General features: G+C 74.5%; 56 protein-coding genes and 1 pseudogene (1 of these 57 only partly in view). 39 read left to right on the top strand and 18 right to left on the bottom strand.

Going from position 1 to position 54336, the window contains the following annotated elements; genetic code table 11:
* On the bottom strand, positions 1 to 889 hold the 5' portion of the coding sequence (locus ACIBQ6_RS34085) for a lytic murein transglycosylase (protein WP_397216904.1). It extends 146 nt beyond the left edge of the window; 889 of the gene's 1035 nt are visible here — the first part of the coding sequence; its start codon is at positions 887 to 889; the stop codon falls past the left edge of the window.
* A 152-nt stretch (positions 890 to 1041) separates the two neighbouring features.
* On the opposite strand from ACIBQ6_RS34085, the gene ACIBQ6_RS34080 reads away from it, so the two are divergent.
* The gene (locus tag ACIBQ6_RS34080) at positions 1042 to 1512 is read left to right on the top strand and encodes an STAS domain-containing protein (protein ID WP_397216902.1); all 471 of its coding nucleotides are present in this window, start codon (positions 1042 to 1044) and stop codon (positions 1510 to 1512) included.
* 38 nt (positions 1513 to 1550) lie between these two features.
* Here ACIBQ6_RS34080 and ACIBQ6_RS34075 read toward each other — a convergent pair whose 3' ends face one another.
* Genes ACIBQ6_RS34075 through ACIBQ6_RS34065 form a run of 3 tightly spaced genes read right to left on the bottom strand, consistent with a single transcriptional unit; the run spans position 1551 to position 4629 of the window.
* Positions 1551 to 1919, bottom strand: coding sequence for an STAS domain-containing protein (locus ACIBQ6_RS34075; protein ID WP_397216900.1), 369 nt, complete (start codon positions 1917 to 1919; stop codon positions 1551 to 1553).
* On the bottom strand, positions 1916 to 3019 hold the full coding sequence (locus ACIBQ6_RS34070; RefSeq protein WP_397216898.1) for a B12-binding domain-containing protein: 1104 nt from the start codon (positions 3017 to 3019) through the stop codon (positions 1916 to 1918). The genes ACIBQ6_RS34075 and ACIBQ6_RS34070 overlap by 4 nt, the downstream gene beginning before the upstream one ends.
* Complete coding sequence (locus tag ACIBQ6_RS34065) at positions 3016 to 4629, bottom strand: PP2C family protein-serine/threonine phosphatase (protein WP_397216896.1); 1614 nt, start codon at positions 4627 to 4629, stop codon at positions 3016 to 3018. Before ACIBQ6_RS34065 ends, ACIBQ6_RS34070 begins: the two co-directional genes overlap by 4 nt.
* Positions 4630 to 4922: 293 nt before the next feature.
* Between ACIBQ6_RS34065 and ACIBQ6_RS34060 the strand changes: the two genes are divergently transcribed.
* The 3 genes from ACIBQ6_RS34060 (at position 4923) to ACIBQ6_RS34050 (ending at position 7672) form a co-directional block, all read left to right on the top strand.
* Positions 4923 to 5708: a hypothetical protein gene (locus tag ACIBQ6_RS34060; RefSeq protein WP_397216894.1), complete on the top strand. Its 786-nt coding sequence runs from the start codon at positions 4923 to 4925 to the stop codon at positions 5706 to 5708.
* A 31-nt stretch (positions 5709 to 5739) separates the two neighbouring features.
* On the top strand, positions 5740 to 6321 hold the full coding sequence (locus ACIBQ6_RS34055; RefSeq protein WP_397216892.1) for a hypothetical protein: 582 nt from the start codon (positions 5740 to 5742) through the stop codon (positions 6319 to 6321).
* 79 nt (positions 6322 to 6400) lie between these two features.
* Positions 6401 to 7672 (top strand): hypothetical protein, encoded by a 1272-nt coding sequence (locus tag ACIBQ6_RS34050; RefSeq protein ID WP_397216890.1) that lies wholly within the window; start codon positions 6401 to 6403, stop codon positions 7670 to 7672.
* Between the two features lie 60 nt (positions 7673 to 7732).
* Here the strand turns inward: ACIBQ6_RS34050 and ACIBQ6_RS34045 are convergent, their stop codons facing one another.
* From ACIBQ6_RS34045 to ACIBQ6_RS34030, 4 genes are read right to left on the bottom strand one after another with little or no spacing between them, the layout of a single operon-like run.
* The gene (locus tag ACIBQ6_RS34045; protein ID WP_358301108.1) at positions 7733 to 8476 is read right to left on the bottom strand and encodes an amino acid ABC transporter ATP-binding protein; all 744 of its coding nucleotides are present in this window, start codon (positions 8474 to 8476) and stop codon (positions 7733 to 7735) included.
* Positions 8477 to 8505: 29 nt separating this feature from the next.
* Positions 8506 to 9414, bottom strand: coding sequence for an amino acid ABC transporter permease (locus ACIBQ6_RS34040; RefSeq protein WP_352322116.1), 909 nt, complete (start codon positions 9412 to 9414; stop codon positions 8506 to 8508).
* A 2-nt stretch (positions 9415 to 9416) separates the two neighbouring features.
* On the bottom strand, positions 9417 to 10379 hold the full coding sequence (locus tag ACIBQ6_RS34035) for an ABC transporter substrate-binding protein (RefSeq protein WP_358300980.1): 963 nt from the start codon (positions 10377 to 10379) through the stop codon (positions 9417 to 9419).
* A 14-nt stretch (positions 10380 to 10393) separates the two neighbouring features.
* On the bottom strand, positions 10394 to 11956 hold the full coding sequence (locus tag ACIBQ6_RS34030) for an amidohydrolase (RefSeq protein WP_397216888.1): 1563 nt from the start codon (positions 11954 to 11956) through the stop codon (positions 10394 to 10396).
* Positions 11957 to 12073: 117 nt separating this feature from the next.
* Here ACIBQ6_RS34030 and ACIBQ6_RS34025 point away from each other — a divergent pair, with 117 nt between their 5' ends.
* Positions 12074 to 12949, top strand: coding sequence for a LysR family transcriptional regulator (locus ACIBQ6_RS34025; protein ID WP_352322122.1), 876 nt, complete (start codon positions 12074 to 12076; stop codon positions 12947 to 12949).
* Positions 12950 to 13061: 112 nt separating this feature from the next.
* Entirely contained in the window at positions 13062 to 14237 is a 1176-nt protein-coding gene (locus ACIBQ6_RS34020) for an amidase (protein WP_397216886.1), read from the top strand.
* An 18-nt stretch (positions 14238 to 14255) separates the two neighbouring features.
* Here the strand turns inward: ACIBQ6_RS34020 and ACIBQ6_RS34015 are convergent, their stop codons facing one another.
* A complete protein-coding gene (locus ACIBQ6_RS34015; RefSeq protein WP_397216884.1) occupies positions 14256 to 15296 on the bottom strand; it encodes an Lrp/AsnC family transcriptional regulator in 1041 nt (346 codons plus the stop codon).
* Positions 15297 to 15407: 111 nt separating this feature from the next.
* Between ACIBQ6_RS34015 and ACIBQ6_RS34010 the strand changes: the two genes are divergently transcribed.
* From ACIBQ6_RS34010 to ACIBQ6_RS33980, 7 genes are all read left to right on the top strand, one after another.
* Positions 15408 to 16118, top strand: coding sequence for an aspartate/glutamate racemase family protein (locus ACIBQ6_RS34010; protein WP_397216882.1), 711 nt, complete (start codon positions 15408 to 15410; stop codon positions 16116 to 16118).
* Between the two features lie 144 nt (positions 16119 to 16262).
* Positions 16263 to 16415, top strand: a complete 153-nt coding sequence (locus tag ACIBQ6_RS34005; RefSeq protein WP_358300966.1) for a hypothetical protein — start codon at positions 16263 to 16265, stop codon at positions 16413 to 16415.
* A gap of 64 nt (positions 16416 to 16479) precedes the next feature.
* Positions 16480 to 17457, top strand: coding sequence for an MvdC/MvdD family ATP grasp protein (locus tag ACIBQ6_RS34000; protein ID WP_397216880.1), 978 nt, complete (start codon positions 16480 to 16482; stop codon positions 17455 to 17457).
* Positions 17454 to 18422 (top strand): TIGR04500 family putative peptide maturation system protein, encoded by a 969-nt coding sequence (locus ACIBQ6_RS33995; protein ID WP_397216878.1) that lies wholly within the window; start codon positions 17454 to 17456, stop codon positions 18420 to 18422. The genes ACIBQ6_RS34000 and ACIBQ6_RS33995 overlap by 4 nt, the downstream gene beginning before the upstream one ends.
* 181 nt (positions 18423 to 18603) lie before the next feature.
* A complete protein-coding gene (locus tag ACIBQ6_RS33990; RefSeq protein WP_397216876.1) occupies positions 18604 to 19809 on the top strand; it encodes an SMI1/KNR4 family protein in 1206 nt (401 codons plus the stop codon).
* A gap of 52 nt (positions 19810 to 19861) precedes the next feature.
* A complete protein-coding gene (locus ACIBQ6_RS33985) occupies positions 19862 to 20356 on the top strand; it encodes a hypothetical protein (protein ID WP_397216874.1) in 495 nt (164 codons plus the stop codon).
* A gap of 109 nt (positions 20357 to 20465) precedes the next feature.
* Positions 20466 to 20597 carry a bacteriocin gene (locus ACIBQ6_RS33980; protein WP_352353089.1) on the top strand — a complete coding sequence of 44 codons (132 nt, stop codon included), beginning with the start codon at positions 20466 to 20468 and terminating at the stop codon, positions 20595 to 20597.
* Positions 20598 to 20655: 58 nt separating this feature from the next.
* Here the strand turns inward: ACIBQ6_RS33980 and ACIBQ6_RS33975 are convergent, their stop codons facing one another.
* Both ACIBQ6_RS33975 and ACIBQ6_RS33970 read right to left on the bottom strand, forming a co-directional pair.
* Complete coding sequence (locus ACIBQ6_RS33975) at positions 20656 to 21099, bottom strand: PaaI family thioesterase (RefSeq protein WP_397216872.1); 444 nt, start codon at positions 21097 to 21099, stop codon at positions 20656 to 20658.
* 45 nt (positions 21100 to 21144) lie between these two features.
* The gene (locus tag ACIBQ6_RS33970) at positions 21145 to 23088 is read right to left on the bottom strand and encodes a BTAD domain-containing putative transcriptional regulator (protein WP_397216870.1); all 1944 of its coding nucleotides are present in this window, start codon (positions 23086 to 23088) and stop codon (positions 21145 to 21147) included.
* A gap of 78 nt (positions 23089 to 23166) precedes the next feature.
* On the opposite strand from ACIBQ6_RS33970, the gene ACIBQ6_RS33965 reads away from it, so the two are divergent.
* From ACIBQ6_RS33965 to ACIBQ6_RS33880, 18 genes are all read left to right on the top strand, one after another.
* A complete protein-coding gene (locus ACIBQ6_RS33965; RefSeq protein WP_397216868.1) occupies positions 23167 to 24039 on the top strand; it encodes an alpha/beta fold hydrolase in 873 nt (290 codons plus the stop codon).
* A 156-nt stretch (positions 24040 to 24195) separates the two neighbouring features.
* Positions 24196 to 25218, top strand: coding sequence for an oxidoreductase (locus ACIBQ6_RS33960; RefSeq protein ID WP_358300942.1), 1023 nt, complete (start codon positions 24196 to 24198; stop codon positions 25216 to 25218).
* On the top strand, positions 25199 to 26047 hold the full coding sequence (locus ACIBQ6_RS33955; protein WP_397216866.1) for a sugar phosphate isomerase/epimerase family protein: 849 nt from the start codon (positions 25199 to 25201) through the stop codon (positions 26045 to 26047). The genes ACIBQ6_RS33960 and ACIBQ6_RS33955 overlap by 20 nt, the downstream gene beginning before the upstream one ends.
* Positions 26037 to 27323 (top strand): M20/M25/M40 family metallo-hydrolase, encoded by a 1287-nt coding sequence (locus ACIBQ6_RS33950; protein WP_358300936.1) that lies wholly within the window; start codon positions 26037 to 26039, stop codon positions 27321 to 27323. Before ACIBQ6_RS33955 ends, ACIBQ6_RS33950 begins: the two co-directional genes overlap by 11 nt.
* Positions 27320 to 28495: an Ldh family oxidoreductase gene (locus ACIBQ6_RS33945; protein WP_397216864.1), complete on the top strand. Its 1176-nt coding sequence runs from the start codon at positions 27320 to 27322 to the stop codon at positions 28493 to 28495. Before ACIBQ6_RS33950 ends, ACIBQ6_RS33945 begins: the two co-directional genes overlap by 4 nt.
* Complete coding sequence (locus ACIBQ6_RS33940) at positions 28492 to 29412, top strand: Gfo/Idh/MocA family protein (RefSeq protein WP_397216862.1); 921 nt, start codon at positions 28492 to 28494, stop codon at positions 29410 to 29412. The genes ACIBQ6_RS33945 and ACIBQ6_RS33940 overlap by 4 nt, the downstream gene beginning before the upstream one ends.
* Positions 29409 to 29867, top strand: a complete 459-nt coding sequence (locus ACIBQ6_RS33935; protein ID WP_387676792.1) for a DUF6917 domain-containing protein — start codon at positions 29409 to 29411, stop codon at positions 29865 to 29867. Before ACIBQ6_RS33940 ends, ACIBQ6_RS33935 begins: the two co-directional genes overlap by 4 nt.
* Before the next feature lie 203 nt (positions 29868 to 30070).
* Positions 30071 to 30598: an EF-hand domain-containing protein gene (locus ACIBQ6_RS33930; RefSeq protein WP_358300927.1), complete on the top strand. Its 528-nt coding sequence runs from the start codon at positions 30071 to 30073 to the stop codon at positions 30596 to 30598.
* A 169-nt stretch (positions 30599 to 30767) separates the two neighbouring features.
* Complete coding sequence (locus tag ACIBQ6_RS33925) at positions 30768 to 31973, top strand: DegT/DnrJ/EryC1/StrS family aminotransferase (protein WP_397216860.1); 1206 nt, start codon at positions 30768 to 30770, stop codon at positions 31971 to 31973.
* Entirely contained in the window at positions 31970 to 33109 is a 1140-nt protein-coding gene (locus ACIBQ6_RS33920) for a DegT/DnrJ/EryC1/StrS family aminotransferase (RefSeq protein WP_397216858.1), read from the top strand. Before ACIBQ6_RS33925 ends, ACIBQ6_RS33920 begins: the two co-directional genes overlap by 4 nt.
* A complete protein-coding gene (locus tag ACIBQ6_RS33915; protein WP_397216856.1) occupies positions 33106 to 34032 on the top strand; it encodes a UbiA family prenyltransferase in 927 nt (308 codons plus the stop codon). Before ACIBQ6_RS33920 ends, ACIBQ6_RS33915 begins: the two co-directional genes overlap by 4 nt.
* Complete coding sequence (locus ACIBQ6_RS33910; protein ID WP_397216854.1) at positions 34029 to 35306, top strand: protoporphyrinogen/coproporphyrinogen oxidase; 1278 nt, start codon at positions 34029 to 34031, stop codon at positions 35304 to 35306. The genes ACIBQ6_RS33915 and ACIBQ6_RS33910 overlap by 4 nt, the downstream gene beginning before the upstream one ends.
* Before the next feature lie 42 nt (positions 35307 to 35348).
* Positions 35349 to 36956 carry a class I adenylate-forming enzyme family protein gene (locus ACIBQ6_RS33905; RefSeq protein ID WP_397216852.1) on the top strand — a complete coding sequence of 536 codons (1608 nt, stop codon included), beginning with the start codon at positions 35349 to 35351 and terminating at the stop codon, positions 36954 to 36956.
* Entirely contained in the window at positions 36947 to 38725 is a 1779-nt protein-coding gene (locus tag ACIBQ6_RS33900; RefSeq protein WP_397216850.1) for a CoA transferase, read from the top strand. The genes ACIBQ6_RS33905 and ACIBQ6_RS33900 overlap by 10 nt, the downstream gene beginning before the upstream one ends.
* Positions 38726 to 40387: a class I adenylate-forming enzyme family protein gene (locus tag ACIBQ6_RS33895; RefSeq protein ID WP_397216848.1), complete on the top strand. Its 1662-nt coding sequence runs from the start codon at positions 38726 to 38728 to the stop codon at positions 40385 to 40387. It begins immediately after the preceding gene.
* Entirely contained in the window at positions 40384 to 41181 is a 798-nt protein-coding gene (locus ACIBQ6_RS33890) for a class I SAM-dependent methyltransferase (RefSeq protein WP_397216846.1), read from the top strand. Before ACIBQ6_RS33895 ends, ACIBQ6_RS33890 begins: the two co-directional genes overlap by 4 nt.
* Entirely contained in the window at positions 41181 to 41609 is a 429-nt protein-coding gene (locus ACIBQ6_RS33885) for a carboxymuconolactone decarboxylase family protein (RefSeq protein WP_397216844.1), read from the top strand. The genes ACIBQ6_RS33890 and ACIBQ6_RS33885 overlap by 1 nt, the downstream gene beginning before the upstream one ends.
* Positions 41610 to 41634: 25 nt before the next feature.
* Positions 41635 to 42804, top strand: a complete 1170-nt coding sequence (locus tag ACIBQ6_RS33880; protein WP_397216842.1) for a hypothetical protein — start codon at positions 41635 to 41637, stop codon at positions 42802 to 42804.
* Positions 42805 to 42808: 4 nt separating this feature from the next.
* On the opposite strand, the gene ACIBQ6_RS33875 is transcribed toward ACIBQ6_RS33880, so the two are convergent.
* A complete protein-coding gene (locus ACIBQ6_RS33875; RefSeq protein WP_397216840.1) occupies positions 42809 to 43462 on the bottom strand; it encodes an SDR family NAD(P)-dependent oxidoreductase in 654 nt (217 codons plus the stop codon).
* 77 nt (positions 43463 to 43539) lie between these two features.
* Here ACIBQ6_RS33875 and ACIBQ6_RS33870 point away from each other — a divergent pair, with 77 nt between their 5' ends.
* Both ACIBQ6_RS33870 and ACIBQ6_RS33865 read left to right on the top strand, forming a co-directional pair.
* Positions 43540 to 43923, top strand: a complete 384-nt coding sequence (locus tag ACIBQ6_RS33870; RefSeq protein ID WP_397216838.1) for a MerR family transcriptional regulator — start codon at positions 43540 to 43542, stop codon at positions 43921 to 43923.
* A 13-nt stretch (positions 43924 to 43936) separates the two neighbouring features.
* The gene (locus ACIBQ6_RS33865; RefSeq protein WP_397216836.1) at positions 43937 to 44383 is read left to right on the top strand and encodes a pyridoxamine 5'-phosphate oxidase family protein; all 447 of its coding nucleotides are present in this window, start codon (positions 43937 to 43939) and stop codon (positions 44381 to 44383) included.
* Positions 44384 to 44396: 13 nt separating this feature from the next.
* Here ACIBQ6_RS33865 and ACIBQ6_RS33860 read toward each other — a convergent pair whose 3' ends face one another.
* Entirely contained in the window at positions 44397 to 45188 is a 792-nt protein-coding gene (locus ACIBQ6_RS33860; protein ID WP_397216834.1) for a maleylpyruvate isomerase N-terminal domain-containing protein, read from the bottom strand.
* A 98-nt stretch (positions 45189 to 45286) separates the two neighbouring features.
* Here ACIBQ6_RS33860 and ACIBQ6_RS33855 point away from each other — a divergent pair, with 98 nt between their 5' ends.
* Entirely contained in the window at positions 45287 to 45835 is a 549-nt protein-coding gene (locus ACIBQ6_RS33855) for a TetR/AcrR family transcriptional regulator (RefSeq protein ID WP_352326247.1), read from the top strand.
* Positions 45819 to 46238, top strand: coding sequence for a DUF5360 family protein (locus ACIBQ6_RS33850; protein WP_358300865.1), 420 nt, complete (start codon positions 45819 to 45821; stop codon positions 46236 to 46238). Before ACIBQ6_RS33855 ends, ACIBQ6_RS33850 begins: the two co-directional genes overlap by 17 nt.
* Here the strand turns inward: ACIBQ6_RS33850 and ACIBQ6_RS33845 are convergent.
* Positions 46189 to 46671 carry a VOC family protein gene (locus ACIBQ6_RS33845; RefSeq protein WP_397216832.1) on the bottom strand — a complete coding sequence of 161 codons (483 nt, stop codon included), beginning with the start codon at positions 46669 to 46671 and terminating at the stop codon, positions 46189 to 46191. The two genes, ACIBQ6_RS33850 and ACIBQ6_RS33845, sit on opposite strands and share 50 nt — an antisense overlap.
* Before the next feature lie 86 nt (positions 46672 to 46757).
* Here ACIBQ6_RS33845 and ACIBQ6_RS33840 point away from each other — a divergent pair, with 86 nt between their 5' ends.
* Entirely contained in the window at positions 46758 to 47765 is a 1008-nt protein-coding gene (locus tag ACIBQ6_RS33840; protein ID WP_397216830.1) for a helix-turn-helix transcriptional regulator, read from the top strand.
* Here the strand turns inward: ACIBQ6_RS33840 and ACIBQ6_RS33835 are convergent.
* Positions 47674 to 48459: an alpha/beta fold hydrolase gene (locus ACIBQ6_RS33835; RefSeq protein ID WP_397216828.1), complete on the bottom strand. Its 786-nt coding sequence runs from the start codon at positions 48457 to 48459 to the stop codon at positions 47674 to 47676. The two genes, ACIBQ6_RS33840 and ACIBQ6_RS33835, sit on opposite strands and share 92 nt — an antisense overlap.
* A gap of 106 nt (positions 48460 to 48565) precedes the next feature.
* On the opposite strand from ACIBQ6_RS33835, the gene ACIBQ6_RS33830 reads away from it, so the two are divergent.
* Entirely contained in the window at positions 48566 to 49186 is a 621-nt protein-coding gene (locus tag ACIBQ6_RS33830) for a TetR/AcrR family transcriptional regulator (RefSeq protein ID WP_397216826.1), read from the top strand.
* Positions 49183 to 50601 carry an MFS transporter gene (locus ACIBQ6_RS33825; RefSeq protein WP_397216824.1) on the top strand — a complete coding sequence of 473 codons (1419 nt, stop codon included), beginning with the start codon at positions 49183 to 49185 and terminating at the stop codon, positions 50599 to 50601. Before ACIBQ6_RS33830 ends, ACIBQ6_RS33825 begins: the two co-directional genes overlap by 4 nt.
* 214 nt (positions 50602 to 50815) lie before the next feature.
* On the opposite strand, the gene ACIBQ6_RS33820 is transcribed toward ACIBQ6_RS33825, so the two are convergent.
* Positions 50816 to 51757, bottom strand: coding sequence for a DUF5996 family protein (locus tag ACIBQ6_RS33820; protein ID WP_397216822.1), 942 nt, complete (start codon positions 51755 to 51757; stop codon positions 50816 to 50818).
* 91 nt (positions 51758 to 51848) lie between these two features.
* Here ACIBQ6_RS33820 and ACIBQ6_RS33815 point away from each other — a divergent pair, with 91 nt between their 5' ends.
* Positions 51849 to 52247: a MerR family transcriptional regulator gene (locus ACIBQ6_RS33815; protein WP_352326258.1), complete on the top strand. Its 399-nt coding sequence runs from the start codon at positions 51849 to 51851 to the stop codon at positions 52245 to 52247.
* Here ACIBQ6_RS33815 and ACIBQ6_RS33810 read toward each other — a convergent pair.
* Together ACIBQ6_RS33810 and ACIBQ6_RS33805 are read right to left on the bottom strand one after the other, a co-directional pair.
* On the bottom strand, positions 52234 to 53433 hold the full coding sequence (locus ACIBQ6_RS33810; protein WP_358300844.1) for a hypothetical protein: 1200 nt from the start codon (positions 53431 to 53433) through the stop codon (positions 52234 to 52236). The genes ACIBQ6_RS33815 and ACIBQ6_RS33810 overlap by 14 nt on opposite strands.
* A gap of 112 nt (positions 53434 to 53545) precedes the next feature.
* A pseudogene (locus ACIBQ6_RS33805) lies at positions 53546 to 54336 on the bottom strand (phospholipid carrier-dependent glycosyltransferase); the annotation flags it as partial.

The raw sequence follows: 54336 nt of genomic DNA, 5'->3' as shown, positions 1-54336 counted from the left end.
AGGCGTGCAGGGCCCGCCGGTAGTCGCGGGGCGCGCCGCTGGCGTGGAGGTAGTTGGCCGCGCCCATGACGGCGTCGCGGGGGTTCTGGACGTCGCCGCCCATCCCGTACGCGCGCCAGGTCGCCGGCATGAACTGCATGGGGCCCTGGGCTCCGGCGTGGCTGTCGGCGCGGACCCGTCCGAACTTGGTCTCGACGAACATCACCGACGCCAGCACCTCCCATTCCACCCCGAAGCGGCGCTCGGCCCGCTTGAAGTGGCCGAGCAGTTCCGCGGCCGGGCGGGCCGCCTGGACCTTGAACACGGCGGACGGCTTGATGGGCCGGGTCAGGGCGAGCAGTTCGCGCAGGGCGCTGACGTTGTCCTTGGCCTGGGCGGCGAGTGCGGCGGGCAGGCGGGCGAAGGCGCGGTCGGCCAGGGCGCGGTGACGGGCGGCGTGGCGGTAGAGGCGCTGCTGGTAGAGGGCCAGAAGTTCGACGTCCCGCGGCGGGGCGCCCGTCGAGGGGCGCCAGCGGTCGATGGCCGCGTTCAGGGCCGTGGTCGTGTCGCGGAGGGCCGTCGCCAGGCGGGCGGGGTCGGTCGGGAGCGGCGCGCCGGGGGCGGGGAGCGCCTGGCCGGCGGAGGCGCCGGCGCTCGCCGTCGCCGACGGGACGGCGCCCGTCGCCTTCGCGGAGGCCGAGGAGGGGTCGGAGGCCGAGGAAGGGTCGGAGGCCGAGGTGGGGGTGGAAGCGGGGGAGGGTGACGAGGGGGCGGCGGTCGTGGCCGTGGCGCCGCATCCGCCCGTCCCGGCGACTGCCGCGCTCACCAGCAGGAGACAGGCGAGCGTACGGCCCCGGCCGGTGCGGGGCTTCGGCGGGCGGGCGCGGAACGGGCGTCGGAGGTCGTCCATGGTCGGCCAACCTACCTGCCTCACGGCTTTGTACCGGACATCTCGCCCCGTATCGCTCCGGTGGGCGGCACTCGGCACCTGGGATGCGTACGCTTCTTCCAAGGCGGCGGCGTGGCCGGGGATCGGCCGGGTAGAAGACGAACCACCGGGAGGTGAGCGGCATCGACGGCGGAGAAGACGAGAAGAGCTGGCGAGGGCCCCGGTTGCGGGCGGAGACGAGACAGGCGGACGGGTGCCTGGTCATGGGGTTGAGCGGGGAGCTCGACTTCATGCAGAAACCCGAGTTCCGGCAATGGGCGCTCGGCGTCGTGGCCGGCGGCCACGACGACGGGAACAGCGGGAACGGTGACAGCGCGGCGCCGATGGTCGTGCTCGACCTCAGGGGCATCGAGTTCTTCGACTCCACCGGGCTGTCCGTCGTCATCGCGCTGTGGCAGCAGGCGCGTGACGCCGGTGGCGATCTGGCGGTGGCCGCGCCGCCGCCGATCTGCGCCAACATGATGCGGCGCACGGGGCTGGCCGACCACATCGCCATGGGCGACACGGTGGCCGCCGCGGTGGCCGGGGCGGCGATCCTGCGCCGCACGAGGCGCGACACGACCGACCAGGCCACGGCCGGCTGAACCGGCCGGGCCGGATTCCAGCGCGGGGGCGGCGGGTGTCAGTCCTGGGTGAAGGAGTGCTGGGTGACGCCGGCCGGGGCGCCGGTGAGGTGCTCGTACGTGCCGCTGACGTCCAGCAGCCGCTCCAGCACCCGCGGGCGCTGCTCCAGGTGCAGCCGGGTGCCGGCCGTCACGGCGTGCTGGTGGATCATCAGCAGCGCCGACAGGCCGCTGGAGTCGCAGAAGTGCAGGCCGTCGAAGTCGAGGTGCAGGTCGGTCAGGCCGCCGTCGGCGAGCGCGGCGAGCGCTGTGGTCAGGAGCTCTCGCGCCGTGTTGTAGTCCAGGTCGCCGGTGATGGCGACGCGCAGCACACCCGGGTGGGGCGTGGCCTGGACGAGGGTCAGCGGGTCGGGGGCGAAGGCGGTCATGCGATCTTTCCGTGGCCGGGGAGCGGGGTTACGTCGGTCGGGGAGGCCGCGGCGCGCACGGCGTCGCGCCCGTGGGTGATCAGGGCCGAGGCGCGCGGGAAGTCCTCCAGCCGCCTGCCCAGCAGGTCGAGAGCCGGCATCAGCGTACCCGCCGGGACGCCCCGAGCGGTCAGGACGCCGGCCGTCCAGGTGAGGAACCGGGTGAACAGCCCGGGGTCGTCCACGTAGAGCGCGGCGGCCAGGAAGTCGACGATGTGCAGGATGTCCTCGGCGGTGTGCCTGCGTTGCTGCGGGGTGTACTCCGCCATCGCCGGGACGCGTTCCTCCAGGCCGCCCATGACGTCCCTGACCAGGCTCCGGGCCGACCGGCTGACCATGGTGTACTCCTGGTCGTCCAGGTGCGGCAGGTCGTCCACGGCCTGGCGGGGGGCGACGGGGCGGGGCAGCGGGCCGGCGGCGAGCCGGTCGGCGGCGGCGGCGCCGTCGGCGGCCCAGGCGTCGGCGCCGAGGAGGCGGGCGTAGAGGCCGTCCGGTCCGAACGCGGCGCCGCCGGCCATCACCGGCGTGCCGGTCGCCTGGCAGGCGGTGATGGCGGCGTGGGCGCCGGGCAGCCGGGTGGGGATGGAGCTGGACAGCGCCACCACGTCGCAGGCCGTGCGGTGCAGGTGGGTGATGAGGTGGGGCGTCGGCACCTGCGCGCCGAGGTAGTCGATCCGCCAGCCGCGCAGCCGCAGCACCTCGGTCAGGATGCGGGCGGGCATGGCGTGCCACTCGCCGTCGATGCAGGCGACCGCGATGCGCCCGAGCGCCGGGCCGTTCGCGGCGGCGGCGCGGGCGGCGGGGTGGTGGGCGAGCGCGGCCAGCACCCGCTCGTTGACGGCGGTGGCGGTGTGCTCCTGCGCCACGGTGATCTGGTTGCTCTCCCACTCCTGGCCGACGCGGGCCTGTACGGGGGCGACCACGTCCAGCAGCAGGGTTTCCAGCGAGATGTCCTGGTCGAGCGCGGCGAGCGCGGCGTCCGTGGCGGCGTATTCGTCGCCGGCGACAGCGGCGTCCCAGAGTTTTTCGCGCCAGGCGGAGAGTCCGTCTGCGTGCGTCATGCGGTGAACCTTCCCCGTCCGTGTCCTCCCACCGCGCTCAGATGTGCCCCGCGCGGCGCGGTGATGGCGATGACGGCCATGTCATCGTGATCGCCACCCCCTACCCACTGGGACGACAACATCTCCACACGTTCCGTGATCGCCTCGGGCGGCATGCCGCCGCACTGCCGCAACTCCTCCTGCAGCCGCTCGTCGCCGAACATCTCGTCGCCGAGCGGGCCGCCCATGGCCTCGGTGATGCCGTCGGTGTATAGCAGGCAGGTCTCGCCGGGTTCGAGGACCACGGTGTCGGTGACGCTCGTGACGCGTTCGAGCATGCCGATGAGGGTGCCCTTGGTGCTGGCCACGTCGACGCGCCCGTCACCGCGCACGACGAGCGGCGGCGCGTGCCCGGCGCTGGTGACCCGGAGCAGGACGCGGTTGCCGGCCCGCTGGATCGAGGCCAGAACGAGCGTGACGAAGCGGGAGCGGTCGCCGCCCTTGATGAGCACGCCGTTGAGCAGTTCGAGCACGCGCTGGTGGTCGCCGGCCATCGGCAGCAGGGCCTGCAGGGTGTGCCGGATCTTGCCGGTGAGCACGGCGGCCTCCAGGCCCTTGCCGGCCACGTCGCCGAGCACCACCAGCGACTCCTGGCCGGCCTCGGCGGGCGGGTGGAGGTCGTAGAAGTCGCCGCCGACGCGGGCGGTGTGCTCCGAGGGACGGTAGCGGGCGGCGACCTCGACGCCGTGCAGGCTCCGCGCGCGGGGCGGCAGGAGCTCGCGCATGAGGGTGTCGGTGATGTCGGCCTGCTCGGCGTACAGGCGGGCGGCGGACATGGCGGCCCCCGCGCGGGCCGCGAACAGCCGCGCGAAGACCTCCTCGCCGTCGGAGAAGCTGGCCTGGCCGCTGCCGCGCAGCAGCACGAGCGCCCCGGCCGGGACGCCGTGACCGGGCAGCGCGGTCACCACCATCGAGCCGATCTCGTCGAGCCCGTCGCGGGCCAGCCAGCCGGGGGCGGTGGCGGGGTCGATCCAGCGGGAGGGCAGCGGCGGGTAGCCCTGCAGCGCCTCGGCGAGACCCGGCACGGCCTCGGGATCGACGGCCAGCTCCTCGCGGACGACCACGCCGTCCGGCCCGCAGTACGCGATGGGGTGCCGGCGCCGGTAGGGCGGCAGGATGACCAGCGCGGCGTCGGCCAGGTGGCGGGCGGCCAGCCGGGCGGTCACCTCCAGGCAGCGGTCGAGGTTGAGCGAGGACAGCAGCTCGCTGGAGGCCTTGTCGAGGAACGACGTCCGCTCGCGTTCGAGGTGCAGGGCCTGGGTGGCGCGGTCGAGGTCGGTGGTGTCGGCCAGCCACCAGGCGATCGCGTCGCCGTCGCGGACCGGACGCGCCTCGAACGTGGCCGCCCCGATGGAACCGCGCACACCCTCGGGAAGAACGGCGTCGGGAAGAACGGCGTCGGGAAGAGCGGTGTCGGAGGGAGTGACGTCAGGGAGAGGGGTTGCGGCGGCGTGGGCGTGGGAGAGCCAGGCGGGAGCGCTGTCCGCCAGCGCCGCGCCGGGGACCGCCCCGGGCAGCAGCCGCAGCGCCGCGTCGTTGGCCTGGGCGATGACACCTGCGGTGTCCACCACCAGAACCGGGTAGGGGGCGCCACGCCACACGGCCCCGGTTTCGTCCTGCCCCAGACTGCTCGTCAGACCTCTCAAAACAACGAGCCCGCCGCGACGGGCTCTGCCTCCCTGAATCATGGTTGCTTGTGCACCTTCTTCTCTCCACTGTAGCCGAGGCTCGCCCACCACCCCAGCCGCGGACGGCCCGGCCGGGCGCCCCCGACCGGCCGTCTCCAGTGGTTTCCAGTCGTTTCCAAGGAGCCGCGGCCAGGGTCTGACCGGTCAGCAGAACGCACTCGGCGGACGGGGAGAAGATGGGCGAGACGAGGACCCGGTCGGTTCTGGGCAGGACGGGGGCGACGCTCGTCCTGGCGGCGGTGCTCGGGTGCGCGCCGGGCCCCGCCGACGCGGCGGACGCGACCGTCGGCGCGGCGGCGTACGTGGTGCGCGGCAAGGTGGTGAACTCGGCCGGCCGGCCGGTCCAGGGCGCCAAGGTCGTGGTGAAGGACCGGCGTTACTACAACAGCGACATCGTGCTGCACAGCGACGGCAACGGCCTCTACCGCGCGCAACTGCCGCGCGAGCCATCGTCCTGGCTGGTCAGCGCCTCGGTGACGCGGCAGTTCCACGGCCGGCAGTACACCTTCGACCTGGAGCCGTCCTCGACCGGTTCCGTCCGGGCGAGCGCCGGCGGGGTGCGGAACTTCACCTGGCGCGTCACCGGCAGGCGCCCCGGCGCCGACGGTCGCTACTACGGCGGCCTGGTCGCCACGAACCTCTGGTTCGACAACCTTCCGGAGGACGTCGACCAGCAGAACGTCCGGCTGACGATGACCCCGGTCGGCCCGCTGATCGACGGCAGCGACGGCAAGGTCGTCTCCGGCCGCACGCCGGTCTACACGGACAGCGGCTGGGCGGTGGTCGACGTGCCCCTGGGCCGGTACCGCATCACCGCGACCTACCGCTCGGCCACCGGCGGCAAGGTCTACCCGCTCCAGGTCAAGCTGACCGGCTCCGCCTCCTTCGGCCCGCAGGTCACCGCCGACTTCGAGCAGAGCGGGACCAACCAGCGGATCAGGCTGGAGGTCAGGTTCGGCTGAACCGGCCGAGCCGCGGAGAACCTCGATGGACATGGACGACGACCCGGAGCCGGGTGCCGCCGCGACTTCGCGTTCCCGCGCCCGGATGGCCGCGGGCCTGCTGGTCCTGGCGGCGGTCGCGGTGGCCGGCGCCCTGGTCGGCGGCTTCGGGCACTACGTGCTGCTCGACCGGCCGGTCCTGCTGGGGACGCTGGCGGCGAGCCTGGTCGTCGTCTCCGGGGCGCTCGCCTTCGGCGGCGGGCCGCGCGCGCCCGTCGTCGCGCTCGTGATGATCTGGGCGACGGCCGGGCTGGTCGGTCTCGTGACCGGCATGCGGGTGCATGCCAGGATCCCCGGCCCTGACGGCAGCGGGCTGGAGGTGCGGGTGCTGTCCGACGACTGGATCGTCCCCGACTGGAGGCTCGTGGTCCGCAGGAACGACGGCCTGCTGACGCGCGAATGGCCCTTGACGGATCGGTTCACCACCGAGCACGAAGACGGCCTGCCCCGGGTGACCTGGCTCGACCCCGCACACGTACACCTGGACGACCGGGGGAGGCTGGGCGGCCAGACGGTCGCCCTGGACCCCAGGTCCGGACGTCCCCTCAAGCCCGGCCGCCCCGGGGGCGGCTGAGGGGCGGACACGACGGGCGGCGCACCGATATAATGATCATGCATCCCGGCGGGCAGGCGCCCCCGGGATCTTGCTTTTCATGCCCTCCACACCTCATCGCACGCTGCTCGCCGCGGCCGTCCCGCTCTTGCTGTCCATGAGCGCGGGGATCGTCGCCCAGCTCGTCACCACCTCCCTCCTCGGCCGCCAGGCCACGGCTCAACTGGCGGCCTTCGCGCTGGTCAACGCGGTGCTCACCCCCGTGACGGCCGCGGTGTCGGGTGGCCTGCGGGGGATGGCGCCGTTCGTCGCCGCCTGCCGGGATCGTCCGGCGGAGGCGCTGCTCGTCCTGAAGGACGCCCGGTGGCTCACCGCCGGTCTCGGCACGGCCGGCGCGGGGGTCATGCTCGGCGTCCCGGTGATCGCGCGGATCGGCGGGGCGCCCGGCGAGGTGGTGGCCGAGTTCGGGGCGTTGCCGCCGCTGCTGGCGCTCCAGGTGCTGCTCTACTCGGCGGGCAGCGGCGCCGGCGGCGTGCTGGTCGCGCTCGGACGCAGCCGCCTGGTGCTCTGGGCCGGCCTGTCGAGCACGGCCACCGGGGTGGTGCTGCATCTCGTCCTGGTGCCGCGGATGGGCGTCCAGGGCAGCGGGGTGGCGCTGGTGGCGTCCACCGCCGTGGCCGTCGCCGTGTCCAACACGCTGCTGCTGCGCCTGCCCGAGCTGGCCGGGCGGTCGTCGTGGCCGGGCCGCCCGCGGTGGCGGGAGATCCTGCGGATGGCGCGGGTGGGCGTCCCGATGTCGGCCACGCTCGTCGTGAAGTTCGCGGTCATGGGCGGGGTGACGTACGCCGCCGCGCGGACCGGGGCGCAGGGGGCGGCCGCGCACGCCATCCTGCTGTCGCTGCACGGATTCCTCGGGCTGGCCGCCGTCGCGGTCGCCCAGGCCGCGACGCCGGAGATCGCCAGGGCGGCCCTGCCGGGCGAGGCCCGCCGGCTGAACCGGGCGGCCCTGACGATCGCCGCCGCCGGAGTGCTGGCCGGCGGGCTGGTGCTGGTCCTGCTGGGGGAGGCGGTGCTCGGGCTGTTCACCTCGGACGCCGCCGTGCTCGCCGTCGCCGTCGGCCTCGTGCCGTTGTCGGTGGCGTACGCCCTGGCCGACCACTGCGCGATCGTGATGTCGGCCGGGCTGACGGCGCTCAGGCGGTCGTCCTGGACGCTGGGGTCGGCCGTCCTGGGGAACGGCCTGCTGGCGTCCGTGGCGGGGCCGGCGGCGGGGGCGTGGGGGCTGCGGGGCCTGTGGCTGGCGTTGATGGCCGGTTCGCTGCTCGTCCTCGTGACGCAGACGGCCGGTTTCCTGCGCTTCAGCCCGCGCTAGAAGGGGCTCAGCGCGCCAGAAGGGGGGAAGGGGGCTCCGGCGGGCGGAGCCCCCTCGCCGTCAGGTGCGGTCCTGGGTCAGGACGCTGGACAGGAACGCCCTGGTCCGCTCGTGCCCCGGGTTGGCCAGCAGCTCGGCCGGCGGGCCGCTCTCGACCACGACCCCGTCGGCGAAGAAGGCCAGCCGGTCGCCGACCTCCCTGGCGAAGGCGATCTCGTGGGTGACCACGACCATCGTCATGCCGTCGGCGGCCAGGCCGCGCATGACCTCCAGCACCTCGTCCACCAGCTCGGGGTCGAGCGCGGACGTGGGCTCGTCGAACAGCATCAGCTCCGGGCTCATCGCCAGCGCCCTGGCGATGGCGACCCGCTGCTGCTGGCCGCCGGAGAGCTGGTGGGGCCGCTTGTGCGCGTGCGCGGCCAGGCCGACGCGCTCCAGGTGCTCCATCGCGGTCGCCCTGGCCCGCTCCGCCGAGACCCCGAGGACGTGGACGGGGGCGCAGGCCACGTTCTCCAGGGCGCTCTGGTGGGCGAACAGGTTGAACCGCTGGAACACCATGCCGATCCGGCGGCGGAAGACGGCGAACTCCTTGGGCGTCCAGGGCCGGTAGCGGCCCTCGCGCAGGCTGTGCCCGACCTCCTCGCCGAGCACCCGCAGGCTGCCGCCGAGCACCGGCTCCAGCCCGTTGACGCAGCGCAGGAAGGTCGACTTGCCCGATCCGGACGGCCCGATCACGCAGCTCACCTCGCCCGGCGCGACGGTGAAGTCGACGCCGTTGAGCACCTGCGTGTCGCCGAAGCCCATGCGCACGCCCGTGGCGTGCACGACGGGGCTCACGCCGCCGCCTTCGGCAGGATCCGGGCCGCCAGGCCGCCGCCGCGGACCAGCCGTACGGCCTCGGAGCCGAACCGGCGTTCCAGGCGGCCCTGGAGGAAGGTCGCGACGGCGGTCATCAGCATGTACCACAGGCTCGCCACGATGAGCAGCTCCATGATCAGGTTGTTGGCCTTGTAGATCTGGCTGGCGTTGGTCATCAGGTCGTGCCCGGCCACCACGTAGACCAGCGAGGTGGTCTTCAGCATGGAGATGAACTCGTTGCCGGTGGGCGGGATGATGATCCGCAGCGCCTGCGGCAGCACGATCACGCGCATGCGCTTGGCCGGGGTCATGCCCAGCGCGTACGCGGCCTCGGTCTGGCCGTGGTCGACGGCCTGGATCCCGGCCCGCACGGTCTCGGCGAAGTACGCCGCCAGGTTCAGCCCGAGCCCCAGCATGGCCGAGGTGAACCCGGTCATCACCTCGTTGGTGTCCCACTTGACGCCGATCATGGTGAACGGCACCTTGAGCACCAGCTCGGGGAACAGGAACGCCAGGTTGTACCAGAAGATGAGCTGCACCAGCACCGGCGTGCCGCGGAAGAACCAGATGTAGAGCGTGGCCAGCCCGCTGAGCACCGGGTTGTGCGACAGCCGCATGATCGCTACGGCGACGCCGAGCACCAGCCCCAGCACGGTCGCCAGCACCGAGATCTCGATGGTGACCCAGACCCCGGCCAGGATGCGGTCGTTGAACAGGTATTCGGCGACCTTGCCCCAGTCGAGGCGCGGGTTCACCACGACCAGGTAGACCAGCCAGCCGGCGATCGCCGTCACGACGGCCGCGGCCAGCAGGCGGCCCCAGTGGCGCGTCCTGGCGACCGGGACGTGCTCCCCGGACGGCCCGGTGAAGGGTTCCGTGCGCATGGTCACTTACCGCCGTTGACGACAGCGGACTGGACGGCCAGCTTGTCCAGGTTCCACGCCTTCAGCAGCTTGGCGTACTCGCCGCCGGTGATGAGGGAGTCGAGCGCGCCCTTCACCGAGTCGACGAGCTCCTTGTCGTCGGGCTTCATGCCGATGCCCCACGGGCTCTCGGTGCCCTCCAGGGCCATCGCCTCGACCTCCAGTTTGGAGTCGGCGGCCTTGCTGGCGGCCACCACGTAGTCGGTGATGGTGGCCTGCGCCCGCCCGCCGGTGACCTGGATCAGGGCCTCCTGGTCGCCGGGAAACTTCAGGATGTTCACGGCCGTCTTGCCGGCCTTCTTGCAGTCGGCGTCGTACTCCTCGGCCAGCTCCATGGACGAGCCGTTGTCGACGACGGACACCGTCTTGCCGCACAGGTCGGCCGGGCCGCCGATCTTGGCCGGGTTGCCCTTCTTGACCAGCAGACCGGCGCCGGCCTGCACGTAGTCCACGAACGTGACCTGCTTCTGCCGGTCCGGCGTGTCGCTCATCGAGGAGATGACGAAGTCGTAGCGGCCGGTGAGCACGCCGGGGATCTGGGAGTTGAACTCCTCGTCGGAGATGGTCACCTTGGCGCCGAGTTTCCTGGCGATGGCCCTGGCCAGCGCCGGGTCGAAGCCGATCGCCGTCTTGCCGTCGCTCGCGTACAGCTCCATGGGCGGGTAGCCGACGGACGTGACGACCTTCAGGCCCTGCGTCTTCAGGCGGGCGGGCGCCTTGGCGGCGAGAGCCTGGTCCGGGGTGATGGCGTTGATCACGTCGGCCGCCTTCTCCTCGGTGGGGGCCTGGTCGAGCGTGACCGCCGCCGCGCCGCCGTCCGCGGGGGCCGCGGCGTCGCCGCCGCCGTCCAGGGACTGGGCGCCGCAGGCGGTGGTGGCGGCCAGCAGCGCGCCGGCGGCGAGGGCGGAGAGAGTGCGGATGTTCACGAGGGGGTGCTCCTTCAGGATCGCTGCCAGCGGACTTCGCCGCCGACGACGGTGGTGAGGACCTGGGTGCGCAGCACCGCCTCCGGCGGCTCCAGGTACGGGTCGGTGTCCACGGCGATGAAGTCGGCGAGCATGCCGGGCGCGAGCACGCCCTTGCGGTCCTGCTCGCCGGCCGCGTACGCGGCGCCGAGGGTGTGCGCGGTGATCGCCTCGGCCATGCTCAGCCGCTGCTCGGGCTGCCAGCCGCCGGCGGGCGTGCCGTCCTGCCGGGTACGGGTGACCGCGGCGTACAGTGCGGCCCACGGATCGGGGCTCTCCACCGGCGCGTCGGAGCCGAAGGCCAGCGCGACCCCGGCGTTGAGCATGCCTCGCCAGGCGTAGGAGGCCAGGTCGTGGCCGGCGAGCAGCGAGTCCACCAGGGCGATGTCGGTGGTGCAGTGCACCGGCTGCATCGAGGCGACGACGCCCAGCCTGGCCATCCTGGTCAGGTCCTGGGGGCGCAGGTGCTGGGCGTGCTCGATGCGGTGCCGCAGGCCGGCGGTGGTCCCGATCGCCTCGTAGGCGTCGAGGACCAGCCGGTTGGCGCGGTCGCCGATGGCGTGCGTGGCGACCGCGATGCCGGCCGCCGCCGCCTTGCTGAAGATCCGTACGAGGTCTTCGTACGGGGTGACCGCGATGCCGGTGTTGTCGTGCTCACCGGCGAACGCCTGATGCATGTGGCAGGTGTGCGAGCCGAGCGCGCCGTCGCTGAACACCTTGACCGGCCCGGTGCGGACCCAGTCGTCGCCCTGGCCGGTACGGCGGCCCTCGGCGATGGCGGCCTCCAGGGCGACCGTGGGGATCGCCTTGTGCACGCGGATCTTCAGCTCGCCGGCGTCGCGCAGCTCCAGGTAGGCGGCCCGGCAGTCCTCGCCGTCGATGTCGTGCACGCTGGTCAGCCCGAACGACAGCAGCTCCTCCTGGCCGGCGCGCAGCAGGTCGCGCAGGTCGCCGGAGACCATGAGGGCGCGCAGCGGGTAGGAGGCGGACTCGCGCAGGATGCCGGTGGGCTCCCCGTACGCGTCCCTGACGATCTCGCCGCCGACCGGGTCGGGGGTGGAGGCGTCGATCCCGGCCATCCGCAGGGCGGCGGAGTTGGCCCAGACGGTGTGGCCGTCGACGTTGGGCAGCGCCACCGGCAGCTCGGGGCAGACCGAGTCGAGGGCCTTGCGGTCGGGCTGGACCGGCGGGTTCCAGATGTTGCTGTTCCACCGGCCGCCGAACAGCCAGGCGCCCGGCCGCAGGGTCGCCGCGTGCGCGGCCACCTTGGCCAGGGCCTCGTCCAGGGAGCGCACGTCGCGCAGGTCGACCGCGCCGAGGCTCTGGGCGTACTGGGCCGTGTGGATGTGGGCGTCGTACAGGCCGGGCAGCACGGCGGCGCCGTCGAGGTCCACCAGCTCGGCTCCCGGGCCCGCCGCCGCGCGCACGTCGGCCTCGGTTCCGACGGCGACGATCAGCTCGCCGTCCACGGCCATGGCCTGGGCGGCGGGGGCGCCGTTGGTGCCGGTGCGAATGGTGGCGTTGCGGTATACGCGCATGTCATGGATCTCTCAGGGGTTTCGGGTGGGGTGGTGCGGCTCACTGTAGAAGTGGCGGAAAGAAGTAGGAAGCGATATAAACACGACATTTAGCAGCGCTGAGAGCAAGGAACGCTTATGCTCAAGCCAGAACATCTGCGCACACTGCGTGAGGTCGTGCGTCTGGGGTCGTTCGCGGCGGCGGCGAACCGGCTCGGTTACACCTCCTCGGCCGTCTCCCAGCAGATGGCCGCGCTGGAACGGGAGACCGGCGTGCGGCTGTTCGACCGCTTCGCCCACAGCGTGCTGCCGACCAGCGCGGCGGAGGTGCTGGCCAGGCAGGCCGAGACCGTGCTGGCCGACATCGAGCGCATGGTGGCCACCGTCCAGGCGGTGCACCGCAACAGCGAGCCGCAGATCCGGCTCGGGCTGTTCCCCAGCTTCACCGGCGTGCTGGCCGACGTCATGCGGCGGATGGAGCCGGAGGACCGGGCCGGGATCCGGCTGTCGGTCGCCGAGTCGTCGCAGCTCATCGCCCGTCTGGGCAGCGGCGGCGAGATGGACGCCGCGGTGGTCTACCAGGTCGGCAACACCGGGCTGTCGTGGCCGTCGGTGCTGACCAGGCGGTGGATCGCCGAGGACCGGTACCGGCTCGTCCTGCCCAGGCTCTGGCCGGACCTGTCGCCGTACCGGGCCGAGCAGCTCGTGGACCTGCCGTGGATCATGCACCATCCGGCCAGCAGCGACGCCACCCTGTTCGAGGCCCTGTTCGCCCACTGGAGCCTGCACCCGCGGGTGGTCTGCCACTCCGACGACTTCAAGATCACCCTGTCGCTGATCGGCGCCGGCGTCGGCGCGGCCCTCATCCCCGACCTCGCGCTGCGCGGCCACGGCGAGGACGTCGTGGTGGTCGACGTGCCGTGGCTCAACATCAGCCGCAGCATCTTCACACTGGTCCACCCCGACCGCGAGACCGCCCGCCTGCAGTGGCTGCTGGACGAGCTGACCGTCTGAACCGGCTCTCGACGCGGCCGGGGCCCATCTGCCAGCATGTGCCGGATCATCCCCCCGGGCCGCGGCCACCTGGCGTCGCCGTGCCCGCGCAAGGCTAAGGAGATCTTCCACCGTGGAACGCGAGGCGGCGATCGCCCAGTCCGCCGAGGCCATCCGCCTCCACAGCGGGCACCACATCCTCATCGAGGCCGGCCCCGAGCCCGTCCTCGACCGCCTCGGGCGCGACGGCCGCCGCACGCCGGACGGCCCCCTGCGGAACTGGACGTACGTCGTCAAGGACATGATCGACGTGGCCGGCCTGCCCACCACCCGCGGCTCCGCCCTGTACGGCGCCGAACCGGCCCTGGCCGACGCCCGCTGCGTCGAGCTGCTGGACGCGGCCGGCGCGCTGCTGGTCGGCAAGGCGAACCAGCACGAGTTCGCCTGGGGCGTGACCAGCGAGAACCCGCACTGGGGCGACGTGGGCAACCCGCGCCACGCGCACCTGACCCCCGGCGGTTCGAGCGGCGGCACCGCCGCGGCGCTCGCCGCCGGGATCGCCCGGTTCGGGCTCGGCACCGACACCGGCGGGTCGGTGCGCATGCCCGCGGCCTGCTGCGGCGTGGTGGGCCTGCGTCCGCGCTCGGGGGCCGTGCCCGCCGCCGGGGTGGCGCCGCTCGCGCCGTCCTTCGACGTGGTCGGCCCGATGACCACCTCGGTCGCCGACTGCGCCCGCGTCTGGCAGGCGCTGACCGGCGAGGCCGTCGAGCCGCCCGACTCGCTGGCCGGGCTGGTCGTGGGCGTCGCGGAGGGCTGCGACCAGGCCGGGGACTTCGCCGAACTGGGCGCGCGGCTGCGCGAGGCGGCCCTGCCCGCCGAGGTGCTGGAGCCGTACTGGACGATCGTGGGCGCGCAGGCGCGCCGGACGCACGAGGGCACCTTCCCCGAGTGCGCCGCCCGCTACAGCCCCGGGGTACGGGCCAAGCTGGCCGCCGCGGGCGGCGTCGGCCACGGGGAGTACCGGCGGGCCGTCGAGCGGCTGGCGGCGCTGCGGGCCGCGTTCGCGGCGGCCATCGAGGGCATCGACCTGCTGGTCATGCCGACGCTCGGCGCCCCCGCGCCCCGGGTCGGCTGCGACGAGGCCCGGGTGCGCGGCGAGGTCGGCCGGATCACCGCGACGGTGTCGGCGCTCGGCCTGCCCGCCCTGGCCGTCGGCGACCTGCAGCTCGTCGCCACGAGCGAGGCCGCCGTGCTGCGGGCGGGGCTGTGCAGGGAGGCCCGCGGCGGGACGATCCCCGAGCCGCGCTGACCCCCGAGGATCCGCTGGTCAGGCCCCCCGGGGCAGGCTCCACGGATCCACCGGCACCACCTCGGCGCACCGGCCGTACGGGTCGAGCAGCCGCCCGTACAGCTTCGACTGGCGCAGCACGATCTGCCGGTCGGCCACGGTCACGTGCGGGAAGCGCTCCTCCAGCCGCACCACCAGCGGATGCAGGTCGGCCACGCCGTGCAGGCCCACCGTCAGCAGCATGTTCCGCGGCCCGGCGAGCGCCGCGCAGGTACGCGTCTCCGGCCAGCCGAGCAGCGCCCGGCCGGTCTCCTCCAGCAGCGCGTCGGGCATCCGCAGCCACAGCAGCGCGGCCGAGTGCCAGCCCGCGTGCGAACGTGCCAGGTCGCAGCGGAAGTCGAGGTCGCCGGTGGCCACCAGCCTGGTCAGCCGGCGCTGCACCGTGCGCTCGGACGTGCCCACCGCCCTGGCCAGCTCGGCGTAGGGCGCGCGGCCGTCGGGCAGCAGGGCGGTGAACAGCCGCCGGTCGATCTCGTCCATCTCCCTGGTCGACTCCGGCGCGGCCGGCGGCCTGGCCAGGGCGGCCGCGGTGCGCGGCGGCAGCACCCGCAGCCGCCACCGGCACGACGCCTCGAACACCCGCGTGGCGACGTGCGTGCGGACCTTGGCCACGCCCGGCACCCGGGGCAGCGCGGTGAGCACGTGGTCGGCCAGAGCCGGCATCGACGGGGCCACGGCGATCACGAACAGGTCGTGCCCGGCGGCGACGTGCTGGACGGTGATCAGATGCCGCTCCCGCGCCAGCGCCGCCGCCACCTCGGCCGCCGCGCCGGCCGCGCAGTCGATCTCCAGGAACGCCATGCTCAGCGCGTGCATCTGGCGGGGGCCGAGGGCGACCGTGGTCCACGCCTCGCCGGTGCTCGTGAGCCGCTGCCAGCGCCGCGCCGCCGTCACCGGGTCGGCCCCGACGGCCGCCCCCACCTCCACCCAGCTCGCCCGCGGGCTGATCTGCAGGGCGTCGATGAGCTCAAGGTCGGACTCGGCCAGCAACGAGGGCGGCTCCATGCCGGAATCCTGCACTGACCCTCCCTTGATGTCCGATTGCTGCGTTCCAGCGGTCGGGACACCCTATACCGGGATCCTGGGCCCCGACCGCCGTCAGGCGCAGCCACCGGAAAGGGAGACCCGCGGATGACCTCGCTCGGCCGGGCCAGGATGGTCGGCGTGCTGGGCGGCATGGGCCCCGCCGCCACCGTCGACTTCTACGGCAAGCTCGTGGAGGAGACCGCCGCCACCAGCGACCAGGAGCACGTGCCGGTCGTCATCTGGGGCGACCCCCGCGTCCCCGACCGGTCGACGAGCCTGCTCGGGCAGGGCGAGGACCCGACCCCGCAGTTGCGGCGCGGCATCGGGGCGCTCAGAGGGGCCGGGTGCGAGCTGCTGGCGGTGCCGTGCAACACCGCGCACGCGTTCGTGCCGCGCCTGGCCGAGGAGGCCGGGCTGGAGCTGGTCAGCATCGTCGAGGTCACCGCCGCCGCCCTCGCCGCCGACGGCGTGCGCGCCGCCGGGCTGCTGGCCACCACCGGCACGCTCCGCGCCGACCTGTACGGCCCCGCGCTGCGCCGGCACGGCGTGACCCCGATCGAGCCGGACGAGCCCGGCCAGCGCGAGGTCATGGCCGCCATCGGCGCCGTCAAGGGCGGTCGCGCCGGCCGCGAGCACGCCGACGCGCTGGCCGCGCAGGCCCGCTCGATGGCCGCGCGCGGCGCGCGGCGCGTGGTGGCCGCGTGCACGGAGGTGCTGCTCGCCCTGGACCCGGCCGCGGTCCCGGTCCCCGTCGTGGACCCCGCCCGCCTGCTGGCCCGCGAGGTCGTCCGGGTGGCGCGCGCCGCGCGCGCCTGAGCCACTTCTGTCACTTCCGCCTCTCAAGTCACATCCAAGCCACTTCCAATCTCCGGATGGTGGGCTTGGCGCATGAGCTGAGGACGTGCCCGCACGTCCGCGAGCCGGGGGGCTCGCAGCTCGATGTGAAGGGAGGTTACGACCATGAGCAAGAAGATCGTGAGTCTGGACGATCTGGGTGACGAACTGGCGGTGATCGAGGAGGCCGATCTCGGCCTCGTCGCGGGCGGCATGCGGATGCAGCGCTGCTACGGCACCAACGGGAACCCGCCCACCGACTGGGTCTCCGACTACTGATAGAGACGATTCGCGGTCGCGTGGGAGGGGAGCCCGCTCTCCTCCCGCGCGGCTGGGGGGACACGTGCTACTGATTCTGAGCGAGCCCGGCGACGCGACCGTCGACCTGGTCCTGCCCAAGCTGAAGGCCCGGGGCGCGGACGTCCTGTGGTGGGATCCGGGCGAGTACCCGTCCGCCGTCCGGCTGACCGCGCGCTTCGGCGCGGACGGGGAGGAACTGGTCCTGACCAGGGACGGGCAGGTCTTCGACCTCTCCGGCACGACGGCCGTCTGGACCCGGCGCCCCGGACGACCGCGCGCCGCGGACGGCGTCACCGCGGAGGACCTCCGGGCGCGGGTGGGCGAGCTGTCGGAGTGGTTCACCGACGGCTTCTGGGACCTGCTGGACGCGCGCTGGCTGCCGGCCCGCCAACCGGTGCTGCGCAGGGCGCACAACAAACTGGTCCATCTGGCCCTGGCCCGGCGGCTGGGCTTCGCCGTGCCCCGGACGGTGATCACCAACGACCCGTCCGAGCTGGTGCCCGCCTACGAACACGCGGACGGGCGGCTGATCGCCAAGGCGATGGAGCACACCCTGTTCGAGATCGACGGCGGCGCGCACGCCGTCTACACGACCGTGGTCACCCGGCGGTCGCTCGGCGGCCGGGGGCGGATCGTCCACGAGCCGGTCATCCTCCAGCCGTACGTGCCCAAGGCGGTGGAGCTGCGGGTCACCGTGGTCGGACGGCAGGTGTTCACCGCCGAGATCGCCTCCCAGGACTCGCCGCGCACCCGCGACGACTGGCGTCACTACGACTTCGCCCGCGCCCGCCACAGCGTGCACCGCCTGCCGGACGACCTCGCCCGCCGCTGCGTCGACCTGGTCGCGGCGCTCGGCCTGTCCTTCGGGGCGATCGACCTCATCCTCACCCCCGACGGGGAGTACGTCTTCCTGGAGATCAACCCCAACGGCCAATGGGCCTGGATCGAAGACCTGACCGGCCTGCCCATCAGCGACGCCGTCGCCGACTGGCTGACCGCCGGAGAAACGGACGCGCAATGACTCAGCTCTCCCTCGGGCCGGCCCTCGAAAGCGGCGTGAACCTGCTGCACGGGCTGACCCGCCGGCGTTCGGCCGTGGAGGAGGCCCGCCGCACCGCCGCCGCCTGGGCCCAGGCGCACCCGCGGCTCGGGGCCCAGCTGGTGACCAGCCCGCGTCCCGGCTCGCCGGTCGTCGACTACGACCTGCTGCTCGACCACCCGTCGGGCGGCACCATCATGCTCGGCGTGCAGGCCGAGGACGGCACGTCCTGGCTGGTCGACCACTCGACCCACTGGGCCGCCGGTTACGTGCTGACCGTGGACGGGACGCACGTGTCGGTGTCCGAGGCGATGCTCATGCTGCGTTCGCTGGCGCGTCCCGGGATGTCGCCGCAGGAGGAGCTGGTCCGGTTCTGCGTGCTGCGCAACGCCGCCGAGCAGGAGGAGGTCGGCCTGGCGGACGTCCAGGCCGCCGCGGACGGGTTCCGCAGGCGGCGCGGCCTGCTCGGCCACGACACGATGGCGGAGTGGCTGGACCGGATGGGCATGAGCGCCGAGGCGTTCCACGACCACATGACCATGACCGCCAAGGACCAGCGGTTCCGCGCCAGGAAGCGGGCCGAGCTGGCTCCGGCGTACCTCGACCGCCATCGTGACCGGTTCGCCCAGGTACGGGCGGCCTGGGTGCTGTCGGACGACCCGGTCGAGGCGGCCGAGCTCGACGGGCCGCTCGCCGGCCGCTGGGACCTGCGGCTGACCAGGGCCCGGACGTGGGCGGGCGAGCTGCCGGTACCGCTGCGGGAGGTGCCGGCCGGTGGCGCCGCCGGTCCGGTCCCCTACGAAGGAGGCTTTCTGACCGGCCAGGTCGTCGAACGGCAGGAGGCCGTGGCGGACGCGGCCACGCTGAAGGCCGCCGGCGCGGCCGCCTTCGAGGAGTGGCTGACCGGCGCCGCCCAGGAGGCCGGGGTCACCTGGCACTGGCTCTGACGCGTCCGGCGTCGCCTGGCACTGGCTCTGACGCGTCCGGCGTCGCCTGGCACTGGCTCTGACGCGTCCGGCGTCGCCTGGCACTGGCTCTGACGCGTCCGGCGTCCTCAGCGCTGAACCATTTGGAGTGATTTCTCCGGGCATGTCGGTGCCTTCCGGTACTGTGCCGCAGGTGCGGCGGATGATCACCTCTCGGGGCTTGTGGTGGGCGCTCGCGGCGGCGGCCGTGGCGGTGGCGGCGGCCGTGTTCGTCCGCCGCTCGCGAACGCCGTACCCCGCCCTGCCGGACCAGCGCCCGGCTCCGGAAGCACGGCCTGCCGAGCGGGACGCCCCGCCGCCGTGGCCGCCCGTCCCGATCCTCGGCACGCCGACGAAGGCGGACATCGAGCGCTACGCCACCAGACCGGCAGGCTTCTTCGACCATCCCGCCGTCGCCGCCTTCTTCGCGGACCGGCAGCCCCTCGACGGCCCCACCCGGCGGCGGCTGAACCGCTGGGCCGTGGTGGCATTGGCGGTCGTCCTGCTGGCCGGGGGCGCGCAGGTCCTGGAGTCGGCGGTGTTCTCCAAGGGAGGAGACGCCGCGATCGGGACCGATGACCTGCCCTGCGCCCAGGTGTACGCGGGCGCCGGCGTCGGCTGCGCCACGGAACCGCAGTGGCAGGTGGATTCCGACTCGGAGCCGGACCGCGAGTGGTCCCCGGCCCTCGAACCGGCCGACCGGCAACGCGCCGAGTCCCAGGAACCGCCTCTCGCCCAGGAGGCCGTCGACGCCGACTGCCGTCCACGGACGGCCAGACCGCACGTGCGCGCGATCAACCCCAAGGTCACCCGCGCGGTCAACCGGCAGTGGCGGCGGATCGAGACCTGGCTCAAGGCCAACGCCCCCAAGAGCTACCGCACGCTCGGCGGGCCGGGAAGGGCGAGGACCATCGCGGTCGCCGAGGCCCAGACGGGCCTGTCCTTCCCCGACGACCTGCGGGCCTCGCTGCTGCGCCACAACGGTTCCGCCGTCACCGAGGGCACCTGGCCCTTCGGCTTCCTGGACAACGTGAACATGACCATCCGCCAGATCCGCGACCACTGGCGCACCCTGTGCGAGATCGACGCCACCGACGACTCGGACGACCCCCGCACCGAATGGTGGGACGGACGCATGATCCCCGTCGGCTCCGACGGCGGGGGCGACAGCCTGGTGATCGACTCCGTACGCCGCGACGTCGGCGAGACCGACCACGAGGACAGCATGAGCTTCACCCCCGGCGGGATCCGCATCCGCTCCTACCACGCCCTGCTGAAGGCGACCGCCGACGCCCTGGAGACCGGCGGAACCGTCGGCCACTGGAAGCCCGAGGCGGCCGACGGCCAACTGGAGTGGAACCTCCCCTGACCCACCCGCCGCACCCGTCGACAGCGCCGCGCCCGGGTGTCACGATGCGAGGATGATCGCCCCCCATGTCATGGCACCCCCCGCGCAGAACGTGGCCAGAAGGCTCGTCCTGGCCGGCGCGGCGGGGATCGTCCTCACCGTCGCCCTCTTCGCATGGGCCGCTCTGACGCCGGACCTCATCCCCTCGTTGGGGGCGCGCTACTGCGGCGAGTACACCGGCTGCATCGGCTACCTCTTCCTGACCTGGGAGTACGGCCGGTGGGTCGCGCTGGTCGCCGCCTGGCCGTTGCTGCACCTGCTCCGCGTACGCCCGGCGCGGCAGGTCGCCCTGATGGCCGCGCTGTACCTGGTGGCCGTCTGGCAGGTGGCGCTGCTGCTCATGCCGGCCGACTTCGTCATCGGGTTCTACCTCATCCTCCTCAGCGGCGTGATCGCCTTCCCCGCCGCGGCCTGGACGACCATGCCGCACCTGCCGCGCGCCGTCCGGTTCGTCACCGCCGGCATCGCTCTCGTGGTCTGCGTCGTCACTTGGCCGCTCGTTCAGTGACGCGCAAGCGGGCACGCCGCCCGCTCCTAGTGATCGCCAAGACGTCCCCAAGCGCCTCCTGCGACCGTGAGTGCGCGACATTCACCACGACAGAGGGGGACGCTCCCAGATGAACGACTTCGAGACCGGCGCCCGCGAGCTCGACGACAACGAGCTCGCCGCCGTCACCGGCGGCATGTGGGCCAACTACGACTGGATGAACTACGACTGGCGTGACGCCGTCATCGACGCCCTGCCGTAACCACGCGGCACACCGCCGGGGCCGCCTCCCGCGGGGGTGGCCCCGGCCTCGCGCCGGATCAGGGCCGGCCCATCGTCCGGACCACGACGGTCGCGGTCGCCGTGGCCACGACGTCGCCGCCCGGGCCGAGGAGCTCGCCGGCGAGGAAGCAGACGTCTCTGCCGCGCCTGACCACGCGCCCCCGCCCGACGAGCCGCCCGGGCCGCGCCGGGCGCAGGAACTGCACATGGAGGTCGAGGGTCGGCGCGAACTGGTCCTCCGGCAGCGTGGCCACCAGCGCGGGCCCCAGCGTGTCGTCGAGCATCGCGGCCAGGAAGCCGCCCTGGACCACGCCGACCGGGTTGGCGAACTGCTCGCCCGCCCGGAAGGCCACCTCGATCGTGCCCGCCTCCGGATCGACCGCGACGAGCTCCCAGCCGAGCAGCGCCGCCGCCGGCGGTGGCGGAACCCTGCCGGCGACCATGTCCCAGAACATCCCGCGCCTGTCCGCGTGCGTGGTCATGCCCGCCATTGAACAGCCCGCCACCGACAGTCCGGCGGCCATGGGTCAAGCCCCCAGCTCAGCGAGGAACCCGGCGACCGGGCCCAGCGTGATCAGGCCGCTGCCCGCTCCGGCCAGCTCCGCCGCGGCGGGGGCGAGCGCCCGGCGGGCGCGGTCCGCCGCCCGCCGGTCGCCGACCGCGACGGCGGCCCTCGCGACCAGGCACCACATGGCCTCCAGCAGCAGGTCAGGGGGCGGCTCCGGGATCCGGCCGACCGCCTCGGCGGCCTGCGCGCCGCGCCCCTCCGCCAGCAGGACGAGCGGCCGCACCCACGGCTCGTACGGCCCCCACTCCACGTCGCCCCGATCGGCCTCGCCCAGGACCGGCAGGCCGTGCCGCATCCGTACGGACAGCAGCGCGAGCGGCAGCAGCCCCCGCCGCAACCCCGGCATGCCGACGTCGTCCAGCCGGGCCGCGGCCGCCCGGTAGGCCGCCTCCTCCTCGGCCGCCGGCATCCGCCCGCCGGCCGCCTCCCGCAACACCCGGTACCAGTCGGTGAACACGCTGACCAGCGGCAGCTCGTTCCGTTCCGCCAGCCGGTCGGCGGCGGCCGCGTGCCGGTCGGCGGCGCCGAAGTCGCCGAGCGCCCCCAGCGCCTGGACGCGCACGAGATGCCCCAGCACCTCGTACGTGACCAGCCCGTGCCGCGACGACAACGCGACCAGCTCGGCTCCGATCCCGTCCCGGTAGGAGGCCAGCCCAGCCCGCTCGAACGCCTGCATGAACACTCCGTTGAGCGCGAACGCCAGCAGCGCCGGGTCGTCGAGGCGGCGGGCGACGCGCTCGGACTCGGCGGCGGCCACCGGGCCGCGGGCCGACCGGACGCCGCGCGACTCGACGGCGATCGTGGCCAGCAGCCGCGCCCGCGCCGCCTCGGACGCGCCGGACGGCAGGTCGCCCAGCGCCCGTTCCGCCGCGGCGACGACCTGGGCCGCCTGCTCGGGGTCGTCCGACCGGGTCCAGATCGCCGGGACGTCGTAGGCGCCGATCACCCGGGCGGTCAGCTCCGGGTCGCCCAGCTCCTCGGCCGCCGCGATGGCCGCCGTACGGTGCCCGCGCGCCGCCTCCAGGCCGCCGCCCCCGGTCACCGCGAGGTTGCGCAGCAGGCCGACCGTCGACTCCAGCCGCGCCCGCGCCCCGGCCCCCACCGTCCGGTCGTACGCCTCGGCCGCCTGCGCCCACACCCGGGCCGTGGCGTCGGCGGGGGCGGCGAGCCCGCTGTCCTGGTGCAGGATGTCCGACTCCAGGCGGCGCAGCCGGGGCCCGGGGTCCACGCCGAGGTGCTCGGCCAGGAGCGTGCGCGCCCGGCGCAGCACCGCCAGGGCGTCCCCCTGGCGTCCGGTGCGGTAGAGGGCGAGGGCGAGCAGCCGCCAGGCGTCCTCCCGCCAGGGGTGCTCGGCGACGTGCGAGTCCAGGTCTGGGACGGCCTCGGCGGCCCGGCCGAGCGCCAGTTGCGCCTCGGCCCGGCGTTCGACGGCGTGCAGCCGCAGCTCGGTCAGGCGGGTCCGTTCGGCGCGCGCCCAGTGCTCGTCGGCGAACTCGGCGTAGGCCGGGCCGCGCCACCAGCCGAGCGCCTCCGTCAGCCGGGCCGGTTCCGGCGGGCCGGCGGTCACGGCCTGTTCGAAGCGCCAGGCGTCGACGGCGTCGGGCGCGGCGCGCAGGGCGTACCCCGGGCCCTCGGTGACCAGCAGCCGGGCGGGGGCGCGCGGCGGGCGGGCGGGCTCCAGCGCCCGGCGCAGGGCGGCCACGAACGTGCGCACCGCGCCCACCGCGTCCGGCGGCGGATCGTCCCACAGGTCCGCCACCAGCCGCGTCACCGGGACTACCCGGCGCCGGGCGACGATCAGACGGGCCAGCACGGCGCGGTGCCGCGGCCCCTTCAGCGGGATCGGCTCACCCTCGTCGTCCCAGGCCGCCACCGGCCCCAGCACCCCGAACACGCTTCCCATCCTTCCTGCTCACCGGATGCTCATCCGCCCCCGGCACGCTGGGAACCGAACCGGTCACCCATCGAAGGAGGGCATCTCATGACCATCCCCGGATTCGACCACCGCCGCGTCACGGTCGCCGACGGCGTCACGCTGCACGCGGCCGTCGGTGGCTCGGGCAGCCCGATCGTGCTGCTGCACGGCTTCCCGCAGACCCACCTGATGTGGCGGCACGTCGCCGCCGACCTGGCCGCGGACCACACCGTCATCTGCCCCGACCTGCGCGGTTACGGCGCCAGCGACAAGCCGGCCGAGACCGGCCCGGACGTCTACTCCAAGCGGACCATGGCCGCCGACGTGGTGGCCCTGGCCGCGGCTCTCGGCCACGAGCGCTTCGCCCTGGCCGGGCACGACCGCGGCGCGCTGGTCGCCTTCCGCGCCGGACTCGACCACCCGGCCGCGATCAGCCACCTGGCCTGCCTCGACGTGCTGCCCACCCTCGACATGTGGGACGTCATGCGCGGCGTCACCGCCGCCGTCGGCTTCCACCTCTACCTCATGGCCCAGCCGCCCGGCCTGCCCGAGCAGCTCATCGGCGCGAGCCCGGACGCCTTCTTCGGCCACTTCCTCGACCTGTGGACCAACGACCCGGCGGCCATCCCGGCCGACGTTCGGGCCGCCTACCTGGACGCCTGCCGGGCCGCCGTGCCGTCGATCGTGGCGGACTACCGCGCCTCGGCCGGGATCGACGTCGAGCACGACCGCGCCGACCTGGCCGCGGGCAACCGGCTGAGCATGCCGGTGACCGTGCTCCAGCAGGACTGGGGCGCCGCCCTCGGTTACGACGCCGCGGCGGTGTGGCGGGCCTGGGCGCCCGACCTGCGGCACGACACGGTCACGAGCGGACATTTCATGGCCGAGGAGTCTCCCGCCGAGATCGCCCGCGCGCTCCGCGAGCTCGTGTCCCGGTAGCGGGCCTCCTGGTCAGGGGCCGTCTAGTAACTTAAAGTAATTGACATGTCACGGTAAGTTATTGGACAATGGCAGCGCCAAATGAGGTCGTCCTTCCGGCGGGAAAAGTACGGGCCGGAAAGCCGAGCACGCGACGGAGTAGAGGCGCTCGCCAGCATGTTGCACGCATTCATCGTCGGGATGGGCAGATCCGGCGCAGGGCTGCATCTGCCGTCCCTGGCCAAGGTGCGCGAGGCGGCCCCCGGGCTGCTGGCGCCCGACCCGGTCGTCGTCCTCGACCCCCTGCTGCCGCCCGGCGGCGTGCGGGGAGCGGTGACGGCCGGGTCGCCCGAGGAGGCCGCCGCGCTCGCGCCGCCCGACCGGACCGTCGTGCACCTGTGCACCCCGCCGCACGTCAGGGCCGGGATGCTGGCCCGGCTGGCGCCGCTCGGCTACCGCAAGTTCATCGTGGAGAAGCCGCTCGCGCTCGACCTGGTAGGGCTGGCCGCCGTGGCGCGGGTGCGCCGGCGCTGGGGCCTCGACCTCACGGTCGCCACCCACTGGCTCGACAGCACGCTCACCGGCCGGCTGCGGGCGGCGATGCGCGCCGAGGAGTTCGGCCCCCTGCGGCAGATCCGGGTGGTGCAGAACAAGCCCAGGTTCACCCGCAGCGCGGCGCGTCCCGACGCCACCACGGCCTTCGACATCGAGATGCCGCACGCGCTCGCCGTGGTGCTCAGCCTGGCCGGCGGCGCCCGGATCTCGGCGGCGTCCTGGGAGGACATGGTCACCGAACGCCTGCGGCTGCCCCGGCTCGGACGGGCCAGGCTGCGGCTCGACCACTACTCGGGCGTGCGCACGGAGATCGACTCCGACCTGACCTCGCCCGTACGGGAGCGCCGCATCACCCTGCACTTCGACCGCGGCACGCTCACCGGCCACTACCCGTGCAGCGACGCCGACCACACCGCCCAGCTCAGGGTGGCCACGGCCGAGGGCGAACGGCGTACGGTGTTCACCGACGACGCCCTGCCCGCCTTCCTGCTGGCCGCCTACCGCCGCTACGCCCGCGCCCGCCGCTCGCCCGGCGCGCTGCCCGTCCAGGTCGACGCCGTGCGACTGCTCACCGAGGCCAAGCACCTGTGCGCGGCGCACGAGCCGGGGCGTGAGGAGGCGCCGCGTGCAGGCACCACCTCCTGAGCTGGCCGGCATCGGCGACGAGGCCGCCCCCGACCTCGACGGCCAGCTCGCCGCCGTGGGGGAGCTGGGCTGGAACCGGCTGGAGCTGCGCACGGTCGACGGCGTGCCGGTCGCCGCGCTCGGCGAGCAGGCGTTCCGGCGCGCGGTGCGGCGGTTGCGCGAGGCGCGGGCCGAGGTCGTCGCGGTCGCCTCGAAGATCGGCGACTGGTCGCGGCCGGTGACCGGCGACTTCGCGCTCGACCTGGCTGAGCTCGACGTGCTGGCCCGCCGCTGCCCGGTGCTGGGGACGCGGCTGGTGCGGATCATGTCCTTCCCCTCGGGCGGCCTGCCCGAGCCCGAGTGGGGACGGAGGGTCCGCCACCGGCTGCGCGAGCTGGCCCGCCGGGCCGAGGACGCCGGGCTGCTGCTGGTCCACGAGAACTGCGCCGGCTGGGCGGGCGACCGCGCCGACCGCATGCTGGACCTGGTCACCGGCATCGGCAGCCCGGCGCTGCGGCTGCTGTTCGACATCGGCAACGGCGTCGCCCACGGTTACCCGGCGGCCCCGATGCTGCGCGAGGTCGTCCCGTACGTCGCGCACGTCCACGTCAAGGACGCCGTCACCGGCCCCGGCGGCGAGGTCGTCTACGTGCTGCCCGGTGAGGGGCGGGCGGGCGTCGCCGAGTGCCTGCGCCTGCTGTCCGCCCACGGTTACGCCGGCGCCCTGTCCATCGAGCCGCACCTGCGGTTGCGCCCCCACCTCGACGACCCGGGCGTCGGCGACCGGGCCGCGTTCGTCCGGTACGGGCGGGCGCTGGAACGGCTGGTGGGGCAGGTCGATGGACGTTGACGCCGTGCCTCTCGACGCGGCGGAGCGCGACCTGCTGCTGAGGCTGCTGCGGCTGCCCACGGCGGGCCCGCTGGAGACCGGACCGGCCGGGCCGCCGCCGCGGCTGCGCGAGGCCCAGGAGCAGTACGCGCGGGCCGCCGCGGCGCTCGGCTTCCGCACCGTGCGGCACACCTCGGTGCGCCCGGCCGAGCTGGACCGCGCCGACGTCCCCGCGCCCGTGCGCGAGGCCCTCGGCCTGCCCGGGTTCCTGGACGGCCAGCCCAGTCTGGTGCTGCGGCTGGGCCCCGGCCTCCCGGCGTCCCGCACGGTGATGTTCAACGTGCATCTCGACACGGTCGCCGGCGGCGGACCGGCCGGCTTCGACGGCGAGCGCTTCCACGGCCGCGGCGCGATCGACGCCAAGGGCCCGGCCGTCGCGCTGCTGGCCGGGCTGCGGGCGGCCCGCGCGTGCCGTCCGGCCATCGGGCGCGAGGTCGGGGTGCTGATCCAGGCCGTGGCGGGCGAGGAGGGCGGGGCCATGGGCGTGCTCGGCACCCGCCCGCTCGTCGAACGCGGCTACGTCGGGCGGCTCAACGTCTTCTGCGAGCCCACCGGCGTACGGTTCCTGCCGCGCAGCACGGCCGCCGCGACGGCGCGGATCGTGGTGGACGGCGACCACGCCGTGGACGACCGCCCGGCCGCCGGGCACAACGCCACGGTCCTGCTCGGCTTCCTGGCCCAGCACCTGGCCAGGGCGCTCGACCCGGACACCGTGTGCGTGGCGGGCCTGCACACCGGCACCCGCCACAACCAGGTGTACGGCCGCGGCTCCCTCCTGCTCAACCTGCCCTACGCCACGCCCGCCACCGGACGCCGCCTGGAACGGGACCTCGCGCGCGCCCTGGACGACGGGCTCGCGGCCTTCGCGGCGGCCTTCGGCGGCACCGCCCTGTTCGCCAGGACCGCCCGCGACGCCAGGGCGGTCACCCGGCTGGAGTGGCGCAAACGCGGCCTGCCCGTGCTCGACGACCGCGACGCGTGGGGGCACGCGCTCCTGCGCGACCGGGCCGGGATCCCGCCCTGGCCCGCCGGAGAACCGGCGTTCACCTGCGACGCCATCTGGATGGCGGGCGTCGGGGGCGCCTGCACGGTCGTCCTGGGGCCGGGCGACCTGGCCGGCAACAACGCCCATGCCGAAGGGGAGTTCGCGCGGGCCGCCGAACTCGCCGGGTTCGCCGCCGCCGTGGCCCGGCTGATGATCGCCTTCACCGACGACAGGATTGGACGAGGAGCATGAACCCCACCGCCTCACCCGCGACGGACGCACCGCCCGCGCAGCCGTACCCGCCGGTCCCGGCAGTCGCCCGGCCGGCGCGGGCCGCCGTACGGGTGCGCCACGACGACCTGCTGGACTTCGTCGCCGCCGTGTTCACCACCCGCGGCCTGGCCCCGGAACGCGCCCGCGAGGCCGCCGCCGCGCTGTGCTACGGCGACCTGGTCGGCATGACCTCGCACGGCCTGGCCAACCTGACCCGGCTCTACCTGCCGCTGTTCGACGAGGGGCGGGTCGATCCGCTGGCCGAGCCGTCCGTGCTGGCCGACCGGGGCGCGGCCGTCCTGCTCGACGCCGATCGCGCCCTGGGGTTGTGGGCCGCCGGCCTGGCCATGGAGATCGCCGCGGGCCGCGCCTCGACGTACGGCGTCGGCCTGGTCTCCGTACGCGGGGGCACCCATCTCGGCTGCGCCGGGCACCACGCGCTGCGCGCGGTCGAGTACGGCATGATCGGCGTCGTCGCGAGCAACTGCGGCCGCCAGCGCATCGCCAGGCCGCCCGGCGGCGCGGTGGCGATGCTGGGCACCAACCCGATCAGCGTCGCGGCCCCCGCGGGCGGGCATCCGCCGTTCGTGCTGGACATGAGCACCACCGCCATGCCCACCGGGCGGGTCAGGCAGGCCGCGCGGCACGGCGAGGAGCTGCCCGAAGGGGTGCTGGCCGGCGACGACGGCGCGCCCGTGACCGACGCGGCGGCGTTCGACGAGGGGCGGGCGCACCTGCTCTGGCTGGGCGGCCAGGCCGGGCAGTACAAGGGCTTCGGGCTGGGGGTGGCGGTCGAGGTGCTGGCCGCGCTGGTGTCCGGCTCGGGTCTCGGCGCCCACCCCGACGCCCACGACGGCGACGGCGGCCCGAGCGGGCGCGACGACGACATCGGCTTCCTCGCCCTGGCCGTCGCGCCGGGGGCGTTGCGCGAGGGCGTGGAGGGCGACGCGGCCACGATGTTCGGCGCGCTGCTCGGCTGCCCGCCCGCCGACCCCGTCTCGCCGGTGAGCTATCCCGGCTGGCACGAGCATCGCCGGGCCGAGGAACACCGGCGCTCGGGCGTCCCGCTCGGCACGGACCTGTACGACGAGCTGGCCGCCCTCGCCGCCGCCACCGGACTCGACGCCCCCGCCCCGGTGGTGGCGCGGTGAGCGCCCGGCTGCGCGTCGCGGTCATCGGGCTCGGCGTGATCTCGCGGTTCTACCTGGCGGCCCTGCACAGCTCGTCCGGGCTGCGGCTGGCCGCGGTTTGCGACACCGATCCGCGCGTCCTGGAGGGGCACCGCGTCCCCGGCTACCGCGACCACGTCCGGCTGCTGGAGGAGGAACGGCCCGACGCCGTCGTGGTCACCGTCCCCAACGACCTGCACGCCCGGGTCTGCGCCGACGCGCTGGAGCGGCGCGTCCCGGTCTGCGTGGAGAAGCCGCTCGCCCTCGACGCCGCGCAGGGCAGGCGGCTCACGGACCTGGCCGCGAGCTCGGGCGTGCCGCTGTTCACCGCCTTCCACCGGCGCTACAACTCCGCCGTCGGACGGCTGCGCGCGGCGTGCGCGGGCGCCCGCGTCGAGGAGCTGACCGTGCGCTACCTGGAACGCATCGAGGAGCACGCGGGCAACGACTCCTGGTACCTGGACGTACGGCGCTGCGGCGGCGGCTGCGTCGCCGACAACGGGCCCAACGCCTACGACCTCGTGGACCTGCTGCTCGGCCCGGCGCACGTCGTCTCCGCGCACGTCGACCGGGACGCCGCGGGGGCCGACCGGCAGGCGGACGTCGAGCTGCGCGCCGGCGCGGCCCGCGCGCGCATCCTGCTCGACTGGTCCTACCCGGGCGAGCGCAAGGACCTGGAGGTGCGCCTGGCCGACGGCCGCAGCCTGTACGCCGACATGCTGGCCGGCCACTCCGGCTTCAAGAACTCCCTGTGGCACGAGTACGAGGGCGTGCTGGCCGCCTTCGAACGCTCGGTGCGCTACGGCACCCCCGACGGCGAGGGCGGCCTGCCCGCCCTGCGCTTCGTCGAGGACGTCTACCGCCTGGAGAAGGCCGGCGCGGGACGGGGTGCCGCGTGAACCCCGACGAGGACGGCCCCAAGACCGCGGTCACCGGGACCCTGCTGAAGGTGCTGGTGCACCGCAGGCAGGACCGCGGCATGCGGCTCGAACCGTACGCCAGCCGGTGCGTGCGCGCCGGCGAGGTGCACGAGCTGGTCGCCACCGACCACACCGAGACGGACGCGGGCGCCAGGATCGACCGGGTCGCCTTCCTGGGCTTCGCCGAGATCGTCGCGGCCGGCGTGCTGGACCGGGGCGACGAGGTGTGGATCGGCGGGCGCCGGGTCGGGGTGCTGCTCGGCTTCGACGGCTGCCACCTGCCCAACCACTACAACGTGCTGATCCACAGCGATCCCGCGGTCACCGGACGGGAGCTGGGACTCATGCCGGGCGAGCCGCTGGTCTTCAGCCAGGCCCTCCCGGACGAACCCGAGGAGGGCGGCGCCCGCGTCTTCCGCTGGCCCCTGCTGTAGAGACGCCTGGCCCCAGCTGTAGAGGCCCTCCAGAAGCTTTCGATTACTTTCCGTGACCTCTGGTTTACCTTCAGTCACTCAGGGTAATCTGTTGATTGCGCACAGTAGTGGGAACCACTCGTTTTCGAGCCCACTAGAGGTCGCGTCCTTCCCCCCAAGATCCCCACCACGGCGGGCGGGCGCGTGTCACGAAAGGACAGACAATGGCTGCGGGCACCAAGACGACCAGCCGGCTGGAAGAGCGCTTCCGCCTCTGGGACAACGACGGCTCCGGCGCGATCGAGCGCTCCGACTTCGAGAACGAGGCCGACGGCATCATCGAGGGCCTGGGAGTGCAGGGGACGCCGCAGGCACATCAGCTGAAGCAGGCGTACCTGGCGATGTTCGACCACCTCGCGGGGGCGGTGGGCGCGTCGCGCCTCGACCAGGCGCAGTTCCTCCAGGCCGCCGAGCGCGAGATCATCAGCCGGGGCGACGACGGGTTCGCCCAGGTCGTGGGCCCGACCATCCAGGCCATCGTCAACGTCCTCGACCGTGACGGCGACGGCGAGGTCGACTCCTCCGAGATGGCCAAGTGGTTCGCGGCCATCGGGCTCGACGGCTCGGTCGCCGCCGAGGCCTTCCGGCAGATGGACACCGACGGCACCGGCAGACTCTCCGTCTCCGAGCTGGTCGCCGCCGTCCGCGACTACCACCTCGGCAAGAACGACATCCCTCTGCTCGGCAGGTGACCTAGGCCCGAGCAGGCCGAAGGGTCGCCCAGAGCCGCTGTCTCCGGGGCGGCTCCGCCGAGGGAGCCGTCCGGGGGCCTTGTCCCCGGGCGGCTCCGCCCGAAGAAGGGGCCGTCCGGGCCGCATCCCCGGGCGGCCCCGCCTCCACCATCGCATCAGGACGGGAACCTTGGAGAAAACGCTCTCTCCGCCCGGGGGCTCGCCGCCCCGCGCCGCCGCCGCTCCCATCCCCTTCTTCTCCCAGGCGGCGACGTTCGACCGGCTGTGGAAGGAGATCCGCGCCGGGTGCGTCGACGTGCTGGACCGCGGCAAGTTCTCCCACGGCGCGAAGGTCGCCGAGCTCGAACGCCGGCTCGCCCTGTGGACCGGCGCGGCGCACGTCGTCGGCGTCAACTCCGGCACCGACGCGCTGGTGCTGCTGCTGCGCGCGGCCGGCCTGCGGCCCGGCGACCAGGTCGTGGTGCCCGCCTACAGCTTCATCGCGACGGCCAGCTCCGTCGTGCTGGCCGGCGGCGTGCCGGTCTTCGCCGACATCGAGGAGCACGGCCACGGCATCGACCCGGCCTCCGTCGACGCCGTGGCCGGGCCGCGCACCACGATGGTCATGCCGGCGCACCTGTTCGACCGCCTGGCCGACCTGCGGGGCGTGTGCGAGGTCGCCCGGCGGCGCGACCTGACCGTGCTGGAGGACAGCGCCGAGGCCATCGGCATGCGCCTCGACGGCACGCACGCCGGGCTCGTCGGCGCGGGCGGCGTGCTGTCGTTCTTCCCGTCCAAGACGCTCGGGGCCATCGGCGACGCCGGAGCGCTGCTCACCGACGACGACGGCATCGCCGAGACCGCGCGGGCGCTGCGCCACCACGGCCGCGGCGGCCGCACCCTCGACCACTTCCCCGGCATCGCCAACCCCACGATCCTGCCCGGCTGCAACAGCAAGATGGACGACCTCCAGGCCGCCGTCCTGCTGGCCAAGCTCGCCAGGCTCGACGCCGACATCGCCCGCAGGTCCGAGCTGGCCACCCGTTACGACGCGCGGCTGCGCGACGTGCCCGGCGTGCTGGCCGTGCCGGGCGCGGCCCCGCCGCACCCGGGCGGCAACCGCGTCTGCTACGTCTACCTCGTCGAGGTCGAGTCCCGCGACGCCCTGGCGGCGCACCTGGCCGCGGCGGGCATCGGCACCGAGGTCTACTACCCGGTCCCGCTGCACCTCCAGCCCTGCTTCGCCCACCTCGGCCACGTCCGGGGCGATTTCCCGAGGGCGGAGGCGGCCTGCGCTCGGGCCCTCGCCCTGCCGCTCTACCCCGACCTGTCCGACGCCGCGGCCGACCGCGTGTGCGACGAGATCGAGGGCTTCTACCGAGGGCGGCGCGGATGAGCCGGGTGCCGTTCTTCGCCGCCGACCTGTTCGAGGCCGACCGGGCGACGCTGCTGCGCACGGTCTACGCCGTCGGCACCGGCGAGGCCCAGAAGTTCATCCTGGGCGAGCACACCGCCCGGTTCGAACGCGAGCTGCGCCACCGGCTCGGCGCGGCCGACGTCGTGGCCTGCTCCAGCGGCACGTCCGCGCTCACGCTGGTGCTGGCCGCCATGGACGTGGGTCCCGGCGACGAGGTCGTGGTGCCCGCCTTCGGCTGCGCCCCGCTGGCCGCCACCGTCGTCGGGGCAGGGGCGCGGCCGGTGTTCGCCGACGTCGACCCCGTGACGCTCACCGCCGACCCCGCCGCCGCCGAGTCGCTGGTCACCAGGCGGACCAAGGCGGTGATGCCGGCCCACATGTTCTCCGTGATGGCCGACATGCCGCGCTTCCGCGAGCTGGCCGACCGGCACGGCCTGCGGCTGGTCGAGGACTCCGCGCTGGCCCAGGGCGGCACGCTGGGCGGGCGGCCCGCCGGTCGGTGGGGGGACGCGGGCGTCTACTCGTTCGTGCAGGTCAAGACGTTCGGCATGCCGGGGGAGGGCGGGGTGGTGATCACCGACGACCCGGCCCTGGCGGCGCACGTACGGATGCTGCGCAACCACGGCCAGGACGGCGCCCGGCGCTTCCACCACCGCCGCGTCGGCCACAACAGCCGCTTCGACGAGGTGATGGCGGCCTTCCAGCTCCACCGGCTCGCCGGCCTGGACGACCGCCTGTCGCGCCGGGCCGAGATCGCCTCCTACTACTCCCGGCGTTTCGAGCCCCTGGCGGAACGCGGGATCGTGGCACCGCCCGTCGGAGGGGACGGGCGGTTCCACTACGTCTACACCGTGCTCACCGAGCACCGGGACGCGCTGGCGGCCCACCTGGCCGCCCACGACATCGCCACCCACGTCTACTACCCGCGCACGCTGCCCGCCCAGCCGGCCTTCGCCCGCTTCGCGCCGCCCGGCGCGTCCTGGCCGGTGGCCGAGTCCGCCGCCCGGCGCAACCTGTCGCTGCCGCTGCACCCGCGGCTCGCCGACGCCGAGGTCGAACGGATCGCCGACGCGGTCTGCGCGTTCGCCCACGGCTCCCCGCAGGAGAACCCATGACCGACCAGGTGGTCACCCGCGGCCTCGGCCCCTACGCGCGGCTGGCCAAGCTCGACATCTACGACTACTACCTGGGCCTGCCGCTGGTGTGGTCGCTGCTGCCGCCGGCCGGGCGATGGCAGCCGTACGCCGTCGGCCTGCTGCTGTCCGTGCTGATCGCCGAGGCGGCCGTGGTGGCCGCGATGGTCGGGTTCGACGACATCACCGGCCACCGCGACGGCAGCGACGCGGCCAACTACTCCTCCGACGCCGCCCGGCGCAGACTGGCCCGCAAACCGCTGGTCGCCGGCACGCTCACCGAGCGGCAGGCGCTGCGCTTCGCCTGGACGGCCACCGCGATCAGCGCCGTGCTGTGGGCCGCGGTCGTGGCCGCCGCCCCCCACCGGCCCGCGTGGGTGGTCGTGACGGCGGCGGCGTGCGTGGTCGCGGCCGTGCAGTACTCGTGGGGGCTCAAGCTCAGCTACCGGGGGTTCCAGGAGCTGTTCCTCGTCGGGCTCGGCGTGGGGTGGGTGGTGGTGCCGTACGGGCTGCTGACCGGGCAGGCGAGCGGGTTCGTGGCGGTGCAGGCGGTGCTCTTCGGGTTCGGGCCGATGATCTTCGGCCTGTACTCCAACACCAACGACGCCCGCGGTGACCGGGAGGCCGGGCGGCTCACCGTCGCGGCGCGGACGTCCCCGCGGGTCAACGCCGCTTTCGTCACCGCGGTGAGCGCGGCCGAGAGCTTGGTCGTCGGGTGGGCCGTGGCCGCCGGGGTCGCGCCCTGGTGGTTCCTGGGCGTGCTCGTGCCGCTGGTCTCCCTCCGCGTCACCCAGCTGGTGATCGGGTTCGTCCGCGCAGACGTGCTGCGGGCCCGGCGGGTGGCGATCCGCACCCACCGCGTCACCGTCGGCGTGCTCATCCTGGCCAACCTGGTCCTGGCATGAACGTGGACGTCGCGGTGGTGGGCGCCGGGCCGGCGGGCCTGGCGGCGGCGTACGCGCTGGACCGGGCCGGGCTCGCGGTCCGCGTCCTGGAGGCGGCCGAGGCGGTGGGCGGGCGGATGCGCACGCTCCGGGCGCGGGGCTGCCTGATCGACACCGGCGCCGAGATGTTGCCGTCCGCGGACGGCTACCCGGCCACCTGGCGGCTGATCAGGGCGGTCGGCCTCGACGCGGCGGCCGTGCCGAGGGTGCGCGACGCCGTCGGCGTGTGGCGCGACGGGCGCGTCCACCCGCACGTCGGCCGCCCGCTCGGGCTGCTCACGGGCGCCGGCCTGCCGCCGCGCGCCCGCCTCGACCTGGTACGCCTGCGCCTCCGCCTGGCCCGCGGCCGTCCGGGCCCGGAGGCCACCGTCGCCGACCTGGTCGGGAAGTACCATCCCGACCTGCGCGCGTTTCTCGTCGAGCCGCTGGTCGCGGGGTTCTTCGGCTGGGACGCCGGGCGTTCGTCCGCCGCGGTGTTCGCCGAGCACCTGACGAGCACCGGGAGCACGAACACCTGGCACACCTACCGAGACGGCATGGACACCCTGGCCAGGGTGCTCGCCGCCGGGCTCGACGTGGTCACCGGGCACGAAGTGACAGGGGTGGTCCCGTGCCCGGGAGGGGTGCGGCTGGAGTCGCCGCGGGGGAGCGTGAGCGCGCGGGCGGCGGTCCTGGCCGTTCCCGCGCCCGTGGCGGCCCGGCTGCACCCCGGCGCCCCGCCTGAGGAGCGGGCGTACCTGGAGGCGTGCACGTACGCGCCCATGCTGCGGCTCAGCCTCGTCCTGTCCCGGCCGGCGGCGCCCGGCCGGCGCGGGTTCGCCACGCTCGTGCCCGCGGCCGAGGACCCCGTGCTCAACGTGATCACCGTCGACCACCACAAGCACCCGGGCCGGGCCCCCGCCGGCACCGGGCTCATCTCGCTCATCACCTCGCCGCAGGGCACGGCCGCGCTCATGGGGGAGAGCGACGAGAAGGTCGCCGACCAGCTCGTCGGGCGCGCCGAGCGGTTCGTGCCCGGCCTGGCCGGCCGGGTGGCCCGCTTCCACGTGCACCGCTTCCCGCACGGGCTGCCGGAGGCGACGCCGCGGGCGCTGGCGCTGCGGGCGGCGTTCGAGGGGCGTCCCGGGGCGGCGGTCGACTACGCCGGCGACTGGGTCGCCCTGCGGCCGTGCAGCGAGGGCGCGGTCGCGGCGGGGGAACAGGCCGCCGCGCGGGTGCTCGCCCGCCTGTCGTAGCCGCCCGCCCGCCGTCCGCCCGTTTTTCAACGACGTACGCGCATGGAGAGAAAGCAGATGGCCTTCTTCACCCGGCCCATCGAGTTGGGCACCCTTTTCGACGACCTCGCCGATCGCGGACGCGGGACCGGCGTGCACGTGAGCCGTCCCCTGGACATCGCCCCCCACCTGGGCGCCGACCTCGACCTGCCGGACCTGGCCGAGCTGGTCAGGGAGGCGGCCGGCTGGCTGGCCGCCGCCGGCGCGCGCCGGGGTGACCGGGTCGCCGTCGTCAAGCGCAACCACTGGGACTACGTGCTGCTGTCCTGCGCCGCCGCGCGCATCGGGGCGGTGCCCGCCACACTGTCCGCCGACCTGCCGCCCGACGTGCTGGAGATCCTGCTCAAACGGCTGGAGCCCGCGCTGCTCGTCACCGACTCCGCCCTCGCCGCCCGGCCCGGCGTGGCCGTCCAGGCGCCGCGCACCCTGGTCCTCGACGGCACGGCGAAGGGGCTGCTGTCGCTGGACGACGTCCGCGGCTGGGCCGTGCCGCCGGTGCACCGGCCCGCGCTGGACGACCCGCTGGCCGTCATGCACACCTCCGGGACGACCGGGGTGCCCAAACTCGTCGTGCACTCCACCCGTACGCTGCTGCGCCGCCTGGCCGGGTTCGAGGCCCACCGGTGGCCGGTGCTGGGCAGCCGTCCCGACGACGTCGTGGCGAGCGCCATCTCCTTCGCCCACGGGCGGGCCCTGGCCTGGACCGCGAGCGTGTTGTGGCTCGGCCCCGCCAAGGTGCTGGCCGTCTCCGCGCCCGGCTGGGAGGAGGCCGGCCCGTTCCTGGCCCGGCACCGGCCCACGACGCTGGAGGCGCTGCCGGCCACGTACGTGCGGTGGCAGCGGCGCGCGCTCGGCGAGGCCGGCCCGTTCGCGCGGGTGCGCCTGTACATCAGCACGTTCGACGCCGTGCACCCGCCCACCGTGCGCGCCTTCCTGAACGCCACCCGGCGCCGGCGGCCGGTGTGGATGCAGGGCTGGGGGCAGAGCGAGACCGGGCCGCTCACCTTCCGCCTGCTCACCCGCCGGTCCATGGCGGACGACGACGGCCGCCACCCCACCACGCGCGACCTCGGACGTCCGGTGCCCACGCGGACCCGGCTGCGGGTGGTGGACCGCGAGACGTTGCGTCCGCTGCCGCGCGGCGCGAGCGGGCTCGTGGTCTGCCGCACCAAGGCCCTGTGCCTCGGGTACGTCGGCGAGCAGGAACGGTGGCAGGGCAAACGGCTCGGAGGGTGGTGGCACACCGGGGACGTCGGGACGCTCAGCCGTACCGGCCGGGTGCGGTTCGTGGACCGGGAGACCGACACGATCCCCGGCGCGAGCTGCGTGGAGCTGGAGGACGTGATCGACGACCGGCTGCCCGAAGTGCTGGAGTGCGTGATCCTGGGCGTTCCCGGACGGCCGTCCCTGCCGGTCGCGGTCACCGAGGACGGCGGCCTCGACCGCGACGCGTGGCGGCGGGCCGTCGCCGACCTGCCTGAGCTGGCAGACCCCGTGGTGATCACCTGGGACCAGGTCCCCCGCACCGGCACGGGCAAGGTCCGCAGGACGGCGCTGCGCGAGCTGCTGGGCGAGACCCCCGACACGTACGGCACCGGGCGGTGGACGTGACGCCGGGGACGCGGGCCGCCGGCCGGTCCGTCGCCGAGCGGGAGGCGGTCGCCTGGCCGCTGGCGGGCGTGGTCGTGCGGGCGCGCGGCGAGTCGGTGGCGTTGCGGGTGGCCGTCCAGCGGTTGTGCGCGCTGGGCTGCGAGGTCCGGTTCGACGGCGCGCCGCCGCCGGACGGGTCGCCCGCCGGGTGGCTGGGGGTCGCCTCCGCGCCGTTCGGCAGGCCGGGGGAGGCGCTGCCGGAGTGCGGGATCGGCTGGTCGGGGCCGGTCGGGGTGCCGATGGAGGGCGAGCGCGACGTGCAGGCGGCCTGCGGGATCGCCCACGTGCACGGGCGGGCCGCCGGCGGGCCGAGGGCGCTGCGCCTGGACTACGCGTCGGTGTGCGCGGGGGTGCTCACCGCCCAGGCGCTCACGGCGGTCCTGCTCGCCCTGCTGCGGGGCGGGCCCGCGCTGGCGGCGCGCACGTCCGTGGCGCAGGCGGCGCTGCTCGCGCTCACCCAGTACATCGCCGTCGCCACCTGTGAACGCTTCGACCCGCCCCTCTCCGCCGGACGCGTGCCGTCCCCGGGAGCGGGGCGGGTGCCGCCGTTCCGGTCGGCGGACGAGGTGCGGTTCGAGATCGAGACGTTCGACGCGGAGTGCTGGCGGCGGTTCTGGGACCTGCTCGGCGCCGAGCCGAGGGCCGCGGCGGCGGGCTGGCCGCCGTTCCAGCAGCGGTTCGCGACGGCGACCTGCACGCTGCCGGCCGGGCTGGGCCGGACGGCCGCCGCCGCCGGTTACCGGGACGTCGTGGCGGCCGCCGCGGACGCCGGCGTCAGCGTGCTCCCGGTACGGGACGCGGACGCGCCGCTGCCGCCCCCGCCCGCCTCGCCGTGGCGGCTGCGCGCGCTGACCGAGGCCGCCACCGAGGCCGCCACCGAGGCCGCCACCGAGGACGCCGCCGGGGAGCCGGCCGGCCTGCCGCCGCTCGCCCGGGACGCCCGGGGCCCGCTGGCCGGGCTGCTCGTCGTGGAGTCCACCAACCGGGTGCAGGGACCGCTGGCCGGACACGTGCTCGGCCTGCTCGGCGCGGACGTCGTGCGCCTTGAGCCGCCCGGCGGGGACCCGCTGCGCGGCGTGCCGCCCATGGCGGGGCCGACCTCGGCCCGGTTCCTCGCGCTCAACCGCGGCAAACGCGCCCTCGAAGCCGACCTCAAGTCCGCCGCCGGACGCCGGGCCGCCCTGCGCCTGATCGCCTGCGCCCACGTGTTCCTGCACAACTGGCCGCCCGGACGGGCCTGCTCGTACGGGCTCGACCACGACGACCTCGCGCCCGTCCGGCCGTCCCTGGTGTACGCGCAGGCCGGGGGGTGGGCCGAAGCGCTGCCCGCGCCGCAGCCCATGGGCACCGACTACCTGGTGCAGGCCTACAGCGGGGTGGCGGCGCGGCTGGCCGGACCCGGCGAGCAGCCCGCGCCGTCCCTGATGACGCTGACCGACGTGCTGGGCGCGCTGATCAGCGCGGAAGCCGTCGTCGCGGCGCTGGTGGCGCGCGCCCGCACCGGCGCCGGCGTCCGCGCCGGGACGGCGCTCATCGACGCGGCCCGCCTGCTGCGCGCCACCCCGCCCGGGACGCCGCCGGGGAGCCGGGAGGCCGCGCCCGTGACGGATCTGGCCGCCATGGCCGACGACCCGGCGTTCCACCGGGTGCTCGACCGTACCCCGCAAGCCGCCTACAGCCGTGCCCCCTGGACGTTCGTGCCAGCCCCCCACCACGAGGAGGCCCTCTGAATGCGTACCGACCCCCTGCCCTGGACGTCGGCCAACGGGATCGTCCTGGCCGACCGCGTCCCCGCGGACGTGCGCGCGGCGTGGACCGCCCGCGGCCTGTGCCCCGGCCTGGACCTGTACAGCCTGTTCAGCCGGCACGTGCGGCGCACGCCGGAGCGCGAGGCGGTCGCCGACGAGACCGGCTCGCTCGACTTCGCCGGCTTGGACGCCCGCGTGCGCCGGGCCGCCGCCGCACTGGCCGCCGCCGGGCGGGGAACGGCCGACATCATCGCCGTCCTGCTGCCCAACGGGCGCGACGCGGTGGTGGCCGAGCTGGCGGTGGCCGCCGTCGGCGCGGTGGCCCTGCCCATCCCGCACACGCGGGGACGGCGCGACATCGCGGGCCTGCTGAACCGGTCCCGGGCGGCCGCGCTGATCACCGTGCCCGAGCTGGCCCTGGGGCTGCGGGCCGGGCTGCCGTACCTGGAGCAGACGTGGACGTTCGGCCCGCCCACGCCCGGCGCCCGATCGCTCGACGAGGTGGCCGAGCAGGACGTCCGCGCGTGGCGGCCCGCGTGCCCGGACGCCGAGCGGCCCGCCCGGATCCTGCTCTCCTCCGGCACCGAGTCCGAGCCGAAGATGGTCGCCTACTCCCACAACGCCATGGCCGGCGGCCGGGGCGCCTACCTGCGGGCCGTGCTGGGCGAGGACGGGCCCACGCGCAACCTGCTGCTGGTCTCGCTGGCCTCCTCGTACGGCTCCTGCGGCACCTCCGTCCTGCTGGCCCGGCACGGCGGCACGCTGATCCTGCGCGCCCGCTTCGACGCCGCCGACGCGTTGCGCGCCGTCGAGCGGCACCGCCCCACCCACCTGTACGGCGTCCCGACGATGTTGCGCCGCATGGCCGACTCGGCGGCCGAGGCCGACCTGTCGTCGCTGCGCCGCGTCGTCACCAGCGCCCAGCCCCTGCACGGCGAGGCCAGGCAGGCGTGCGCCCGCCGGTTCGGCGTGCCGCTCGTCAACGTGTACGGCTCCACCGACGGCGTCAACTGCCACACCGGCCGCGCCCCGGACCGGTGGGCCCCCGGCCTGGCCGGAACCCCGGACCCCGCCGTCGCCGAGATCACGATCCGGGACGCCGAGGGCGAGCCGGTGCCGCCGGGCGAGCCGGGCGAGATCTGGGCCCTCGGCCCGATGACCCCCCTGTGCTACGTCGCCGCCCCCGACCTGGACGACCGCTACCGCGCCCCCGGCGGCTGGGTCCGCACCGGCGACCTGGGCCGCCTCGACCCCGACGGCACGCTGTGGGTCCTCGACCGGATCAAGCGCGTCGTGATGCGCGGCGGCCTCAGCATCTCCCCGGCCGAGGTCGAACGCGAGCTCAGCGCCCATCCCGACGTCGCCGACGCCTTCTGCGTCCCGGTGCCGGACGACGACCTGGGGGAGCGCATGTGCGCCTGCGTGTCGCCGCGGCCCGGCGCGAGACCGCCGTCCCCGGCCGAGCTGATCGTCTACCTGCGCGAGGAACGCGGCCTGGACCGGCGCAAACTCCCCGAACGGTTCCTCTGGCTGCCCGAACTGCCGCTCGGCCCGACCGGCAAGGTCTGCGCCGCCACCCTCACCCGCCTGGCCGCGCAGTCGGCGGTGCCCGTCCCGCGCAGCCCGATGAGGAGCGGCCGATGAGCCGGACCGCCTACGTGTTCGGCGAGCGCCGCGACCACGTCGCCGAGCAGCACCGCTGCCTGGAGCTGGCCTACGACCCGATGACCATCGAACGCCTGGCCGAGGCGGGCGTCGGGCCCGGCATGCGGTGCCTTGAGGTGGGCGCGGGCGGCGGCAGCGTGGCGGAGTGGCTGGCCCGCCGCGTCGGATCGGCCGGGAGCGTGCTGGCCACCGACGTCGAGCCCGCCTTCGAGCCCGTGGCCCCACGGCTGGAGGTGGTCAGGCACGACATCGTCCGCGACCCGCTGCCGGAGGCCGCGTTCGACGTGGTGCACGCGCGGCTGGTGCTGCTGCTCCTGCCGGAGCGGCTGGCCGTGCTGGACCGGCTCGTCCGGGCGCTCAAGCCGGGCGGCGTGCTGCAGCTGGACGAGTTCGACATCACCTACGGCCCCGGGCTGCTGATGCCCGACCCGGCCTCGGCCGAGCTCTACGAGACGTTCATGCAGGCCAAGATCCGCGTGATGACGCGCGCCGGGGTGGACGTGGCCTGGGGACGTCACGCGGCGGCGGCGATGCGGCGGGCCGGGCTGACCGGCGTCGACCCCAGGCCCCGGGTGGAGCTGTGGGACGCGCGCTCGCCCGGGGCGCGGCTGGTCGCCCACCACACCAGGCACCTGCGCGACCGGTTCGCCGAGGAGGGCCTGACCGACCGGCAGCTCGCCGACGTGCGCGCGCTGCTGGCCCATCCGGACTTCCGCGCCACCTCGTGCGTGACCTACTCCGTGCAGGGCCGCCGTCCCCTGGAGGTGGCGTGATGCGCATCGACCTGCACGGCGCCGCGCCCGGCGTGCACGCCGCGATGGCCCGCTTCGACGCCGCCGCGAGCCGGGAGCTCGATCCCGCGCTCGCCGAGCTGGTCCGGGTGCGGGCCTCGCAGCTCAACGGCTGCGCGGTCTGCCTGGGCCTGCACACCCGCGCCGCCCTGGAGGCGGGCGAGGACGCCGAACGCCTGCACACCCTCGCCCTCTGGCGCGACAGCACCCTGTTCACCGGGCCCGAACGCGCGGCGCTGGCGCTCACCGAGTCGATGACCAGGATCGCCGAGGCCGGGGTGCCGGAGGAGGTGTTCGACGCGGCCCGCGAGCACTTCGACGAGACCGCGCTGGCCCACCTGCTGTGGACGATCGCCGCCATCAACGTCTGGAACCGGGTGGCGATCGCCGCCGGTCCACCCGCCGGATAGGCGGCGGCTGTGGCACGATCGAGGCATGCGATCCCGTACGGAGGTGGCCTTAGCGGGCCTGATCGTGCTCACGCTGACCGGCGGTTGCGCCGACCCGGCGACCCAGCGGGTGTCCCTGATGAACGACCCGTCCGCGCCGCCGTCGTCCAGCCTGGCGCCGGCCATGCCGCGCGTCGCCACGGACGCCCCGGCGATGCCGGGCGGGACTCCGTCGCCGTCGTACTTCCGGCCGCCGCCGTTGGTTCCGGCGACCTCCCTGGCCGAGCCCATGGCGACGGGCAAGCCCCTGACGGCGACCGGGCCGCCGCGCTTCTTCGTCGCCGCCCGGACGCCGATCTTCTCCTTCGCGGACCACTCCAAGACGGCAACCGCCACGCCGGTGCCGCCCGCCGTGAACGACGCCGTGACGGGCGCCTTCGTGGCGGCCGTGCCGCTGCCGCCCGGGGTGCGCTCGTCCTGGCACCTCGTCGCCGCCGCCCCCGACAACCGCACGTTCGTGCTGGCCGGATGGACGGGGCTGGACACGCCACTCCGGCTCTTCCGCATCCGTCTCGACGAGAAGGGACGGCCCGGCGAGCCGGAGCTCGTGCCCGACCTGGAACCCGAGCCAGACCAGGTGACCGCGATGGCGCTCAGCCAGGACGGCACCAGGCTCGCCTACACCGTCACGCTCATCGGCGGCGGGACGAAGGTGGCTGTCCTCGATCTGGCCACCGGGCGGCGGCGGGACTGGGTCACCCGGGAGAGCACCGCCGTCATGGGCCTGGCCTGGGCCCCCGACGGACGGCGGGTGGCCACGGTGCTGGGCCGAGGGGGCCTCAGCGTGCTCGACCTGGGGAACGCGGGCACCGATCTGATCGCCGCGTCGCGGCCGGTAAGGCCGGACAGGGCGGTGTGGAGCCCCCAGTCGGTGGCCTTCACCCCCGACGGGGGCGCCCTGCTCTACTCCGCCGGTCACGACGTCGAGCGGGTGCCGATCGCGGGCGGCCGGCCCCAGGTGGTGGCCCGGCTGACCCTGCCGCGGGGAGCCTCGCTGGGCCTTCGCTTCAGCATCGACGGGACCGGCAGGCAACTGCTGTACACGGACGGGTGGCGGGCGCACCGGGTCGACCTCGCCGACGGGTCCGCCACGTCGGTCCCGATCGACGCGGGCGAGCGCTCGGGCGAGGGCGAGTCGCCGGTCGCCGCCTGGTGAGGGGTCAGGCGCCGAGGTGCTGGGCCTCGTGTTCCCACTGGTCGCGGGGCTGGGTGTGCAGGCGCCAGTAGTGCTCGGCGATGTCGTCGGGGTCGAAGGCGGTGCCCGGGGCGACCACGCCGGCCACCGTGACGCTGGCCACGTGCACGCCGTCCGCGCCGTACTCCTGGTCGAGCAGGGTCACCAGGGTTCGTACGCCGGCCTTGCCCAGTGACAGGCTCACGTAGTCCGGCTTGGGATGCGGCATGCCGCCGGTGACGATGAACGTGCCGCCGCCGCGCCCGGCCATCCCCGGCGCCACGTGGGCGGCGGCGGTGAGCGCCCCGACGACGTTGACCGCGTACGCGTCGAGCTGGGCGCGCGCCGGCAGCTCCCCGGGCCGGTCGGCCTGGACGATCGCGGCGTTGTACACCACGACGTCGGGCGGGCCCAGCTCGGCGGCCGTCTTGTCGAGCGCGGCGCGCAACGCGTCCTCGTCGGTGCTGTCGGCGACCGCCGTGGCGACCGGCACCCCGTAGGAGGACAGGGACGCCGCCGCCGACTCCACCGTCCGCGCGCTGCGCGCGATCAGGCCGACCGGCAGCCCCTCGGCGGCGAACCGGCGCGCCACCGCCTGCCCGATCCCCGGCCCCGCCGCGATGATCACTGCTCCGGACACCTTCATCTCCCATCTGTAGTGGCGACAATGGGGACGATAAAGGGTCACATCCATGTGAAGGTCAACCCGGAGGCTCCATGCGAATCGGCGATCTCGCCCGGCAGACCGGAGTGAGCCGCAGGCTGCTGCGCTACTACGAGGACCAGGGCCTGCTCACACCGCTGCGCCGGCCGAACGGCTACCGCGAGTACGCCGAGACCGACGTCGCGGAGGTGCGCCACATCCGCGCGCTGCTCGCAGCCGGCCTGCCCACGTCGGTCATCACCAGGGTGCTGCACTGCGTCCACGACGACGGCGCCGACATGGTGCCCTCCTCCTGCCCCGAGATGATGGACAACCTCAACCGCGAGCGCGCCCGCATCAGCGGCGAGATCAGCCGCCTGGCGGCTTCGCGGAAAGCGCTCGACTCCATGCTCGCCACCGCCCGCGAGCCTGCCGAGAGGAAGCATCCGCCCAGGTGAGAGGATGGACGGCATGGATCTGGGGGCCATCCGGACGATGAGTCGCGAGGAGTGCCTGACGCTGCTGTCCACGGTTCCCGTGGGCCGGGTGGCGTGGGCGCGGCCGGGCGGCACGATCATCGTGCTGCCGGTGAACTTCACGCTCGACGCCGACACCGTCGTGTTCCGGATCCCGCCCGGCCGCATCCTGGAGGCGATCGAGCACCGTGTGCCGATGGCGTTCGAGGTCGACGACATGGAGCCGGCCATGCGCACCGGGTGGAGCGTGCTGGTGACCGGCGTCGCGGAGGTCGTCCGGGATCGGGAGGAGGCCGGGCGGCTGGAGCGGCTGACCGGCGCGCCCTGGCCGGAGCTGGCCGATCCGGTGCTCGTCCGGCTGCCGTTGCACCGCGTGTCCGGGCGTCGCCTGCCGCTGCATCCGGGCGGGGTGGTGGTCGAGCGCCTCGGCGGGGAGGCGTGAGGCCGCGGCAGGCTCACACCGGCGGGACGAGCGTGAAGTAGCGGTCGAGCAGGGCCCGGTCGCCGCGGACGTCGAGCCGGTCGGCGGGCAGCCGGCGCCACAGGTGCAGCAGCAGGTCGGAGGCCGTTCCGACGAGCTCTACCGCGCCCGTCGAGTCGCCGGTGAGCCGGACGTCGTCGCCGTCGAAGCACACCGCCCACACCTCCGGCCCGTCGCTCTGGCGGAACAGGTAGCGCTCGCCCGCGCCGGGCGGGGCCTGCGTCCAGGACCTGCGGGCCGGGGCCATCACCTCGAAGACCTGGGTGACGGCGTCGGCGGCGAACGCGGCGTCGATAGGGGCGGCCGTGCCGAGCGCGTTCTCGGCGTCCCAGCGGTGGACGGCCGCCTCGATGGCCTGCATGCGCTGCCAGAACCCGACGGTCTGCGCGGCGGACCACGTCCAGGCGGGGTCGTCGGGGGAGGCGGCGGAGAAGCGCGCTCCGAGCCGCGCGGCGCCCTCGGCGAACCAGTCGAGCACGGCCGGGGGCACCGGCCCGGTGTTGGGCGCGCGGTCGGGATGGGGCCAGTCGCCGAAGTCCGCCGGCAGGCCGAGGACGGCGACGTCGGCGGGGTCGGGCAGCCCGGGAAGGCGCTCGTCGATGACGGCGTGCACGTGCCGGTGCACCGCGCCCAGGTGGATGACCAGGTCGGCGACCGACCACCCGGGACAGGACGGCACGAGGGGCGCGCCACCCGACGCGGTCGCCCGCCGCGCGGCCGCCTCGAACGCACGTGCCTCGCGGTGGAAGTGTGCGACATGATCCATGGGCTCGCTCCGATCGGCTGGGTGCGGAGGTCGGATGACGTTTATGCGCGGGACGGAACCGCTCGAAACTGTACCGGTCAGCCGGTACAGTAATGGCCATGCCACGACCCAGTTCCAAGGACCGGCTGCTCGACGCCGCCGCCGACGTGCTGCTGACGGAGGGCGCGGAGTCGCTGACGCTGGAGGCGGTCGCCCGGCGGGCGGGCGTCTCCAAGGGCGGCCTGTTCTACCATTTCCCGACCAAGCAGGCCCTGGTCGCCGCCATGGTCGCGCGGCTGACCGACGCCTTCGACCAGGCGCTGGCGGCGGCGGGCGGCCGGCCGGGCGACTTCCTGCGGGCGTACGTGCGGGCCACGATCCCCGAACGGCATACCGCCTCCGTCCCGGCCGACCGGGTCACCGTCGCGCTGCTGGCGGGCGTGCTGGTCGACCCGGCCGGGCTGGAGCCGCTGCGCGAGCGGTTCGCCGCCTGGCAGGCCCGGCTGGCCGACGACGGCATCGACCCGGCCGCCGCGACCGCCGTCCGGCTGGCGGTGGACGGCTGGTGGGCCGCCCGCCTGCTCGGCCTCGGCGAACCCGGCCCCGGCCTGCACGAACCCACCCGCCGCTACCTGATGGAGGCCATCGATCGTGCTGCGCGCGACTAAGGCGTTGATGCTGCTGACGGATGTCGGCTTCGTGGCCTACTTCACGATCACCGGCCTCGGCCTGATCCCGCCCGAGTGGGCCTTCGCCGACTATGCCGATCCGCTGATGGCCGACTGGAACTGGTCGTTCCTCTGGATCGACCTCCTGGCCAGCGCCACCGGCCTGACCAGCCTGTGGCTGCTGCGCCGGCGCTCGCCCGCGGGCGAGCCGCTGATGCTGGTCTCGCTGGTGCTGACGGCGGCCTCGGGGCTGATGGCGATCGCGTTCTGGACGCTGCGCGGCGACTTCTCGCCCGCCTGGTGGATCCCCAACCTCTACCTGCTGCTCTTCCCGCTGCCGGCGATCGCCGCGCTCACCGCCCGGGGAAGAATTCCGCGCTCTGGACGTATTCCATCGCCCTGACGAACCCGGGGTCGGCCAGGCGGCGCTCCGCCTCCTCGGCGGAGACGTCCTCGACGTGGGTCTGGATCCACCACAGGTTGCCCCAGGGGTCGCGCACCCGGCCGACGAGGTCGCCGAAGAACAGGTGCGTGACGTCGGTGACGGACGTGCCGCCCGCCTCGACCGCGCGGCGGTGGACGGCTTCCGCGTCGGGCACGTACAGGCGGAGGAAACCGGGCGTCGCGGGCCATTCGGGCCGGGCGTCGAACATCATCACCACGGCGTCCCCGATCCGCACCTCGGCGTGCTGGACGTCGCCGTCCGGGCCGGTCATCCGGCCCAGCTCGACGGCGTCGAAAGCGGCCTTGAGCCAGTCGATCAGCCCGGCCGTGTCGCGCGAGATGATCCACGGCGTCACGGTGGTGTAGCCCTCGGGGACAGGGTTGACGGTCATGATGTGCCTCCTCGATCGGTGCGTCGAGACGACGTTAGAAGGCCAGTAGGTCAATTCTCGTCCTACATCGGCGGCATTCTTGGACCATGACGTCCTTGCGGTTGCTGAGCCTGCTGTCGCTGCTCCAGACCCCGCGCGAATGGCCGGGCGGCGAGCTGGCCGAGCGGCTCGGGGTCAGTCGCCGCACGGTCCGGCGCGACGTCGAGCGGCTGCGCGACCTCGGCTACCCGGTGGTCGCCACCATGGGCGCGGACGGCGGCTACCGGCTGGTCGCGGGCGCGGCCATGCCGCCGCTGCTGCTGGACGACGAGGAGGCCGTCGCCATCGCCGTGGGCCTGGTGACCGCTGCCCGGCATCCCGTGCAGGGCATCGAGGAGGCGTCGGTGCGCGCGCTGGCCAAGCTGGAGCAGGTGCTGCCGTCCCGGCTGCGCCACCGGGTGGCCTCGCTCGGCGCCGCGACCGTCCCGCTGCCCGGCGCCGAGGGGTTCGACGTCGATCCGGGCCGGCTCACGACGCTGGCCATGGCCGTCGCCAACCGCGAACGGGTGCGCTTCCGGTACCTGGCGGGCGACGGCGCGCGCAGTGCCCGGCTGGTGGACCCGTACCGGCTGGTGGCCGCCGGGCGGCGCTGGTACCTGCTGGCCCACGACCACGACCGGGACGACCGGCGGCTGTTCCGCGTCGACCGCATGGACGACGTACGGGCCACGGGCGCCCGGATCACCACGACCGAGCCGGCGGACCCCGCCGCGTACGTCGCCGCCAAGCTCTACTCGGGCGCGCCCACGTACGAGGCGGTGGTGACCCTGCACGCGCCCGCCGAGGTCGTGGCCCGCGCGATCCCCGGCGAGCTCACCCCGCTGGACGCGCACACCTGCCTCCTGCGCGCCTCCGCCGACACCCTGGACTGGCTGGCCTTCCGGCTGATCACGCTCGGCTGCGAGTTCGAGGCGCACGAGCCGCCCGAGCTCGTCGCCCACCTTCAGGGGCTGGCCGCCCGGCTCACCCGCGCGAGCGCGCCAGGAACTCCAGCACCAGCGGGCTCGCCACCTCGCGGAACTCCTCGAAGTAGGCGTGCCGCGCCCCCTCGATGAGCCGCAGCTCCGCCCCCGGGATGCGCCCGGCCAGCAGCGGGGCGTTGGCGGCCGGGTTGAACACGTCGTCGGCGCCGTGCACGACCAGCGTCGGCGCGGTAATGGCGGGCAGCACGGCCCAGGCGTCGTGCCCGGCGCTGGCGGCCAGGTGGCGGCGGCGCGCGTGGGCGGGCATGCCCGGATCGCCCACCGTCCGGTACGGCCCCGGATGCGTGGCCAGCCAGCCCGGCGTGTACATCAGCTCCAGCAGCGCCCGCCCGGCGGCGGCCCGGTCGGGTTGCGCGAGCGCCCTGCGCACGTCGGCGCCGCGTTCCAGGCCGTGGACGCCGCCGGGGGAGGTGCAGCCGAGCACCAGCGCCCTGACCCGGCCGGGATGGTCGGCGGCCAGCCACTGGGCCACCCGGCCGCCCATCGACGTGCCGTAGACGTCGGCGCGGGTGACGCCCAGCTCGTCGAGCACGGCCAGCACGTCTTCGGCGAACCCGCGGGTGGTGTAGGGCTCGTCGGGCTTGTCGCTGTCGCCGGTGCCGCGGTAGTCGAAGGTGATCGTGCGGCGGGCGCGGTCGAAGTCGTCGCGGACCGGGTCCCACCAGCGGTGGTCGTTGGCCTGGCCCTGGAGCAGCACGAGCGCGGGACCGCTGCCGCGGACCTGGTAGGACAGCTTGACGCCGCCCGTCGTCATGGCGAAAGGCACGCCTTCGATGGTGCCACGGCGACGCATATGCCCTTGACGGAGTGAGTACTCACTCCGTACCGTTGGCGGTATGACGAACGAGACGAGCCGGCGGAGAGCGCCGGCGATGAGCCCAGAACGACGCCGCGAGATGATCGTGAAGGCCGCCCTCCCCCTGGTGGTGGAGTACGGCACCTCCGTGACCACCGCCCAGGTCGCCCGCGCGGCCGGCATCGGCGAGGGCACGATCTTCCGCGCCTTCGGCGACAAGGAGGCGCTGCTCGCCGCCTGCATGGCCGAGGCGCTGCGCCCCGACGACACCCTCGCCCACGTGTCCGCGATCTCCCTCGACCTGCCGCTGGCCGACCGGCTGGTGGAGGCCGCCGAGGCACTGCGCGGCTACCTGGCCAGGATGGGCGCGGTCGCCGGCGCCCTCGCCACCACGGGCGGCCTGCGCCGCCCCGCCCCCGGAGGCGAGCCCCGCCCGGCACCCGGAGGCGAGCCCCGCGCCGCCGAGGGGTCCGGGCGGCCCGGGTCCGGGCGGGAGGAGTCGATGGCGGCCTCCCGCGAGGCCCTGGCCGGGCTGTTCGAGCCCGAACGCGACCGGCTCAGGCTGGCCCCCGAGCGCCTGGCCGAGGCGTTCCAGTTCCTGGTGATGGCGGCCGGCCGCGGCCCGTCCCCGCTGGGCTCGGAAGAGCTGGTGGACCTGTTCCTGAACGGCGCGCTCGGGGCGGGCGAACGCCCTTGACCGACCTCTACGAGGACCTCGCGCCCCGCCGCCGCACGGCGGTCACCTTCGCCTTACTCGGCTGCGCCTTCCTGGGCATGCTCGACGGCACCGTCGTCGGCACCGCGCTCCCGCGCATCGTCGCGCAGGTCGGCGGCACCACCTCCTGGTACGTCTGGCTGATCACCGCCTACCTGCTCACCTCGTCGGTGAGCGTCCCCATCTACGGCCGCTTCTCCGACCTGTACGGCCGCCGCCGCCTTCTCCTCTCCGGCCTCGCGATCTTCCTGGCCGGCTCCCTGGCCTGCGGGCTCGCCGGCTCGATGGAGGTCCTGATCGTCAGCAGGGCCGTCCAGGGGGTCGGCGCGGGCGCGCTGCTCACCCTGGGCATGGCCCTGATCCGCGACCTCCATCCGCCGCACCGGAGCGAGGGCCTGATCCGCATGCAGACCCTGCTGGCCGCCATGATGATCGTCGGCATGGTCGGCGGGCCGCTGGTCGGGGGCCTGCTGGCCGACCACGCGGGCTGGCGCTGGGCGTTCCTGGTCAACCTGCCCGCCGGGGCGCTCGCGGCCGCGCTGATCGCGCTGCTGCTGCCCGACCGGCGTCCGCCGCGCACCTCGGGCAGGCTCGACGCGGCCGGGATCGCGCTGCTCACCGCGGGCCTGTCGCTGGTGCTGATCGGCCTGAGCCTCAAGGGCAACACCGGCCGCGGCTGGAGCGACCCGGCCGTGCTCGGCTCGCTGCTCGGCGGGGTGGCGCTGCTGGTCGCGCTCGTCCCCGTCGAGCGGCGGGCGGACACGCCGGTGCTGCCGCCGCGGCTGATGCGCCGCCGCACGTACGCGGCGCTGCTCGCGGGCGGGTTCTTCTTCCAGGTGGCGGGGCTGCCCGCGGGCGTGCTGCTGCCGCTGTACCTCCAGCATGTGCGCGCCTACTCGGCCACGGTGTCCGGCCTGCTGCTGCTCCCGATGCTGGTGGGCATGATCGCCGGGAACCGGCTGACGGCCGTCCTCGTGCTGCGGTCCGGCCGTACCAGGCCGGTGCTGCTGACCGGGGCCGCGCTGGTCACCGCCGGCACGCTCGCCTTCGCCGCGCTCGGGCCGGGCACCTCGCCCTACCTGGTCGGGGTCTGGCTGCTGCTCGTGGGGCTCGGCACGGGCCCGGCCATGGGCGGGCTCACCATCGCCACGCAGGGCAGCGTCCCGCACGCCGACATGGGCGCGGCCACCGCGGGTTCGGCGTTGTCGAAGCAGCTCGGCGGCTCCTTCGGCCTGGCCTGCGCCCAATCGCTCATCGGCGCGCAGGTCAGTGCGGCGGCCGTGGGCTCCACCGTCGCCTGGACCGGCGGTGTCGCGGGCCTGCTGGCCTTCGCCGTCCTGCTGCTGGTCCGCGAGAGCGGGCTGCCGGCCCGGCAACCGGCCGCCGTCCGGACCTGAGCGGAATCGGGGGGAACGCGGGGAATGTTCCTGGAGGAACCCCCGTTACATAGACCGTGGCCGGTGTGTCCAGTGTCCCCGGGCCTCACCTATTGCCTTCGCGGACTACCGTTCGGCTGGAGCCGCGTTGTGCCTTTCGCCGAGAGGCGACCTGCACACCGGTACACGCACACGTGGAAGCCCGCCCTCTCCGGAGGGCGGGCTTTCGCGTCGTTCACACCGGGCGGTTCTTCACGTAGTACGGGTCGGTGATGCCGCCGGGGCAGGCCACCTCCTCGACGTCCAGGTGGGTCAGCTTGGCCCCGGCCTGGTAGGCGCTCTGCAGGAACTCCAGCACGCTCGCCACCGGATCGCCCATGGCGCGCACGTCGTCGTAGCGCAGCACGGCCAGATGGCTGCCGCGCGCGGGCAGCCACTCGGCCTGCTCGGGCAGCAGCGGCTCCCGCTCCAGCCCCTTCGGCTCCGGCGCGGTGTAGGAGTAGAACGCCGGCCAGGGCCGTTCCTTGTCGCCGAACCAGAACCCCGCGCTGATCACCTCCCGGCTGTACGCCTCGCGGGTGACCGGGTCGGCCTCCTCCGGCACCTCGGCCGGGCGTCCGGTGAAGAGGGTGACCGCGATGTCGAACGTGTGCCAGAAGTGGTGCACCGGGCTGACCTTGCCGCCGAAGTCCGCGGCGAACCGGTCGAGCAGCTGCGCCACCTGCGACAGGATCCGCCAGTAGCGGTTGATCAGGACCGGGTCGTAGTGCGCGTGGCGGGTGTCCTCGGCGAACGGCGTCTCGTCGTCCAGGTCGTACGGCACCGCCCAGATCTCCGGCCGGATCCCCAGGTCGGCCAGCGTCTGGAAGAGCCGGGACTGGAACGCGGCCACCGACAGCCCGATCATGCTGAACTCCGCGCTGCGGCCGTCCAGCACGTCGATCACCAGGCGGTGGCGGACGAGGTCGAAGTCCACGCAGAACAGCGGCTGCTCGCCGAGCCCGCCCATGGGACGCGTCGTCAGGCCGCGCCCGGTCAGATGGAACGGCACCTGCCACCAATGGTTACGCCGGTTACTCACCGTCAGCCGGATTTTCCCGACGATCTGCGCGAAGCGGTGGAAGGTCTCCTTGGTGTCGGCCCACTCTTCGAGTGGCATGGCCGGAAAGAGCTCCATGTGTCCATCGTAACTACGCTGCGTAACCATTCTTCGGGGGGTCTCCGCTAATATCCGGCTTGAAGGGTGGTTCAAGTCGAGGAGCCGGGGCATGCGGGACACGTTGATCGACATTGGCGAGGTGGCCAGGCGTACCGGGCTGGCCGCGTCCGCGCTGCGCTTCTACGAGCGCAAGGGGCTCATCGAGGCCGAGGGCCGCAACGGCCTGCGCCGCGTCTACCTGCCCGAGACGCTCGACCGGCTGGCGCTGATCACCTGCGCCCGCGACGCCGGGTTCACGCTGTCGGAGATCGCCGAGTTCCTGCGCGCCCGGCCGGCGGACACGCGGCTGCGCGAGCGCATGGCCGCCAAGGAACGCGAGGTCGACCAGCGGGTGCGGCAGCTCACCCGGCTGCGTGACAGCCTGCGCCACGCGGCCGTGTGCGAGCACGACCCGCTGGTCGAGTGCCCCGAGTTCAAGCAGGCCGTGAAGGCGGTCAGCCAGAGCTGACGTACTTGCGCGGGCGCAGGGCGTGGGCGCGCAGCGCGGCCAGGGCCGCGTACTGGCCGGGCCGGTCCATCCGGACGACCAGGTCGTCGCTGTAGGCCAGGCCCAGCGCGGTGAGCTGGGAGACCAGGTCGGCGACCGGCGCGGTGACGTCGTCGAGGCTCGTGGCCGGGTGCCAGCCCTCGCCGCCCACCACCTCGGCCACCCGTTCGCGCAGCTGGGCGGGGGACATCAGGACGCCGTCGGCCAGCAGCATGAGCGTGGCCTCGCGGGCCGAGACCTCGAACTCGTGCTCGCCCCTGGCCAGCAGCAGCCGGGTGACCGCCTCCCACATGGCCTCCGGCGAGCCCAGCAGGTGCCGGCCGTAGTCGGTGATGGCCAGCCGGGCGCCGTCGCGGCTGATCGCGCCGAGCTCGCGCTCGGCCAGCTCACGCAGCCGCAGCGCCGCGGGCGAGGGGGCCAGCCGGAGCGGCAGGCTGCCCTCGGAGGCGGCCAGGGACAGCAGCTTGCGCAGGGCGGGCAGGGGTTGCGGCGTCACCGGCGCGTGCAGGCGCACCTCGAACGGCTGCGCCAGCTCCCGCCTGGCCGGGCCGCGGCCGAGCACCCAGCGGTTGAGCCGTTCGCCGTGCACGCGGTTGAGCCAGCTGTCGCCGCCCAGCTCGGCGCGGGGCTCGGTGAGCCAGCGGCGGGTGAGCGCGCCGCGGTCGACGTCGTCGCCGGCGACGATCGCCAGTTCGAGCGCCGCGGAGCAGGCCACGTGCGCGCCCAGCTCCTCCGGGCCCATGATCATGCTCCACTGCAGCTCGGGCACGTCGGGCGGGAGCACGCCCGTGGCCTCCAGGGCCTTCTGGTAGGCGCTGGTGCCGGCGTCCTCGCCCTCCTGGGCGTAGGTGCGCAGGATCTGCGCGGTGGTGGGGGACACGCACAGGGCGGCGTAACGTTCCATGCCGCCGAGTTGCAGCAGCCGTGCCAGTGAGCGGGACAGGCGTTCGTGGTCGCCTCCGGGCCGGAGCGGGCCCACCTTGATCGGAAGCGTGTACCAGAGGAACTCGCAGACGTCGAGCTGGGTCACCGTCTCCAGCGGTTCCCCACCCGTCAACCATTCGACGGCGGTCCTGGCCTCCTCGGCCAGGTCCGGCTGAGATCGCTCCAACTCGGCGAGAAGGGCGGTGACATCCGGTGCACTCATGCCTCGAAGTTTGCCGTATCGAACCCAGCTATGACGATGACCGAATGCGGTGCGTATTGGGTCTTGCACAGCGACTACCCTACGAAACCGATGTTTACCTACAGTGAGCGGGTCAGATCCATCGTTTGTCGAACAGCATCCGGGCCTTCCACTCGGTGTACGGGATCACTTCGGCGGACAGGATCGGGTGCAACCACCAGAAGTTGATCAGTGCCAGCAGCGCGTACGCGCCGACCACCGCGGCCCCCAGCGTGCGGCGCATCGGCATGGCCCCGCTCTCCGTCGGCGTGGCGGGCCCGATGAGCAACCCGGCGCACAACGTCAGCGCCAGGATCATGAACGGCACCATGGGGATCGCGTAGAACAGGAACATCGTGCGGTTCTCGGAGATGGCGAAGTAGAACCAGGGCAGCCAGCCCATCGCGTACGCCAGCAGCACGGCCCCCGCCCGCCAGTCGCGCGAGGAGACGTACCAGGCGATCAGGGCCACCAGCGCGGCCAGCGCGCCGAACCAGATCACCGGCGTGCCCACGCCGAGCACCGCCTCCGAGCAGTCCTTGGCCCCGCACACGTTCTGCTTGCCCTCGTAGAAGAAGGCCACCGGACGCAGCAGCAGCGGCCACTGCCACGGCTCCGACATGTACGGATGGGACGTCTCCAGCCCGTTGTGGAAGGAGAAGACCTGCCACTGGTACTGGACCCATGAGCGCATGGAGTCGAACAGGAAGAAGAAGGGGCCGGAGGAGGTGGCCTGGTCCCAGTTGCGGCCGTAGCCGTTCGCGGAGGCGAACCAGCCGGTCCAGGTGGCCATGTAGGCCGCGAAGGGGATGACGGTGAAGGAGAGCAGGGCGTGGGGGAGGTCTTTGTTCCAGGCTCCGGCGTAGGGGCGTTTGAGTCCGATGG

The sequence above is a fragment of the Nonomuraea sp. NPDC049655 genome (assembly GCF_044465465.1).
Taxonomy (GTDB): domain Bacteria; phylum Actinomycetota; class Actinomycetes; order Streptosporangiales; family Streptosporangiaceae; genus Nonomuraea.
The sequence above is the reverse complement of the archived record's forward strand: the minus strand, read 5'-3'. Positions and strand labels throughout refer to the sequence as shown.

Excerpts from the sequence above, each read along its gene's own strand:
- ACIBQ6_RS34075 (WP_397216900.1), bottom strand. The coding sequence starts at position 1,919 with ATGACCGCCTTCGCCCCCGACCCGCTGACCCTCGTCCAGGCCACGCCC.
- ACIBQ6_RS34070 (WP_397216898.1), bottom strand. The coding sequence starts at position 3,019 with ATGACGCACGCAGACGGACTCTCCGCCTGGCGCGAAAAACTCTGGGAC.
- ACIBQ6_RS34060 (WP_397216894.1), top strand. The coding sequence starts at position 4,923 with ATGGGCGAGACGAGGACCCGGTCGGTTCTGGGCAGGACGGGGGCGACG.
- ACIBQ6_RS34055 (WP_397216892.1), top strand. The coding sequence starts at position 5,740 with ATGGACGACGACCCGGAGCCGGGTGCCGCCGCGACTTCGCGTTCCCGC.
- ACIBQ6_RS34050 (WP_397216890.1), top strand. The coding sequence starts at position 6,401 with ATGCCCTCCACACCTCATCGCACGCTGCTCGCCGCGGCCGTCCCGCTC.
- ACIBQ6_RS34045 (WP_358301108.1), bottom strand. The coding sequence starts at position 8,476 with ATGGGCTTCGGCGACACGCAGGTGCTCAACGGCGTCGACTTCACCGTC.
- ACIBQ6_RS34040 (WP_352322116.1), bottom strand. The coding sequence starts at position 9,414 with ATGCGCACGGAACCCTTCACCGGGCCGTCCGGGGAGCACGTCCCGGTC.
- ACIBQ6_RS34030 (WP_397216888.1), bottom strand. The coding sequence starts at position 11,956 with ATGCGCGTATACCGCAACGCCACCATTCGCACCGGCACCAACGGCGCC.
- ACIBQ6_RS34025 (WP_352322122.1), top strand. The coding sequence starts at position 12,074 with ATGCTCAAGCCAGAACATCTGCGCACACTGCGTGAGGTCGTGCGTCTG.
- ACIBQ6_RS34010 (WP_397216882.1), top strand. The coding sequence starts at position 15,408 with ATGACCTCGCTCGGCCGGGCCAGGATGGTCGGCGTGCTGGGCGGCATG.
- ACIBQ6_RS34005 (WP_358300966.1), top strand. The coding sequence starts at position 16,263 with ATGAGCAAGAAGATCGTGAGTCTGGACGATCTGGGTGACGAACTGGCG.
- ACIBQ6_RS33995 (WP_397216878.1), top strand. The coding sequence starts at position 17,454 with ATGACTCAGCTCTCCCTCGGGCCGGCCCTCGAAAGCGGCGTGAACCTG.
- ACIBQ6_RS33990 (WP_397216876.1), top strand. The coding sequence starts at position 18,604 with ATGATCACCTCTCGGGGCTTGTGGTGGGCGCTCGCGGCGGCGGCCGTG.
- ACIBQ6_RS33985 (WP_397216874.1), top strand. The coding sequence starts at position 19,862 with ATGATCGCCCCCCATGTCATGGCACCCCCCGCGCAGAACGTGGCCAGA.
- ACIBQ6_RS33980 (WP_352353089.1), top strand. The coding sequence starts at position 20,466 with ATGAACGACTTCGAGACCGGCGCCCGCGAGCTCGACGACAACGAGCTC.
- ACIBQ6_RS33975 (WP_397216872.1), bottom strand. The coding sequence starts at position 21,099 with ATGACCACGCACGCGGACAGGCGCGGGATGTTCTGGGACATGGTCGCC.
- ACIBQ6_RS33970 (WP_397216870.1), bottom strand. The coding sequence starts at position 23,088 with ATGGGAAGCGTGTTCGGGGTGCTGGGGCCGGTGGCGGCCTGGGACGAC.
- ACIBQ6_RS33965 (WP_397216868.1), top strand. The coding sequence starts at position 23,167 with ATGACCATCCCCGGATTCGACCACCGCCGCGTCACGGTCGCCGACGGC.
- ACIBQ6_RS33960 (WP_358300942.1), top strand. The coding sequence starts at position 24,196 with ATGTTGCACGCATTCATCGTCGGGATGGGCAGATCCGGCGCAGGGCTG.
- ACIBQ6_RS33950 (WP_358300936.1), top strand. The coding sequence starts at position 26,037 with ATGGACGTTGACGCCGTGCCTCTCGACGCGGCGGAGCGCGACCTGCTG.
- ACIBQ6_RS33945 (WP_397216864.1), top strand. The coding sequence starts at position 27,320 with ATGAACCCCACCGCCTCACCCGCGACGGACGCACCGCCCGCGCAGCCG.
- ACIBQ6_RS33930 (WP_358300927.1), top strand. The coding sequence starts at position 30,071 with ATGGCTGCGGGCACCAAGACGACCAGCCGGCTGGAAGAGCGCTTCCGC.
- ACIBQ6_RS33920 (WP_397216858.1), top strand. The coding sequence starts at position 31,970 with ATGAGCCGGGTGCCGTTCTTCGCCGCCGACCTGTTCGAGGCCGACCGG.
- ACIBQ6_RS33915 (WP_397216856.1), top strand. The coding sequence starts at position 33,106 with ATGACCGACCAGGTGGTCACCCGCGGCCTCGGCCCCTACGCGCGGCTG.
- ACIBQ6_RS33910 (WP_397216854.1), top strand. The coding sequence starts at position 34,029 with ATGAACGTGGACGTCGCGGTGGTGGGCGCCGGGCCGGCGGGCCTGGCG.
- ACIBQ6_RS33905 (WP_397216852.1), top strand. The coding sequence starts at position 35,349 with ATGGAGAGAAAGCAGATGGCCTTCTTCACCCGGCCCATCGAGTTGGGC.
- ACIBQ6_RS33895 (WP_397216848.1), top strand. The coding sequence starts at position 38,726 with ATGCGTACCGACCCCCTGCCCTGGACGTCGGCCAACGGGATCGTCCTG.
- ACIBQ6_RS33890 (WP_397216846.1), top strand. The coding sequence starts at position 40,384 with ATGAGCCGGACCGCCTACGTGTTCGGCGAGCGCCGCGACCACGTCGCC.
- ACIBQ6_RS33885 (WP_397216844.1), top strand. The coding sequence starts at position 41,181 with ATGCGCATCGACCTGCACGGCGCCGCGCCCGGCGTGCACGCCGCGATG.
- ACIBQ6_RS33880 (WP_397216842.1), top strand. The coding sequence starts at position 41,635 with ATGCGATCCCGTACGGAGGTGGCCTTAGCGGGCCTGATCGTGCTCACG.
- ACIBQ6_RS33870 (WP_397216838.1), top strand. The coding sequence starts at position 43,540 with ATGCGAATCGGCGATCTCGCCCGGCAGACCGGAGTGAGCCGCAGGCTG.
- ACIBQ6_RS33865 (WP_397216836.1), top strand. The coding sequence starts at position 43,937 with ATGGATCTGGGGGCCATCCGGACGATGAGTCGCGAGGAGTGCCTGACG.
- ACIBQ6_RS33860 (WP_397216834.1), bottom strand. The coding sequence starts at position 45,188 with ATGGATCATGTCGCACACTTCCACCGCGAGGCACGTGCGTTCGAGGCG.
- ACIBQ6_RS33855 (WP_352326247.1), top strand. The coding sequence starts at position 45,287 with ATGCCACGACCCAGTTCCAAGGACCGGCTGCTCGACGCCGCCGCCGAC.
- ACIBQ6_RS33845 (WP_397216832.1), bottom strand. The coding sequence starts at position 46,671 with ATGACCGTCAACCCTGTCCCCGAGGGCTACACCACCGTGACGCCGTGG.
- ACIBQ6_RS33840 (WP_397216830.1), top strand. The coding sequence starts at position 46,758 with ATGACGTCCTTGCGGTTGCTGAGCCTGCTGTCGCTGCTCCAGACCCCG.
- ACIBQ6_RS33830 (WP_397216826.1), top strand. The coding sequence starts at position 48,566 with ATGAGCCCAGAACGACGCCGCGAGATGATCGTGAAGGCCGCCCTCCCC.
- ACIBQ6_RS33820 (WP_397216822.1), bottom strand. The coding sequence starts at position 51,757 with ATGGAGCTCTTTCCGGCCATGCCACTCGAAGAGTGGGCCGACACCAAG.
- ACIBQ6_RS33815 (WP_352326258.1), top strand. The coding sequence starts at position 51,849 with ATGCGGGACACGTTGATCGACATTGGCGAGGTGGCCAGGCGTACCGGG.
- ACIBQ6_RS33810 (WP_358300844.1), bottom strand. The coding sequence starts at position 53,433 with ATGAGTGCACCGGATGTCACCGCCCTTCTCGCCGAGTTGGAGCGATCT.